This is a genomic window from Pseudomonas sp. PSKL.D1, from assembly GCF_028898945.1.
Taxonomy (GTDB): domain Bacteria; phylum Pseudomonadota; class Gammaproteobacteria; order Pseudomonadales; family Pseudomonadaceae; genus Aquipseudomonas.
Genome location: NZ_CP118607.1, coordinates 861,751 through 916,664 on the forward strand (window position 1 = coordinate 861,751; position 54,914 = coordinate 916,664).

55 protein-coding genes and 1 pseudogene (2 of these 56 only partly in view) are annotated in these 54,914 nt (G+C 61.9%); 26 read left to right on the plus strand and 30 right to left on the minus strand.

The features are described 5' to 3' along the window. The 6 genes in view from PVV54_RS03660 to PVV54_RS03685 are tightly spaced (at most 30 nt apart) and all read right to left on the minus strand, a layout consistent with a single transcriptional unit that may run on beyond the window. On the minus strand, positions 1 to 704 hold the 5' portion of the coding sequence (locus PVV54_RS03660; protein WP_274908639.1) for a phosphatidate cytidylyltransferase. 229 nt of this gene lie to the left of the window's left edge; only the first 704 of its 933 coding nucleotides appear in the window; it begins with the start codon at positions 702 to 704; its stop codon lies beyond the left edge, outside the window. 1 nt (position 705) lies between these two features. Beyond that, positions 706 to 1,329: a lysophospholipid acyltransferase family protein gene (locus PVV54_RS03665; protein ID WP_274908640.1), complete on the minus strand. Its 624-nt coding sequence runs from the start codon at positions 1,327 to 1,329 to the stop codon at positions 706 to 708. A gap of 10 nt (positions 1,330 to 1,339) precedes the next feature. Next, positions 1,340 to 1,771: a hypothetical protein gene (locus PVV54_RS03670; protein ID WP_274908641.1), complete on the minus strand. Its 432-nt coding sequence runs from the start codon at positions 1,769 to 1,771 to the stop codon at positions 1,340 to 1,342. After that, the gene (locus PVV54_RS03675) at positions 1,768 to 3,147 is read right to left on the minus strand and encodes a phosphatase PAP2/dual specificity phosphatase family protein (protein WP_274908642.1); all 1,380 of its coding nucleotides are present in this window, start codon (positions 3,145 to 3,147) and stop codon (positions 1,768 to 1,770) included. Before PVV54_RS03675 ends, PVV54_RS03670 begins: the two co-directional genes overlap by 4 nt. Next, a complete protein-coding gene (locus PVV54_RS03680) occupies positions 3,144 to 4,901 on the minus strand; it encodes a bifunctional alpha/beta hydrolase/class I SAM-dependent methyltransferase (protein ID WP_274908643.1) in 1,758 nt (585 codons plus the stop codon). Before PVV54_RS03680 ends, PVV54_RS03675 begins: the two co-directional genes overlap by 4 nt. A gap of 30 nt (positions 4,902 to 4,931) precedes the next feature. After that, positions 4,932 to 5,537: a CDP-alcohol phosphatidyltransferase family protein gene (locus PVV54_RS03685; RefSeq protein ID WP_274908644.1), complete on the minus strand. Its 606-nt coding sequence runs from the start codon at positions 5,535 to 5,537 to the stop codon at positions 4,932 to 4,934. 199 nt (positions 5,538 to 5,736) lie between these two features. On the opposite strand from PVV54_RS03685, the gene PVV54_RS03690 reads away from it, so the two are divergent. Genes PVV54_RS03690 through PVV54_RS03700 form a run of 3 tightly spaced genes read left to right on the plus strand, consistent with a single transcriptional unit; the run spans position 5,737 to position 7,183 of the window. After that, the gene (locus tag PVV54_RS03690; protein WP_274908645.1) at positions 5,737 to 5,964 is read left to right on the plus strand and encodes a type II toxin-antitoxin system HicA family toxin; all 228 of its coding nucleotides are present in this window, start codon (positions 5,737 to 5,739) and stop codon (positions 5,962 to 5,964) included. Beyond that, the gene (locus PVV54_RS03695) at positions 5,961 to 6,368 is read left to right on the plus strand and encodes a type II toxin-antitoxin system HicB family antitoxin (protein WP_274908646.1); all 408 of its coding nucleotides are present in this window, start codon (positions 5,961 to 5,963) and stop codon (positions 6,366 to 6,368) included. The genes PVV54_RS03690 and PVV54_RS03695 overlap by 4 nt, the downstream gene beginning before the upstream one ends. A 50-nt stretch (positions 6,369 to 6,418) precedes the next feature. Then, a complete protein-coding gene (locus PVV54_RS03700) occupies positions 6,419 to 7,183 on the plus strand; it encodes a sulfite exporter TauE/SafE family protein (RefSeq protein WP_274908647.1) in 765 nt (254 codons plus the stop codon). Here PVV54_RS03700 and PVV54_RS03705 read toward each other — a convergent pair. Further along, positions 7,173 to 7,487 carry a putative quinol monooxygenase gene (locus PVV54_RS03705; RefSeq protein ID WP_274908648.1) on the minus strand — a complete coding sequence of 105 codons (315 nt, stop codon included), beginning with the start codon at positions 7,485 to 7,487 and terminating at the stop codon, positions 7,173 to 7,175. The genes PVV54_RS03700 and PVV54_RS03705 overlap by 11 nt on opposite strands. Positions 7,488 to 7,646: 159 nt before the next feature. Between PVV54_RS03705 and PVV54_RS03710 the strand changes: the two genes are divergently transcribed. The 3 genes from PVV54_RS03710 (at position 7,647) to ggt (ending at position 10,987) form a co-directional block, all read left to right on the plus strand. Continuing rightward, a complete protein-coding gene (locus PVV54_RS03710) occupies positions 7,647 to 8,237 on the plus strand; it encodes an NAD(P)H-dependent oxidoreductase (RefSeq protein ID WP_274908649.1) in 591 nt (196 codons plus the stop codon). A gap of 67 nt (positions 8,238 to 8,304) precedes the next feature. Then, positions 8,305 to 9,201 (plus strand): LysR family transcriptional regulator, encoded by an 897-nt coding sequence (locus PVV54_RS03715; protein ID WP_274908650.1) that lies wholly within the window; start codon positions 8,305 to 8,307, stop codon positions 9,199 to 9,201. Between the two features lie 118 nt (positions 9,202 to 9,319). Then, a complete protein-coding gene (ggt, locus tag PVV54_RS03720; RefSeq protein ID WP_274908651.1) occupies positions 9,320 to 10,987 on the plus strand; it encodes a gamma-glutamyltransferase in 1,668 nt (555 codons plus the stop codon). Positions 10,988 to 11,059: 72 nt separating this feature from the next. Here ggt and PVV54_RS03725 read toward each other — a convergent pair whose 3' ends face one another. Together PVV54_RS03725 and ypfJ are read right to left on the minus strand one after the other, a co-directional pair. Then, positions 11,060 to 12,979, minus strand: coding sequence for a methyl-accepting chemotaxis protein (locus PVV54_RS03725; protein WP_274908652.1), 1,920 nt, complete (start codon positions 12,977 to 12,979; stop codon positions 11,060 to 11,062). A gap of 180 nt (positions 12,980 to 13,159) precedes the next feature. After that, on the minus strand, positions 13,160 to 14,050 hold the full coding sequence (gene ypfJ, locus PVV54_RS03730; RefSeq protein WP_274908653.1) for a KPN_02809 family neutral zinc metallopeptidase: 891 nt from the start codon (positions 14,048 to 14,050) through the stop codon (positions 13,160 to 13,162). A 188-nt stretch (positions 14,051 to 14,238) separates the two neighbouring features. Between ypfJ and pcaH the strand changes: the two genes are divergently transcribed. Then, entirely contained in the window at positions 14,239 to 14,958 is a 720-nt protein-coding gene (pcaH, locus tag PVV54_RS03735) for a protocatechuate 3,4-dioxygenase subunit beta (protein ID WP_274908654.1), read from the plus strand. Between the two features lie 10 nt (positions 14,959 to 14,968). Continuing rightward, positions 14,969 to 15,574 carry a protocatechuate 3,4-dioxygenase subunit alpha gene (pcaG, locus tag PVV54_RS03740; RefSeq protein WP_274908655.1) on the plus strand — a complete coding sequence of 202 codons (606 nt, stop codon included), beginning with the start codon at positions 14,969 to 14,971 and terminating at the stop codon, positions 15,572 to 15,574. Between the two features lie 35 nt (positions 15,575 to 15,609). Here pcaG and trmA read toward each other — a convergent pair whose 3' ends face one another. The 3 genes from trmA to PVV54_RS03755 all read right to left on the minus strand — a co-directional run bounded on the left by trmA (position 15,610) and on the right by PVV54_RS03755 (position 19,485). Beyond that, complete coding sequence (trmA, locus tag PVV54_RS03745) at positions 15,610 to 16,695, minus strand: tRNA (uridine(54)-C5)-methyltransferase TrmA (protein WP_274908656.1); 1,086 nt, start codon at positions 16,693 to 16,695, stop codon at positions 15,610 to 15,612. Then, entirely contained in the window at positions 16,692 to 17,987 is a 1,296-nt protein-coding gene (locus tag PVV54_RS03750) for an NCS2 family permease (RefSeq protein ID WP_274908657.1), read from the minus strand. The genes trmA and PVV54_RS03750 overlap by 4 nt, the downstream gene beginning before the upstream one ends. A 277-nt stretch (positions 17,988 to 18,264) precedes the next feature. Beyond that, positions 18,265 to 19,485, minus strand: a complete 1,221-nt coding sequence (locus PVV54_RS03755; protein ID WP_274908658.1) for an MFS transporter — start codon at positions 19,483 to 19,485, stop codon at positions 18,265 to 18,267. 354 nt (positions 19,486 to 19,839) lie between these two features. On the opposite strand from PVV54_RS03755, the gene PVV54_RS03760 reads away from it, so the two are divergent. From PVV54_RS03760 to PVV54_RS03770, 3 genes are read left to right on the plus strand one after another with little or no spacing between them, the layout of a single operon-like run. Next, entirely contained in the window at positions 19,840 to 21,276 is a 1,437-nt protein-coding gene (locus PVV54_RS03760) for a cytochrome ubiquinol oxidase subunit I (protein ID WP_274908659.1), read from the plus strand. A 3-nt stretch (positions 21,277 to 21,279) separates the two neighbouring features. Further along, positions 21,280 to 22,287 (plus strand): cytochrome d ubiquinol oxidase subunit II, encoded by a 1,008-nt coding sequence (cydB, locus tag PVV54_RS03765; RefSeq protein WP_274908660.1) that lies wholly within the window; start codon positions 21,280 to 21,282, stop codon positions 22,285 to 22,287. An 8-nt stretch (positions 22,288 to 22,295) separates the two neighbouring features. Further along, complete coding sequence (locus tag PVV54_RS03770; RefSeq protein ID WP_039613047.1) at positions 22,296 to 22,451, plus strand: DUF2474 domain-containing protein; 156 nt, start codon at positions 22,296 to 22,298, stop codon at positions 22,449 to 22,451. 110 nt (positions 22,452 to 22,561) lie between these two features. On the opposite strand, the gene PVV54_RS03775 is transcribed toward PVV54_RS03770, so the two are convergent. Both PVV54_RS03775 and PVV54_RS03780 read right to left on the minus strand, forming a co-directional pair. Continuing rightward, positions 22,562 to 23,686, minus strand: a complete 1,125-nt coding sequence (locus tag PVV54_RS03775; RefSeq protein ID WP_274908661.1) for a methyltransferase — start codon at positions 23,684 to 23,686, stop codon at positions 22,562 to 22,564. A gap of 98 nt (positions 23,687 to 23,784) precedes the next feature. Then, positions 23,785 to 24,492, minus strand: coding sequence for an autoinducer binding domain-containing protein (locus PVV54_RS03780; protein WP_274908662.1), 708 nt, complete (start codon positions 24,490 to 24,492; stop codon positions 23,785 to 23,787). Positions 24,493 to 24,703: 211 nt separating this feature from the next. On the opposite strand from PVV54_RS03780, the gene PVV54_RS03785 reads away from it, so the two are divergent. Continuing rightward, entirely contained in the window at positions 24,704 to 25,480 is a 777-nt protein-coding gene (locus PVV54_RS03785) for a ferredoxin--NADP reductase (protein WP_274908663.1), read from the plus strand. Positions 25,481 to 25,585: 105 nt separating this feature from the next. Here the strand turns inward: PVV54_RS03785 and mscL are convergent, their stop codons facing one another. Beyond that, on the minus strand, positions 25,586 to 26,005 hold the full coding sequence (gene mscL / locus PVV54_RS03790; protein ID WP_274908664.1) for a large-conductance mechanosensitive channel protein MscL: 420 nt from the start codon (positions 26,003 to 26,005) through the stop codon (positions 25,586 to 25,588). A 177-nt stretch (positions 26,006 to 26,182) separates the two neighbouring features. Here mscL and radA point away from each other — a divergent pair, with 177 nt between their 5' ends. Next, positions 26,183 to 27,550: a DNA repair protein RadA gene (gene radA, locus PVV54_RS03795; protein ID WP_274908665.1), complete on the plus strand. Its 1,368-nt coding sequence runs from the start codon at positions 26,183 to 26,185 to the stop codon at positions 27,548 to 27,550. Positions 27,551 to 27,622: 72 nt separating this feature from the next. Here the strand turns inward: radA and PVV54_RS03800 are convergent, their stop codons facing one another. Further along, the gene (locus PVV54_RS03800; protein WP_274908666.1) at positions 27,623 to 29,140 is read right to left on the minus strand and encodes a nucleobase:cation symporter-2 family protein; all 1,518 of its coding nucleotides are present in this window, start codon (positions 29,138 to 29,140) and stop codon (positions 27,623 to 27,625) included. A gap of 263 nt (positions 29,141 to 29,403) precedes the next feature. After that, positions 29,404 to 29,766, minus strand: a complete 363-nt coding sequence (locus PVV54_RS03805) for a PilZ domain-containing protein (RefSeq protein WP_274908667.1) — start codon at positions 29,764 to 29,766, stop codon at positions 29,404 to 29,406. 166 nt (positions 29,767 to 29,932) lie between these two features. Between PVV54_RS03805 and PVV54_RS03810 the strand changes: the two genes are divergently transcribed. The 3 genes from PVV54_RS03810 (at position 29,933) to yjiA (ending at position 33,259) form a co-directional block, all read left to right on the plus strand. Beyond that, the gene (locus PVV54_RS03810; protein ID WP_274908668.1) at positions 29,933 to 31,999 is read left to right on the plus strand and encodes a carbon starvation CstA family protein; all 2,067 of its coding nucleotides are present in this window, start codon (positions 29,933 to 29,935) and stop codon (positions 31,997 to 31,999) included. Positions 32,000 to 32,012: 13 nt separating this feature from the next. After that, the gene (locus PVV54_RS03815) at positions 32,013 to 32,210 is read left to right on the plus strand and encodes a YbdD/YjiX family protein (RefSeq protein WP_008094130.1); all 198 of its coding nucleotides are present in this window, start codon (positions 32,013 to 32,015) and stop codon (positions 32,208 to 32,210) included. A gap of 71 nt (positions 32,211 to 32,281) precedes the next feature. Then, positions 32,282 to 33,259, plus strand: coding sequence for a GTPase (gene yjiA / locus PVV54_RS03820; protein ID WP_274908669.1), 978 nt, complete (start codon positions 32,282 to 32,284; stop codon positions 33,257 to 33,259). On the opposite strand, the pseudogene PVV54_RS03825 reads toward yjiA, so the two are convergent. Then, positions 33,256 to 34,689: pseudogene (locus PVV54_RS03825) on the minus strand (methylenetetrahydrofolate reductase C-terminal domain-containing protein); the annotation flags it as partial. The gene yjiA and the pseudogene PVV54_RS03825 sit on opposite strands and share 4 nt — an antisense overlap. A 203-nt stretch (positions 34,690 to 34,892) precedes the next feature. On the opposite strand from PVV54_RS03825, the gene PVV54_RS03830 reads away from it, so the two are divergent. Continuing rightward, entirely contained in the window at positions 34,893 to 35,663 is a 771-nt protein-coding gene (locus tag PVV54_RS03830; protein WP_446731437.1) for a 5-methyltetrahydropteroyltriglutamate--homocysteine methyltransferase, read from the plus strand. Positions 35,664 to 35,798: 135 nt separating this feature from the next. Here the strand turns inward: PVV54_RS03830 and PVV54_RS03835 are convergent, their stop codons facing one another. The 5 genes from PVV54_RS03835 to PVV54_RS03855 all read right to left on the minus strand — a co-directional run bounded on the left by PVV54_RS03835 (position 35,799) and on the right by PVV54_RS03855 (position 41,223). Continuing rightward, positions 35,799 to 36,977, minus strand: a complete 1,179-nt coding sequence (locus tag PVV54_RS03835; RefSeq protein WP_274908670.1) for an acetyl-CoA C-acetyltransferase — start codon at positions 36,975 to 36,977, stop codon at positions 35,799 to 35,801. Between the two features lie 111 nt (positions 36,978 to 37,088). Next, positions 37,089 to 38,198, minus strand: a complete 1,110-nt coding sequence (locus PVV54_RS03840; RefSeq protein WP_274908671.1) for an agmatine deiminase family protein — start codon at positions 38,196 to 38,198, stop codon at positions 37,089 to 37,091. Between the two features lie 3 nt (positions 38,199 to 38,201). After that, a complete protein-coding gene (locus PVV54_RS03845) occupies positions 38,202 to 39,287 on the minus strand; it encodes an extracellular solute-binding protein (RefSeq protein WP_274908672.1) in 1,086 nt (361 codons plus the stop codon). Between the two features lie 2 nt (positions 39,288 to 39,289). Continuing rightward, positions 39,290 to 40,186, minus strand: coding sequence for an N-carbamoylputrescine amidase (aguB, locus tag PVV54_RS03850; RefSeq protein WP_274908673.1), 897 nt, complete (start codon positions 40,184 to 40,186; stop codon positions 39,290 to 39,292). Continuing rightward, positions 40,183 to 41,223: an agmatine deiminase family protein gene (locus PVV54_RS03855; RefSeq protein ID WP_274908674.1), complete on the minus strand. Its 1,041-nt coding sequence runs from the start codon at positions 41,221 to 41,223 to the stop codon at positions 40,183 to 40,185. Before PVV54_RS03855 ends, aguB begins: the two co-directional genes overlap by 4 nt. Before the next feature lie 135 nt (positions 41,224 to 41,358). Between PVV54_RS03855 and PVV54_RS03860 the strand changes: the two genes are divergently transcribed. From PVV54_RS03860 to PVV54_RS03870, 3 genes are all read left to right on the plus strand, one after another. After that, a complete protein-coding gene (locus tag PVV54_RS03860; protein ID WP_274908675.1) occupies positions 41,359 to 42,210 on the plus strand; it encodes a LysR substrate-binding domain-containing protein in 852 nt (283 codons plus the stop codon). Positions 42,211 to 42,308: 98 nt separating this feature from the next. Next, complete coding sequence (gene fabV / locus PVV54_RS03865; RefSeq protein WP_274908676.1) at positions 42,309 to 43,508, plus strand: enoyl-ACP reductase FabV; 1,200 nt, start codon at positions 42,309 to 42,311, stop codon at positions 43,506 to 43,508. 248 nt (positions 43,509 to 43,756) lie between these two features. Next, a complete protein-coding gene (locus PVV54_RS03870; RefSeq protein WP_274908677.1) occupies positions 43,757 to 44,683 on the plus strand; it encodes an alpha/beta hydrolase family protein in 927 nt (308 codons plus the stop codon). Between the two features lie 32 nt (positions 44,684 to 44,715). Here PVV54_RS03870 and PVV54_RS03875 read toward each other — a convergent pair whose 3' ends face one another. The 4 genes from PVV54_RS03875 to PVV54_RS03890 form a co-directional block, all read right to left on the minus strand. Then, a complete protein-coding gene (locus tag PVV54_RS03875; RefSeq protein ID WP_274908678.1) occupies positions 44,716 to 45,057 on the minus strand; it encodes a HopJ type III effector protein in 342 nt (113 codons plus the stop codon). After that, positions 45,050 to 45,346, minus strand: a complete 297-nt coding sequence (locus PVV54_RS03880; protein WP_274908679.1) for a DUF1244 domain-containing protein — start codon at positions 45,344 to 45,346, stop codon at positions 45,050 to 45,052. The genes PVV54_RS03875 and PVV54_RS03880 overlap by 8 nt, the downstream gene beginning before the upstream one ends. A 9-nt stretch (positions 45,347 to 45,355) precedes the next feature. Next, positions 45,356 to 46,048 carry a dihydromonapterin reductase gene (folM, locus tag PVV54_RS03885; protein ID WP_274908680.1) on the minus strand — a complete coding sequence of 231 codons (693 nt, stop codon included), beginning with the start codon at positions 46,046 to 46,048 and terminating at the stop codon, positions 45,356 to 45,358. Positions 46,049 to 46,119: 71 nt separating this feature from the next. Next, positions 46,120 to 46,680: an antibiotic biosynthesis monooxygenase gene (locus PVV54_RS03890; RefSeq protein WP_274908681.1), complete on the minus strand. Its 561-nt coding sequence runs from the start codon at positions 46,678 to 46,680 to the stop codon at positions 46,120 to 46,122. Between the two features lie 218 nt (positions 46,681 to 46,898). Here PVV54_RS03890 and PVV54_RS03895 point away from each other — a divergent pair, with 218 nt between their 5' ends. Continuing rightward, positions 46,899 to 47,831: a MerR family transcriptional regulator gene (locus PVV54_RS03895; RefSeq protein ID WP_274908682.1), complete on the plus strand. Its 933-nt coding sequence runs from the start codon at positions 46,899 to 46,901 to the stop codon at positions 47,829 to 47,831. Here PVV54_RS03895 and PVV54_RS03900 read toward each other — a convergent pair. Both PVV54_RS03900 and PVV54_RS03905 read right to left on the minus strand, forming a co-directional pair. After that, the gene (locus PVV54_RS03900) at positions 47,816 to 48,433 is read right to left on the minus strand and encodes a hypothetical protein (RefSeq protein ID WP_274908683.1); all 618 of its coding nucleotides are present in this window, start codon (positions 48,431 to 48,433) and stop codon (positions 47,816 to 47,818) included. The two genes, PVV54_RS03895 and PVV54_RS03900, sit on opposite strands and share 16 nt — an antisense overlap. A 59-nt stretch (positions 48,434 to 48,492) precedes the next feature. Continuing rightward, positions 48,493 to 48,921 (minus strand): PAS domain S-box protein, encoded by a 429-nt coding sequence (locus PVV54_RS03905; RefSeq protein ID WP_274908684.1) that lies wholly within the window; start codon positions 48,919 to 48,921, stop codon positions 48,493 to 48,495. 101 nt (positions 48,922 to 49,022) lie between these two features. Here PVV54_RS03905 and PVV54_RS03910 point away from each other — a divergent pair, with 101 nt between their 5' ends. From PVV54_RS03910 to PVV54_RS03920, 3 genes are all read left to right on the plus strand, one after another. Beyond that, a complete protein-coding gene (locus PVV54_RS03910; protein WP_274908685.1) occupies positions 49,023 to 49,478 on the plus strand; it encodes a flavodoxin in 456 nt (151 codons plus the stop codon). Positions 49,479 to 49,686: 208 nt separating this feature from the next. After that, entirely contained in the window at positions 49,687 to 50,592 is a 906-nt protein-coding gene (locus tag PVV54_RS03915) for an alpha/beta fold hydrolase (protein ID WP_274908686.1), read from the plus strand. A 115-nt stretch (positions 50,593 to 50,707) separates the two neighbouring features. Next, positions 50,708 to 51,622, plus strand: a complete 915-nt coding sequence (locus PVV54_RS03920) for an SDR family oxidoreductase (RefSeq protein ID WP_274908687.1) — start codon at positions 50,708 to 50,710, stop codon at positions 51,620 to 51,622. A 430-nt stretch (positions 51,623 to 52,052) separates the two neighbouring features. Here PVV54_RS03920 and PVV54_RS03925 read toward each other — a convergent pair whose 3' ends face one another. Then, positions 52,053 to 52,829 (minus strand): IclR family transcriptional regulator, encoded by a 777-nt coding sequence (locus PVV54_RS03925; RefSeq protein ID WP_274908688.1) that lies wholly within the window; start codon positions 52,827 to 52,829, stop codon positions 52,053 to 52,055. A gap of 114 nt (positions 52,830 to 52,943) precedes the next feature. Here PVV54_RS03925 and hmgA point away from each other — a divergent pair, with 114 nt between their 5' ends. Next, the gene (gene hmgA, locus PVV54_RS03930; RefSeq protein ID WP_274908689.1) at positions 52,944 to 54,233 is read left to right on the plus strand and encodes a homogentisate 1,2-dioxygenase; all 1,290 of its coding nucleotides are present in this window, start codon (positions 52,944 to 52,946) and stop codon (positions 54,231 to 54,233) included. Between the two features lie 3 nt (positions 54,234 to 54,236). Next, on the plus strand, positions 54,237 to 54,914 hold the 5' portion of the coding sequence (fahA, locus tag PVV54_RS03935; RefSeq protein WP_274908690.1) for a fumarylacetoacetase. It continues 615 nt past the right edge of the window; 678 of the gene's 1,293 nt are visible here — the first part of the coding sequence; the start codon lies at positions 54,237 to 54,239; its stop codon lies off the right edge, out of view.

The following is a 54,914-nucleotide window of genomic DNA, read 5'->3' on the forward strand; positions in this document are numbered from 1 at the left end:
AGCGCGCCGACCAGAGTCGCCAACGCCACGCCCCCGGCCAGCCCTTCTATGGTCTTGGACGGTGACAGGTTTGGCGCCACCTTGTGCTTGCCCAACAGCTTGCCGCACACGTACTGCAGCACGTCGCTGATCTGTACCACCAGAATCAGCCAGGCAATCAGCAGCAGGTTGCGCCCCTCATAACCGGGGATATCCAGCGTAAGCAGTGCAGGCACCGACGACACGCAGTACACCGCAATCATCAGCCCCCACTGTACCTTCGAGGCCCGCTCCAGAAAGCGTGTGGTGTCCCCGCCGAAGCTGGCCAGGATCGGCAGCAACAGAAACAGGTATACCGGGATGAAAATGCTGAAAAGGCCATACCAGTCCATGGCGATCAGCAGGTACTGCACCGGCAACGCCACGTAGAACGCTGCCACCAGCGCCGGGTAGTCGCTGCGCCGGGTGGGGGTGAGGGTCATGAACTCGCGCAGGGCGTAGAACGACACCCCATAAAACAGCACGATCACGCCGTACTTGCCGAACACAAAAGCGATGCCGATGACCAGCACCATCAACCACCAGGCGTTGATGCGGGCATTGAGGTTATCGATCACGGCATGCGGGGCGGGGCCGGCACGCCATTTAAGCAGGCGGCCGATGACACTGGCGAGCAGCAGCAGTGCGCCGATGCCGGCGAACAGGGCAAGGGTATTGTCGTCCATGTCAGGCTTCCTTCGGCGCCAGGTTGAGCAGGGCGTGGCTTGCCCGCTCGAGAAAGGCTTGCTTGCCTTCGTCGGCTTGCAGGTGAATGGGCTCGCCGAAGCTCAGTGTGCACAGCAACGGCAGGGGCAGGGCGCGGCCTTTGGGCATGACCCGGTTAAGGTTGGCGATCCACACGGGCACCAGTTCAACCTCGGGGTTGGCCATGGCCAGATGGTACAAGCCGCTTCTGAACGGCATTAGCGGTTCGTCGCCCAGGTTGCGGGTGCCTTCGGGGAAGAAGATCAACGAGTCGCCCTGAGCCACCGCCTCCAGTATGGGTTGCAACGGGCTGCCCTGGCCTTCGCTGCGTTGCCGATCAATCAGTACGCCGTTGAACACCTTGCGGATCAGGAAGTCGCGAATGCCCGGCTTGGCCCAGTAATCGGCACCGGCAACCGGTCGCGTACGGCGGCGCAAGGGGGCGGGCAGTGACGCCCAGAGCAACACAAAATCGCCATGGCTGCTGTGGTTGGCGTAATACAGGCGTTGTACGGGCTGTGGCGTGCAGCCTAGCCACAATGCCCGTGCGCCGGTGATCAGGCGTGCGGCGGAGGTGATGATGAAAGCGGTCAGGGCAGCGAGCATGGCGCGTTGATTATCCGAAGAAAGGCAATGTCAGCAGGGTAGTCAAGGTCAGCAACAGTTGCAGGCCCAGGCACATTGCCTGACGGCGGAGCAGGGCCAGGGCTGCCTTGCCACGGGCCGGCCAGTCGCGGGCATCTTCGCCATTGGCTTTCAGGCGCAGGTCGTACAAGGCGCGATCCAGCAGGCCGGTATCTGAAGGTAGATCGCCGCTGATACTAAGGCGTGCGAACAGGTCGGCATCCAGCGCAACGCGGACGGCCCAGTACTTGTGCAGCAGGCCCAGGATCAGCAGCGTGGCGCAAAGCATGCTGGCCAACGGTGGGATGGGGGCGCCAAGCAGTGGGGCCAGCCCGTAACCCAGCGCAAGCAGGGTGATGCCATCTGACAGGCGTTCCAGCTGTGCGCCACGGGCAAGCAGGCTGGCTACCACGAACAGGGTCATGGGTGTGTTCCCAGTTGCGAAAGGGCTTGCCGATGGGCTGCCCGCAGGACAATACCTGGCCGAGCTTGGCGGATCAGCGCCTCGGCATCGTCGAGGTTTTTGCAGCGCCCGGTCAGCAGTAGCCAAGCGGCTACTGCACTGGCACTGCGTGAATAGCCCAGGGCGCAGCAGACCAACAGTGGGCCTTGCCGGCGCAGGCTTTCGATGGCTTCGGCGGCCTCGCGCAGCAGGTGGCTGTCGGGGGCAATCAGGTCGAGGGTTGGGAGTGAGATATAGGGCACTTGCGCTGGCCTCATCGCGGATAAATCCGCTCCTACAGGTTTCGCAATGCCTGTAGGAGCGGATTTATCCGCGATGAGGCCAGCACAGGTATTGCACGGCAGCTCGGCGCACAGGTCGACCATTGCTTTGAAAGATTGGCCCTCTCCAAACCCGGGAATACGCCCGAGAAACACCCCGTCACACACCTCATCCGCCTGCGGATGCCGCCATGTCCACAGCCGCGAATTGCCCCACGCCCCGATCAGGTAAGGCGCCAGCAGCCAGCAGGCTGCATTCGACAGCCTCCCGTCAGCCCCCTTCTGAAACCCGCTGGCACCGACCACGCCATAATTGAGTGCAACCAACAGCAATGAGGTGGCAGGCCACAAGAGCCAAAGCCCGCTCCCGCCGAGGGTAAAAGCCAAGCCCGCAATTACAAGCGAACCCGCGGCATAACTGACCGCCACCCACCAGCGCTTTGGTACGCGGGCACAGCCGACATCGCGCCAACGGATACCCCACAGCCATAAGCAGACGAACCCAGCCAGTGCCCCGGTTGGCACATCAATGAAGTGATGCTGCCAGGTGGTCAGCACCGAAACCCCGATCAGCAACATCCAGCCATGCATGACCCAGCGCCATGGCTGGCGCCGCACATGCCGGGCAAACATCGTCCAGATGATCACCAGCAGCGCAATATGGAGCGACGGCGCCTGATTGAAAGGTTTGTCAAAACCCATCAGTACATCGAACAGCCAGCCGAACAGCCCACCCAGCTCCGGGCGTTCGAAGGTAAAGCGCAAGGGCCACAACAAGAAGCACGCAACGCAGATCACCTGCGCACTGAGCAAAGACAGGGCATGGCGGTCCATTTCCTGGCGCGTGCGTGGCAGCAGGAACGACAACCCGTAAAGCACGTCGATCGACCAGTACGGGATGATCGTCCACGGCCACAGCGGCAGGTGGTTTTCCCAGCTGAATACCAGGCTCCCTACATCGCTGCGGCCGGCCGTGTACTGGTTCGTCAGGCCATAGCTGAGGAAGAAGAACGGCCCCAGCAACAGCAGCCAGAACACGCCCCGGCGGATCAACCCGGGTTCACGCGATGGCGTCATTCACGTACCCGCTGCGCCAGGCTGACGGTGAAAATGCCCCACTCATCGACACGCTGGGCCAGTTTGCGAAAGCCCGCCGCTTCGACCAATTGGTCCATCTCGGCCTGGCTGCGACGGCGCATTACCCAGGCTTCGCCGCCGCGATGGCTGGTGAGGGCGCGGGCGATCATCTCCAGCTGCGGGTGCCAGGGCTGGCCGGTGTAGACCAGGTAACAACCGTCTTCGACGGCATCAGCCAACCCGGCGAGTGAATTGCCCACAAGCTCGTTGCTGGCGAAAAGTTCGTACAGGCCGGATACCACCGCCACTGTAGGGCGCGGGGCCAGCCCGACGAGGCTGGCGCGGTCGAAGGCGTCACCCTGAATGAACCGGGCGATCTCGGCCATGCCCTTTTCGGCGATCAGCGCATTGCCTTGCTGCACGTTCAGCTCGCTGTAATCGCGCAGCAGCACCGTGTCGGGCAATTGCTCCAGCGCCTGTAACGCTTCCAGGATGTAGCGCCCGTGGCCGGCGGCGATGTCGACGATATGCACCGGGCGTTGTTGCTCGCGCAACCGTGCAATAGCCTGGCGAAGCAGTTCCTCTACATGCAGCTTACGCTGACGAATGCCGCGCCAGCCGATGGCGTTCAGGTAGTTCTGGTCGATCATCCGCCCAAGCTTGCCCTTGCCTGCAGGCTGGTTACGGTAGACATAATCCAGTGTACTGCCGGAGTCAAAGCCGGTATCGAAGCCAAGTTTCACTCCGGCGGCCAGCCCTTTGCCAAGGCGCAGGCTTGCCCGGGTGGCTCGCCAGTAAAGGTCGCGTGGCGAATTGCGAGGTAACGGTGCTGCCAGGCTTTCGGCCTCGGCGCAGCTGGCGCCAACCTTGTCAGCATCAAGCAGCGTGGGCTGCGCAGTGGGGCTGTGGAAGCAATGTTCGACAAAGCGTTCGATACGCCTCAGTGCATGGGCGCGGTCGCGTTCGCCAAGGGTGTCATGAAAAAAGCCCGGCAGAATGTGCATCTCTTTTCTCGGGCTGCCCAGGCGCTCGAAAAAACGTACCTGCGGTTTGCGCTCGACCACCAGGTCCGCCCCGGAAACCAGCATCTGCGTGGGTACCTGAATGGCCTGCGCGTCAGCGACTACCCGGTCGGCGGCTTCATACAACCCGAGCAGCATGGTCACCGAAATCGGCCGGCTGATCAGCGGGTCTGCCACGTAGGACATGACCCTTTCGGGGTCGTGGGTGAGCAGGCGTGGCTTGACGTAGCTGTTGACGAAAAAGTTGCCGCGCAGTGCCTTGAGCAGTTTCAGGCCGGGGCGGGCGAAAGGTACGTACAGCTTCACCTTGAAGGCCGGCGAGGCCAGTACCAGGCAGCGGACCTTAGGGGCGTAGTCATGCGCCCATGTCGCGATCAGCACCGCGCCGACACTTTGCGCCAGCACTACCACATCCTGCTCGGCCACCCCGTGCCGACCCTGCAAATGCTCGATGAAGGTCTGGACGTCCCTCACGCTGGTGCCAAAGCTTGGGCTGTCACCCCGCGCCCCTGGCGACTGGCCATGGCCACGTGCATCCCAGGCGAAGAAGTCATACCCCGGCATATCCAGTTCATCGGCCAGGTGCGCCATGCGCCCGCCATGTTCGTGGCCGCGATGGAACATCACCACCGCACGGCGCGGCTGGTGTTCGTTGCGGGTGGCGGGCCAGTGGCGGTAGTGCAGTTCGACACCGTCGTGGGTAGAGAAGTGCAGCGATTGCGCTTGGCGCATGGCGAAAGTCCTTGTCCGGCGGCGGAAGGTTCAGCGGGCCTCGGCCAGCCCCTGGCGAACCCGGTTGTAGAGGGTATAGAGCGAGAGCACGAGGATGACCAGCAGCAGGCCGTTGCTCCATGTTGCGTCGAATATCCCGAACGCAATGCCGGCGCCCAGCACGCCAAAGGCAAAGGCCCGGTCGCTCTTGCCCATCGGCCCGTCGTAGCGCCGTGAGGCTCCGGCCAGCGGGCCCATTACGCCGGCGTATTCGCTGAATGTGGCGCTTAGCACGACGATCACGACAAGCGCGGGTGACACCCCGGCGAGCAACGCAAAGGGCAAAGACAACGCGGCATCGGCGATCACGTCGCACAGTTCGTTGAGGTAGGCGCCCAGGCGCGTCTGCTGGTCGAACTCACGGGCCAGCATGCCGTCGATGGCGTTCAGGGCCATGCGCAGCAGCATCCAGACCGGGACCAGTATGAACAGCCAGGTGATATGGCTGAGCCAGGCCAGCAACAGGCCCAGCAGCACCGACACCACGCCAGCGCCGAGGGTGACCTGGTTGGCCGTTACGCCACGGGCGTGCAGGCGCTGTACGGTAGGGCGCAGGAGGGACTGGAAGCGGGGCTTTAGCTGGTAGATCGAGAGCACGGGAAACTCCTTTTCATCGTGTTTACAGGCTAGCGGAGCTTTTATCGATGGTGAGTTTTCTTACTGCGATCAAGGTAAAAACCTACCTTCAGCACTGAACCGTCCGCTACCCGTTAATGGTGTGTTCGGTGTGTATTGCGTTTTGATTTTTATCGTGATTGGTGTGTATGATACACATCGATTGGCAGATGGAGAGCCAATGCGCAGTCGAGATGTGATTCAGATTATTGAGGCGGATGGTTGGTACTTGGTAGATGTGAAAGGGAGCCATCACCAGTTTAAGCACCCCGCGAAAAAGGGTCGGGTTACGGTTCCTCATCCCAAGACAGACCTGCCTAAAGGCACAGTTCACAACATTTTGAAGCAGGCAGGTCTGAAGCAGACCCGTTGCGTAAACAGCCCAAATATCACTGGAGGCTGCCAATGAAATTCCCTGTCGTACTACACAAAGACCACGGCTCGGACTACGGGGTAACAGTACCCGACGTGCCCGGCTGTTTCTCGGCTGGCTGTAATGTCGCTGAGGCTTTGGACAATGTTCAGGAGGCACTGTCGCTGCATTTTGAAGGTTTGGTGGCGGACAATGAGCCACTGCCGCAAGCTCAGGAGATCGACGTGCATGTGGTCAACCCCGATTACGTTGGCGGTGTCTGGGCCGTTGTGGATTTCGATGTGACGCCCTACCTGGGAAAAGCGGTGCGATTCAATGCCACATTGCCTGAGAACTTGCTTCAGCGAATCGATGAAAAAGTGAAGCGTGATCATCGTTACGCGTCGAGGTCTGGCTTTCTCGCCTCTGCGGCGCTGCGAGAGTTGGCACTGGCGCACTGAGACGCGCCTGAATATTTCCACCCACGCCGATCTACGCCATGATGCCCGCCATGGACAACTTCACCGCGTTCTACCAAACCATTGGCCCCGCCCTGTCACTGTTGGTGGTCATCACCTTCCTGCTGGCCGGAGCGGTCAAGGGTGTGATTGGCCTGGGCCTGCCAACCATCGCCATGGGCTTGCTCGGGCTGGCCATGCCACCGGCGCAAGCGGCGGCCTTGCTGATCGTGCCGTCGACCCTCACCAACGTCTGGCAACTGGCCACGGGCGGGCATCTGCTGGCGCTGTTGCGTCGCCTTGGGCCGATGTTGGGTGCGATTTTCGTCGGCACTTTGGCCGGCAGTGCCTGGCTGGGGATCAGCAGTGGCCCGTGGGCGGCCCATGGCCTGGGCGCGGCGCTGCTGGTTTACGCCGTGTATGGGCTGATCGGGCCGCAGTTGCGGCTGGCCACCAGCAGGGAAGGGTGGCTGGGGCCGCTGTGCGGGCTGGTGACGGGCCTGGTGACGGCGGCAACGGGCGTGTTCGTGATGCCTGCCGTGCCTTACCTGCAGAGCCTGGGCCTGAGCCGCGACGAGATGATCCAGGCGCTGGGCCTGTCCTTCACCGTTTCCACCGTGGCGCTGGCCCTTGGCCTGGCGGGGCAGGATGCCTTGGGGGGCGAGGCGCTGGGTGCGTCACTGCTGATGATGGCGCCTGCCTTGTTGGGCATGCTGGCGGGCCAGTGGCTGCGCCAGCGCATCAGTGCAGCGGTGTTCAAGCGCTGCTTCTTCGTTGGCCTGGCCGTGCTCGGTGGCCATTTGCTGCTCAACGGCTAGCGGACGAAGCGCTGAGCATCTCGATCAGCTGGATATCGAACTCGCGCTCCAGGTAGTCCATGCGCTTCTCGAAGAAGGCGGCCATGTGCGGCAGCGCCGAATGTACGTCCAGGGCGGCCTTGCTGGCCCATACCTCGTAGAACACGAACAGGCTCGGGTCTTCCTTGTCGCGCAGCATGTGGTATTCGATGCAGCCTGGCTCCAGGCGGCTTGGCTCCACATATGCACGGAAAAGGGTTTCGAACGCTTCGGCCATTTCCGGACGGGTCTTGGCCTTGAGGATGAACGCGTACTGCTCGGTCATGATTCGCTACTCGCGGGAAGAAGATGAAACGATTCTAAGGCAACAATTCATCACGTATTCGTGATTTTTGGTCAATTGTCTTTTGCCCTGGCCCAGCTGTTTCCCGTGCCTGCGAATCTCTAATCTGCCGACCATTCCTTCTTCTCCCCCGAGGTCAGCATGAAAAAGATCCTTCTGCTCAACGGCGGCAAACAGTTCGCTCACTCCGATGGCCGTCTCAACCAGACCCTGCATGATGCAGCCCTCGCTCACCTCGACCGTGCCGGCTTCGACGTCCAGCAGACCTTCATCGATGGCGGGTACGACATCCAGGCCGAGGTGGAGAAATTCCTTTGGGCCGATGTGATCGTCTACCAGATGCCGGGGTGGTGGATGGGCGCCCCCTGGACCGTGAAGAAGTACATCGACGAAGTCTTCACCGCAGGCCACGGTAGCCTCTATGCCAGCGACGGTCGGACCCGTTCGGATGCCTCGCAGAAGTACGGCAGCGGTGGCCTGGTGCAGGGCAAGCAGTACATGCTGTCGTTGACCTGGAATGCGCCGCAGCAGGCGTTTGAAGACCCAAGCGATTTCTTTGAAGGCAAAGGTGTGGATGCGGTGTACTTCCCGTTCCACAAGGCCAACCAGTTCCTCGGAATGACCGGGTTGCCGACCTTCATTGCCAACGATGTGATGAAGCGCCCGGATGTACCGGCAGCGTTGGCGGCTTACGAGGCGCACCTGATCAGTGTGTTCGGGAAGGCCGAATAAGGGGTAACCTTTAACGGCCCGTTCGCGGGGCGAGCCCCTCCCACGCAAAACTGCCGTAGGCCCAGATGTGATAACCCGATCAGAAGAACTCCAGGTTTTCGTCGCCGTCATCGACTGCGGCTCGATTTCCGCAGCTGCCGAGCAGATGGGCCAGACCCCGTCTGCCGTCAGCCGCACGCTGTCGCGCCTGGAGGCCAAGCTCGGTACCACCTTGGTCAACCGCACCACTCGGCGCATGGACCTCACCGAGGAGGGCCGCTTCTTCCTCGAACGCTCGCGGCTGATTCTGGAACAGATGGACGACATGGAAGAGCGGCTGTCGATGCACCGCCAGACCGCTTCCGGGCGCTTGCGCATCAACGCCGCCGCGCCGTTCATGCTGCATTCCATCGTGCCGTGGATCGGCGAGTTCCGCCGTCAGTACCCCGGCATCGAGCTGGAGCTCAACACCGACGACCTGATTATCGACCTGCTGGAGCAAAGCACCGATGTGGCCATCCGCATCGGCGAGCTGGCTGATTCCAGCCTGCATGCCCGCTCACTGGGCTGCAGCCCGGTACAGATCCTCGCCAGCCCGGCCTACCTTGAGCAGCACGGCACGCCCCAGCGGGTGGAAGACCTGAACGACCATTGCCTGCTAGGTTTCAGCCAACCCGAATCGCTGAACCAATGGCCGCTGCGCCATGCCCATGGCGACCGCTGGCCGATTCGCCCGGCGCTGATCGCCTCCAGTGGCGAAAGCTTGCGCCAACTGGCCCTGGCCGGGGAAGGCATTGTCAGCCTGTCGCACTTCATGACTCACGAAGACATCCGCAGCGGCCGCCTGAAAGTGTTGCTAAGCGACGCCAACAATGGTTATCGCCAGCCCATCAACGCCGTGTACTACCGCAACACGCAATTGGCCCTGCGTATCCAGTGCTTCCTCGATTTCATCCAGCGCAAGCTGGCCATGTACGCCTGCTGAGTTGCCTGAACGCGACAGATACTGTCCACACGCGGCGAAACTTCCTACAGCAGATTGCGCAGTCGACGGGCTTCGGCCTTTACTGAGTGATCAACAAAAACAACACCAAGGAAGTGTCATGCGTATTGTCCTGTTCCAGTCTGTGGCGCTTGGGGCCGCGATCCTGAGCTGTTCTTCTGCCTATGCGGCGACCCTGGAGGGCGGCGCAGTGGCTGCGCCTGATCAATATGGCGCACAGGTAGCTGCCGATATCCTGAAAAAGGGAGGCAACGCGGTCGATGCGGCCGTCGCCACGGCGTTTACCCTCGCGGTCACCTACCCGGAAGCCGGCAACATCGGTGGCGGCGGCTTCATGACCCTGTTCGTCGACGGTAAACCGTACTTCCTGGACTACCGCGAAGTGGCGCCCAAGGCCGCCAGCCGTAACATGTACCTGGATGAAAAGGGCGAGGTCATCGAAAACCTGAGCCTGGTCGGTGCCCGTGCCGCAGGCGTGCCCGGCACCGTGATGGGCCTTTGGGAAGCCCACCAGAAGTTTGGCAAGCTGCCCTGGAGCGAATTGCTGACCCCGGCCATCGGCTATGCGAAAAACGGCTTCAAGATCGCCGAAAAACAGTACCAGTACCGCAACGACGCCCAAGGCCTGTTCAAGACGGCTACAAACTTCAACGACTACTTCGGCAACATGAAAGTCGGCGAACTGTTCAAGCAGCCGGAAATGGCCCAAACCCTTGAGCGCATCGCCGACAAAGGCGTGAGCGAGTTCTACCAGGGCAAGACTGCCGACCTGCTGGTGGCGCAGATGCAGGCTGACAAAGGCCTGATCACCAAGGAAGACCTCCAGGGCTACAAAGCGGTATGGCGTGAGCCGATGGCCCTGAGCTGGCGCGGCAACGTCGTCTACACCGCACCGCCACCAAGCTCTGGCGGCGTCGCCCTGGCCCAGCTGCTGGGTATCAAGGAAGACCGCGCGGCGGACTTCAAGGGTGTGGCGCACAACTCGGCCCAGTACATTCACCTGCTGTCGGAGATTGAAAAGCGCGTGTTCGCCGACCGTGCCGACTACCTGGGCGACCCGGCCTTCACCAAGGTGCCGGTCGACCAGCTGATCGCCAAGGATTACCTGGCCAAGCGAGCCGCGCAGGTGAACCCAAAAGCCATTTCCGAGACCGACAAGGTCAAGCCTGGGCTGGAACCGCACCAGACCACCCACTTCTCCATCGTCGACAAACAGGGCAACGCCGTCAGCAACACCTACACCCTGAACCTGGACTACGGCAGTGGCGTGGTGGTGAAGGGCGCGGGCTTCCTGCTCAACGACGAAATGGATGATTTCAGCGCCAAGCCGGGTGCGGCCAACGCGTTCGGCGTGGTGGGTGGCGATGCCAATGCCATCGAGCCGGGCAAGCGCATGCTGTCGTCGATGAGCCCAAGCTTGATGACCCGCGATGGCAAGGTCGAGCTGGTGATAGGTACGCCGGGCGGATCGCGGATTTTCACCTCGATCTTCCAGGTGATGAACAACCTGTATGACTACGGCATGCCGCTGGAGAAAGCCGTGGCGGCGCAGCGTGTGCACCATCAGTTGCTGCCCAAGGACACCATCTATTTTGACAGCTATGCGCCGTTGACCGGGACGGTGGCGGATGAGCTGAAGAAAATGGGGTATGTGCTGGAGGATCAGGGCTGGGAGATGGGGGATATCCAGGCGATCCGGGTGAATGGGGCGAAGCTTGAGACGGCGTCGGACCCGCGTGGGCGTGGGGTGGGGATGATCGTCAAGTAATACGGTGTGGGCATCATCGCGGATAAATCCGCTCCTACAGGAGCGGATTTATCCGCGAATGCTACTTGAAGGTCAGACGCGGAACTGGCTGACCAACGTCTGCAAATGCCCACCCAGGCGGGCCAACTCCACGCTCGAAGCCGCCGTCTCATCACTGGCCGCCGCCGTCTGCTCCGACACATCCCGCACGTTCAGGATGCTGCGGCTGATTTCTTCAGCCACCGCACTCTGCTGCTCGGCCGCCGCAGCAATCTGCTGGTTCATCGACTGAATGCTCGACACCGTGCTGGTGATGTTCTCCAGCGAAGCCCCGGCCTTGCGCGCCAGCTCGACACTGCTGTCGGTCAGGGTGCGGCTGCCTTGCATGGCATTGGCCACTTGCTGGGTGCCATGCTGCAGACTGGCCACCAGCTCTTCGATTTCTTCGGTGGACTTCTGCGTGCGCTGGGCCAGGCCGCGCACTTCGTCGGCTACCACGGCAAAGCCACGGCCGGCTTCACCGGCACGGGCGGCTTCGATGGCGGCGTTCAGCGCCAGCAGGTTGGTTTGCTCGGCCACCGACTTGATCACGTCCATCACGCTGCCGATCTTCTGGCTTTCCTGTTGCAGCAGGTTCATGGCTTCGGTAGAGCGATGCACTTCGTCGGCCAGGCGTTCGATCTGGCTGATTGCTTCACCCACTACGCGGTCGCCCGCACGCGCTTCGTCGTCGGCGCCGGTCGCCGCGTGGGAAGCCTGCTCGGCGTTACGCGCCACTTCCTGAACCGTGGCGGCCATTTCGTGCATGGCTGTGGCTACCTGGTCGGTTTCGACCTTCTGGCTATTGGCGCCGGCACTGGTCTGCTCGGTGACCGCCGACAGTTCTTCGGCTGCGCTGGCAATCTGGGTGACGCCGTCGCGGATGCCGGTAATCAGGTCGCGCAGGGTAGTGCCCATACGTGCGATGCCTTGCTGCAGCACACCGATTTCGTCGCGGCGGGTTACACGCAGGTCCTGAGTGAGGTCACCACCGGCAATCTTTTCCACCGCTTGCAGGGTTTCACGCAGTGGGCGGGTGATCTGACGGGTGATGATAACGGCGGCCAGTACACCAACCAGCAGTGCCAGCAGCGTGGCGATGGTTTGCAGGCTGCGGGCCTGGGCGCTTTCCTGGTCGCGGCGCTCCAGCTGGATCTTGTACAGCGCGTCGCTGCGCTTGACGATGTCGGCACCCTGTACGGTCATTTCGGCACGGGAGGTGGTGATTTCGCCGACGGCATCACGGAACTGGCGCACGGCGTCGCGGTAAGCCTGTACCGACTGTTCGAACTGTTGCAGGCGGGTAGCTTCCGAAGGCAGCTGGCGCTTGAGGTTGTCGATTTCGACCAGTGCGGACTCCAGCTGACGCAGCGCGGCCTGCTCGTTGGCGGCAGTATTTTCGGCAATGTAGCCGCGTACGTCGATACGCACTTGCAGCAACTGCTGGCGAGTCTTGCTGATCAGCTGGTATTGCTCCAGGCGTACGCTGTCCGCCTCTGGGCGAGCCATGACGTCCTGGCTGAGGGCTTCAAGCGCCTGGTCGGCCTTGGCGGCGGATACGTTCATGGCATCGCGTGCTGCTGTCGAGTTTCGGTAACCGGCGCGCATCTTGTTCAGCGAAACCTTGTAGTCGCTGATGATCTGCCCCAGCTCTTTCAGCAGCTTGACGTTCTCGGGGCTCTTGAAGGTGCTGACCAGGTATTCCTGCTGCTTGCCGAAGGTATCCAGCTTGGCCTGGGTGTTGGCGGCGGAGGCATCATCACCATTGGCGATCATGTACTGCAGGCGCGCCACGCGCAGGTCGGTCAGGTCTTTGTTGAGCTGACCGATGTCGCCCATCCAGTTGCTGCGGTCGATCAGGCTGCCCAGGCTGGTCCAGCCGGTCAGTGCAAGCAGGCCGGTCAGGACCAGCACCAGGCCGAAGCCCAGGCCGAGTTTGAGGTTAACGCTGATATTGGCGAACCAGCTGTTCATGCACGCTCTCCAGAAATGTTTTCGCTCACTTGATCATTGTTCGATCGCGAGGCGTTGTTGTTCTGGATGCCCGCTGAATCGTGCAGGAGTTATCGGCACGCAGCGGCGAAGCTGAAACGCTTTTTCAGCAGAATTGTAACTCCATGAAAACGTTTGCTATTTCAGCGGCCGACTACAGCCTCAAAGGCTACGCGCACTGAATGTATCGCAGCTGTTCACATCCCCTTGGGCAAACCCGGCCTTGAACCAGCGCACCCGCTGCTGCGACGTACCGTGGGTAAACGAATCGGGCACTACGCGCCCTTGCCCTTGTTGCTGTAGCCGGTCGTCACCGATGGCATTGGCAGCGTTCAGGGCTTCCTCCACATCCCCCGGTTCCAGCCAGTTCAGGCGTTGCTGCGCCTGATAGGCCCAGACGCCGGCCAGGCAGTCGGCTTGCAGTTCCTGACGCACCAGCAGGCCATTGTCACCTTCCATGCGTTGCCCATTGCGGCGCGCGGCATCGACCTTGGCCGAAACGCCAAGCAGGGTCTGCACATGGTGGCCGATCTCATGGGCAATCACGTAAGCCTGGGCGAAGTCGCCTGCGGCAGCGAAGCGGGTTTCCATTTCGCGGAAGAACGACATGTCCAGGTACACCCGCTGGTCTGCAGGGCAGTAGAAGGGGCCCACGGCCGCCGAGGCAAAACCGCAGGCGGAGTTCACCTGGCCGCTGAACAGCACCAGTTTTGGGTCGCGGTACTGTTTGCCGGCCTGGGAAAACAGGGCTTTCCAGGTGTCTTCAGTGTCGCCAAGGATCGAGGCGACGAACTGGGCTTGTTCGTCATTGGCAGGTGGCGCAGTGCCGCTGGCGCCGCTGGGCGCTTGCTGTTGCTGCTGTTCCATTTGCCCGGTGAGTTGGCCAAGGATCTGCAGCGGGTCTTGCCCTGTCAGCCAACCGATGCCAACGATCAACAGAATCGCCCCAAGCCCCAGGCCCTTGCCGCCACCAAAGCGCATGCCGCCACCGCCACCGCCTTCGCCACGGGCATCGACCACATTGTCGCTGCGGCGGCCTTTACGCCATTCCATGAACTGATCTCCGGAACGTGAAACATGAAGTCAAAGATTAGTTCACGCCAGCCAAAGGTACTAATGCATAACCGTATGGTTATGGTTACCGCAGTTGATTTCAATATTCATCACGCGCGACCTATCCGAAACTGCAAGTCCGCCTGCCGTGTACAGGCGTTTTGATAATTCCAAGAGAGGAAAACGGCATGCCCGCCCAGGACAACAGCCGCTTCGTGATCCGTGATCGCAACTGGCACCCCAAAGCCCTCACGCCTGACTACAAAACGTCCATTGCCCGCTCGCCGCGCCAGGCATTGGTCAGCATCCCGCAGTCGATCAGCGAAACCACCGGCCCTGACTTTTCCCACCTGCGCTTCGGCCCGCACGACCATGACCTGCTGCTGAACTTCAACAACGGTGGCCTGCCGATTGGCGAGCGCATCATCCTGGCCGGCCGCGTGGTCGACCAGTACGGCAAGCCGGTACCCAACACCCTGGTGGAAATGTGGCAGGCCAACGCTGGCGGCCGCTACCGCCACAAGAATGACCGCTACCTGGCGCCGCTGGACCCGAACTTCGGTGGTGTCGGCCGCTGCCTGACCGACCGTGACGGCTACTACACCTTCCGTACCATCAAGCCCGGCCCGTACCCATGGCGCAACGGCCCGAACGACTGGCGCCCGGCGCACATCCACTTCGCCATCAGCGGCCCGGCGATCGCCACCAAGCTGATCACCCAGTTGTACTTCGAAGGCGATCCGATGATCCCGATGTGCCCGATCGTCAAGTCGATCACCAACCCTGAAGCAGTGCAGCAGTTGATCGCCAAGCTCGACATGAGCAACGCCAACCCGATGGACTGCCTGGCGTACCGCTTTGACATCGTGCTGCGCGGCCAGCGCAAGACCCACTTCGAAAACTGCTGAGGAACCCGCCATGCCAATCGAACTGCTGCCGGAAACCCCCTCGCAAACCGCCGGCCCTTACGTGCACATCGGCCTCGCTCTGGAAGCGGCCGGCAACCCGACCCGCGATCAGGAAATCTGGAACCGCATGGCCACGCCGCAAGCCGAGGGTGAACACATCCTGCTGATCGGCCAGGTGTATGACGGCAATGGCCACCTGGTACGCGATTCGTTCCTGGAACTGTGGCAGGCTGACGCCAATGGCCAGTATCAGGACGCGTACAATCTGGAAAACGCCTTCAACAGCTTTGGCCGCACCGCCACCACCTTTGATGCGGGCGAGTGGACCGTACAGACGGTCAAGCCGGGTGTGGTGAACAATGCTGCAGGTGTGCCGATGGCGCCCCATATCAACATCAGCCTGTTTGCCCGGGGCATCAACATTCACCTGCACACGCGGTTGTATTTTGATGACGAAGCCGAGGCCAACGCCAAGTGCCCGGTGCTCAACCTGATCGAGCAGCCGCAGCGTCGTGAGACGTTGATTGCCAAGCGTTGCGAGGTGGACGGGAAGACGGCGTACCGGTTTGATATCCGTATTCAGGGGGAAGGGGAGACGGTGTTCTTCGACTTCTGATGTGTTTGGGGCCGCTGATGCGGCCCCAAACATTTTTAGCGGCGAACCAGCAGCACCCCACTCTCCATATGGTGGGTATACGGGAACTGGTCAAACAACGCACACCGCTCGATGCGGTGCGTGTCCTGCAATTGCTCGATGTTCGCCGCCAGCGTTTCCGGGTTGCACGAGATGTACAGAATCCGCTCGAAACGCCGGGTCAGCTCGCAGGTGTCCGGGTCCATGCCAGCGCGCGGTGGGTCGACGAATACCGTGCCGAAGTCGTAGCTCTTCAGGTCGATGCCTTCCAGCCGGCGGAACGGGCGCACCTCATTCAATGCCTGAGTCAGCTCTTCAGCCGACAACCGCACCAGGCGCACGTTACCCACGCCATTCTCGTCCAGGTTGCTCAGCGCTGCGTTCACCGATGTTTTGCTGATCTCGGTTGCCAGCACCTGGCGCGCACGGGTAGCCAGCGGCAAGGTGAAGTTGCCGTTGCCGCAGTACAGCTCCAGCAGGTCGTCATCGCGCTCGCCCATGGCCTCGAAGGCCCAGGTCAGCATTTTCTGGTTCACGGCACCGTTGGGCTGGGTGAATGCGCCTTCCGGCTGGCGGTAGCTGAACACACGGCCGGCCACATTCAGTTCTTCAACGGCATAGTCACGGCCAATCACCAGGCGTTTGCCCTTGGAGCGGCCAATGATGCTCACGCCCAGTTCGCTTGCCAGCTGGTGTGCAGCCGCTTCCCAGGCGTCGTCGAGCGGGCGGTGGTAGCACATGGTGACCATCGCGTCGCCAGCCAGGGTGGTGAGGAACTCCACCTGGAACAGGCGATTGCTCAGATCCTCGCTGGCTTGCCAGGCGGCTTTCAGGCGCGGCATCAGCGCGTTGATGCGCTCGCTGGCGATGGGGAAGTCGTCGATCAGGATTGCCTTGTGCTTCTCGCCAGGGGCGAACATCGCATAGTGGCGCTGGCCCTCTTCGCGCCACAGGCGGAACTCCGCGCGCAGGCGGTAGTGCTCGCGCGGGGAGTCGAACACGGCCGGCTCCGGCGCCCCGAAGGGCGCCAGCAGCTCGCGCAGGCGGGCAACTTTGCCCTGCAGCTGCGCATCGTAGGCGGATGGGTCGAAAACGGCACTCATGCGTTGAACCAGCCCAGCTTGATGACGAACAGGATGGAAAGGATCACCAAGGCCGGGTTCAGGTCGCGGTAGCGGCCGGAAATCAGCTTGACGGCGGTCCAGGCGATGAAGCCAAAGGCGATACCGTTGGCAATCGAGTAAGTCAGTGGCATGGCCAGGGCGGTCACGACAACTGGCGCGGCCTCAGTGACGTCGTCCCAGTTTATTTCCGCCATGCCCGAAGCCATCAGTACCGCGACGAACAGCAGCGCCGGGGCGGTGGCGAAGGCTGGCACGCTGCTGGCCAGCGGGGCGAAGAACAGCGCCAGCAGGAACAGTACGGCAACCACGATGGCTGTCAGGCCGGTGCGGCCCCCGGCACTCACACCGGCAGCGGATTCGATGTAGCTGGTGGTGGTCGAGGTGCCCAGCAGCGAGCCGGCCATGGCGGCGGTACTGTCGGCAATCAGGGCGCGGCCCATTTTCGGCATGTGGCCGTCCTTGCCCATCAGGCCGGCGCGTTTTGCAACGCCGATCAGGGTGCCGGAGTTGTCGAACAGGTCGACGAACAGGAAGGCGAAGATCACGCTCACCAGGCCGACATCCAGTGCACCGGCGATGTCCAGTTGCAGGAAGGTCGGGGCCAGCGATGGCGGCATGGAAACGATACCGCCAAATGGAGTTACACCCATGGCGATTGCCGCGACGGTCACGGCCAGAATGCCGATCAGCACGGCGCCGCGTACTTTCAGCGCTTCCAGGCCAACGATCAGGAAGAAGCCCAGCGTGGCGAGGATGGGCGCGGGCTGCTTGAGGTCACCCAGGCCCACCAGGGTGGCCGGGTTATCGACGACGATGCCGGCGTTATGCAGGGCGATCAGTGCCAGGAACAGGCCGATACCGGCTGCAATGGCCGAACGCAGCGGCAGTGGGATACTGTTCACGATCCATTCGCGGATACGGAAGATCGACAGCAGGAAGAACATCACCGCCGACAGGAACACCGCACCCAGCGCCACCTGCCAGGTGTGGCCCATGTGCAGCACCACGGTGTAGGTGAAGAACGCGTTCAGGCCCATGCCCGGCGCAAGGGCGATCGGGTAGTTGGCGATCAGGCCCATGGTCACCGAGCCGATGGCCGCGGCCAGGCAGGTGGCGACGAACAGCGCGCCTTTGTCCATGCCGGTTTCGCCGAGGATGCTCGGGTTGACGAACAGGATGTAGGCCATGGCCAGGAAGGTAGTGACGCCCGCAAGAATCTCGGTGCGCACGTTGGTGTTGTGTGCTTTTAGTTGAAACAGCCTTTCCAGCATGCCCGCTCCCCGAGGCGCCCCCGGCGCCGTGAATGTATCGACCCCAACAGCAAAGCACAGACCGTAGCGGGTGCCGTGATTTTGTGTGGGGTGGAAAAAAGCCGCGCATCATACCAGCATGCTTGGCGGGGGCCTATGGCCGTTGGGGGGATGGGTGTTTCCAAACCTGTGCTGGCCTCATCGCGGCGGTCCGACGCCTCGATGAATCCGCTCCTACAAGCGATGGTATTCCCCTGTAGGAGCGGATTTATCCGCGATGAGGCCCGAACAGGCTACATCAACCGCTGTGCAACCGATCCCGATTGGCCAGTGTCGGGAACAGCTTTATCCACACCCCGGTCACCACCAGCGTACCCACCCCACCCAGCACCACTGCCGGTACGGTCCCGAACCAGTGCGCCGTCACCCCGGATTCAAACTCGCCAAGCTGGTTCGAAGCCCCGATGAACAACCCGTTCACCGCGCTGACCCGCCCACGCATCTCGTCCGGTGTCTCCAGCTGCACGAATGCACCGCGGATCACCATGCTGATCATGTCCGCCGCCCCCAGCACCACCAGCACCGCCAGCGAGAACCAGAACGACGTCGACAGCCCGAACGCGATGGTCGCCACGCCAAACACACCCACTGCCGTGAACATGGTGCGGCCCACCTTGCGTTCCACCGGGAAGCGCGCCAGCCAGAACGACATCAACAATGCCCCTACCGCTGGTGCCGAGCGCAACAGGCCAAGCCCCCAGGGGCCGGTGAGCAGGATGTCCTTGGCGAACACGGGCAGCAGCGCGGTGGCGCCACCCAGCAGTACGGCGAACAGGTCGAGCGAGATCGCCCCGAGGATGTCGGGCCGGCTGCGAATGAAGCGGATGCCGGCCAGCAATGATTCCAGGCTGGCACGGCCTTTTTGCGGTACTTGCTGGCGCGAGTCGAGGCTGAGCATCAGCAGGCAGGCAATGCCGTAAAGCGCAACGGTCGGGCCGTATACCCAGATGCTGCCGAAGGCATACAGGAAGCCGCCCACGGCCGGCGCAACGATGGTCGCCGCCTGGGTCGCCGAGGCCGATGCCGCCACTGCACGGGGGAACAACCCCGGAGGCACGACATTGGGCAGCAACGCCTGGGTAGCCGGCATTTCAAACGAGCGGGTAGCGCCGAGCAGGAACGCAAGGGCAAAGATCAACTCGCGGCTGACGTTGTCGGTGGCGCTGCCCAGCGCCAGCGCCAGGGCAATCAACCCCTGCAGGGTCTGGCACAGGGCGGCGACCTTGCGCCGGTCGTAGCGGTCGGCCACGTGCCCGGTGTGCAACATGAACAGCACGCGCGGGGCAAACTCGACCAGCCCGACCAGGCCCAGATCCAGCACATTGCCGGTCAGTTGGTAGAGGTGCCAGCCGATGGCCACGGTGAGCATCTGAAAGCCGCTGGCGGTAAACACGCGGGCCAGCCAGAAGGCAATGAAAGGGCGATGGTGACGCAACAACTGCGGTGCGGAATCGGACATCGGAAGCAGCAGCCTCGGCGCAGTAGAGGGGCCCGAAGCGTATCATCTGTTTGTAACAAGTAGTTACTGTTTGCTCGAATCGGCACTGTTTCACGCTTTTTAAAAGAGGGTGGGGCAACAGGTCACGCGGCAATCAACCACACGGCCGGTCGGGCTTTTCGGGACTATGCTTCCTAAAAGTCGTTGATCTGGATCAATCGTTGCTTTTGCAACGATCAGGCAACGATTTGGCCTTAGGGCCCGATTCCCTGCGATCGCACAGAACAATTCCAACTCGCCGCACTCGACCACCGTGGGGGCAGTAGGCGCCAGGGCCAAAAGCCTGAACGCCGGATTATCTGAAGAGGAAGCACTATGTTCGGCTTAGAGGCCCTAGATCTCGCCCGAATCCAGTTTGCGTTCACCGTGTCGTTTCACATCCTGTTCCCGGCCATCACCATTGGCCTGGCGAGCTACCTGGCCGTACTCGAAGGCCTTTGGCTGCGCACCCACGAGCAGGTCTACCGTGACCTTTATCATTTCTGGTCGAAAATCTTCGCCGTCAACTTCGGTATGGGCGTGGTGTCCGGCCTGGTCATGGCGTACCAATTCGGTACCAACTGGAGCCGTTTCTCCGACTTCGCCGGTGCGGTCACCGGGCCATTGCTTACCTATGAAGTGCTGACTGCCTTCTTCCTCGAGGCAGGCTTCCTGGGGGTGATGCTGTTCGGCTGGAACCGCGTCGGCCGTGGCTTGCACTTTTTCGCCACGGTAATGGTGGCGCTGGGTACGCTGGTTTCGACCTTCTGGATTCTGGCCTCCAACAGCTGGATGCAAACACCACAAGGCCACGAAATCATCGATGGCCGAGTGGTCCCGGTGGATTGGTTGGCAATCATCTTCAACCCGTCGTTCCCCTACCGCCTGATGCACATGGCCACCGCTGCCTTTGTGGCCACCGCGTTCTTCGTCGGTGCATCGGCTGCCTGGCACCTGCTGCGCGGGCGCGATAACCCGGCGGTACGCAAGATGCTGTCGATGGCCATGTGGATGGCGCTGATCGTGGCGCCTGTGCAGGCCGTGATCGGCGATTTCCATGGCCTCAATACGCTCAAGCACCAACCGGTCAAAATTGCAGCCATTGAAGGCCACTGGGAAAACGTGCCGGGTGAGCCAACCCCACTGATCCTGTTCGGCATCCCCGACATGAAGGCTGAAACTACACACTTCAAGCTTGAAATCCCCGCGCTCGGCAGCCTGATCCTGACCCACAGCCTGGACAAACAAGTGCCGGCAATGAAGGAGTTCCCACCCGAAGACCGCCCCAACTCGACCATCGTGTTCTGGTCGTTCCGGGTCATGGTCGGACTGGGCATGCTGATGATCTTCGTTGGCCTGTGGAGCCTGTGGCTGCGCAAGCGCGGCACGCTCTACAGTTCGCGCCCGTTCCTCTACCTGACACTTTGGATGGGCCCATCCGGGCTGATTGCCATCCTGGCCGGCTGGTTCACCACCGAGATCGGCCGCCAGCCGTGGGTGGTTTATGGGCTGATGCGCACGTCGGAAGGGGTGTCCAACCACAGTTACGCCCAGCTTGGCTTTACGTTGATCGCCTTTGTAGTGGTGTACTTCGCCCTGTTCGGCACTGGCCTGGGCTACATGATGCGCCTGGTGCGCAAAGGGCCGAAAACCGGCGAAGGCGAGGAGCACACCCCCGGAGGCCCGGGCCAGAAACGCACCCCGGCACGGCCGTTGTCCGCCGCCGATGATGGCCATGAGGCCAAGCCCGCCAGCCTGAGCAAGGAGATCTGAGCCATGGGTATCGACCTTCCGCTGATCTGGGCCGTGATCATCATCTTTGGCGTGATGATGTACGTGGTGATGGACGGCTTCGACCTGGGTATCGGCATGCTTTTCCCCTTCGTCAAGGGCGAGCAGGACCGCGATGTGATGATGAATACCGTTGCCCCCGTGTGGGACGGTAACGAAACCTGGTTGATCCTCGGCGGCGCCGGTTTGTTCGGGGCGTTTCCGATGGCCTACTCGGTAGTGCTCGAAGCGCTGTACCTGCCGCTGATCCTGATGCTGATCGGCTTGATCTTCCGGGGCGTGGCCTTCGAGTTCCGCTTCAAGGCCAAGGCCGACAAGCGCCACATCTGGGACAAGGCGTTCATCTGGGGTTCGCTGGTGGCCACGTTCTTCCAGGGCGTTGCGCTAGGGGCGTTCCTGGAGGGGTTCAAGGTGGTCGACCGGCACTTTGCCGGCGGGACGCTTGACTGGTTGACGCCGTTCAGCCTGTTCTGCGGGCTGGGCCTGGTCGTGGCCTACACCCTGCTGGGCTGTACCTGGCTGATCATGAAAACCGAAGGGCCGTTGCAGCGGCAGATGCATGGCCTGGCCAGGCCGCTGGCCTTGGTACTGCTGGTGGTGATCGGTATCGTCAGCCTGTGGACGCCGATTGCCTACCCGCAAATTGCCGATCGCTGGTTCAGCATGCCCAACCTGATCTGGTTCATGCCTGTGCCGCTGCTGGTGCTGGTGACCTTCTATGGGCTGCTCAAGGCGGTAGCGCGCAATGCCCACTACACACCGTTCTTGCTGACTCTGGTGCTGATCTTCCTGGGCTACAGCGGCCTTGGCATCAGCCTGTGGCCGAACATCATCCCGCCATCAATCTCGATCTGGGATGCCGCCGCGCCGCCGCAGAGCCAGGGCTTCATGCTGGTGGGCACGTTGTTCATCCTGCCGTTCATCCTGGGGTACACCTTCTGGAGCTATTACGTGTTCCGCGGCAAGGTTACCCATGAAGATGGCTATCACTAGAAGGCCAAATCATGACCGGTAAACCTGGCCTGGAAGAGAAAAAACCGCTGTGGCAGCGTTTGGGTTGGCTGCTGTTGATCTGGGCGATGAGTGTGGCTGCGCTGGGGGTGGCGGCCTGGGTGATGAGGTTGTTCATGGGGGCGGCGGGGTTGACTACCCATTGAGTTCAAAGGGGGCCGCAAGGCGGCCCATCGCGGATAAATCCGCTCCTACAGGCCACGCGATCGTGTAGGAGCGGATTTCATCCGCGATGGGCCGCAAAGCGGCCCCAGCTTCACTTGCGAGCCTTGAGAATCACGAACTTCGGCGTCGCCGCCACCTGCTCCACGCCCCGGAACAGCCGCGCCAGCTTGCTGTGATAGCCCAAATGGCGGTTACCGACGATGTACAAGGCCCCACCTACCACCAAGGCCTCGCGTGCCTGCTGGAACATGCGCCAGGCCAAAAAATCACCTACCACCTGCTGCTGGTGGAACGGCGGGTTGCACAGCACCACGTCCAGCGACTGCTTTTCAACTCCCGCCAGGCCATCGCCTGCCAGCACATTCACGGCACGCACCCCAAGTGCCGCCTGCCAGTTTTCCCGCGCCGACTGCACCGCCATGTACGACTCGTCCACCAACGTGTACGTAGCGTCCGGGTTGGCCAAGGCACTGGCAATGGCCAGTACCCCATTGCCGCAGCCCAAGTCGGCAACTCGCGCATTACCCAGGTTGCGTGGCAGGTGGGGCAGGAAGGCACGGGTGCCGATGTCCAGACCGTCGCGGCAGAACACGTTGGCATGGTTGACCAGTTCCAGGGCTGGCACATCCAGGCAGTAGCGGGTCGGGTAGGGCGACTTCACTGCAGGGCGGCCTGCCACGCTGGCAGTCAGCAGGCGAGCCTTCTTCTGTGCCAGCGAAGCCTGCACCGGGCCAATGTACTTTTCCATCAGGTCGCCCGCTGCCCGGGGCAGGTGCTTGATCATCGCCCCGGCGATCACCTGTGCACCGGGGGCCAGATGGCCTTGCAGGCGAATCAACTGCTCTTCGAGCAGGGCCAAGGTCTTGGGGACGCGGACCACAACCCGGTCAAACGTACCTTCCCACTGCTCGCTGGCTGGCACGAATGGGACGCTGTCGAATGCCTTGCCGTTGCGGGCCAGGTTTTTCTCCAGAGCCAGGTGGGCCAAGTGGGAGTCGCCGCTGCTGACGACCGAAACATGGCCTGCGAGGCTGGCGGCCAGGGCACCGAAGCTGTCATTCAGGACCAGTACCCGGCAACCCGCCCCCAGCGCCTGCCCATGCAACTGATCGAGCAGGTACTCGTCGGCGGCATCAAAGGCTTGCAGTGGGTCGTTGGCCTGATCCGGCTGGCGGAGCAGGTCGAGTTCGGCGAAGGGGGTGATCAACAGGGGCATGGCATCTGGCTCGGGTACGGGTCTGCCCGTGGGCGGGGTTCGCCACGGGCCGGGTACGCGATTCTACAGGGGTTTGCGCAAGGTCGCAGAAATGACTGTCAGAGCAACCCGCGCATGGCGGCAATGGCGATGGCACCGGCCTTGTTGGATGCATTGGTTTTGGTGATGACGCTGCGGATATGGAAATTAACCGTGCTCGGCGATAACGACAGGATGCGGGCGATAACAGCGGCAGTCTTGCCATCTGCAGACCACTTGAGTACATCGAGCTCCCGTTCGGTGAATTTCGGCGTTGATGGGCAAAGGCTGTTCAGATGGTACTCACTGATGATCGCGTGCAAGGTGTGGCACAGCCACTGCACTTTGCAGCCTTTTTCGTAAAGCTCGTGGATCGACACTTCACCAAACGGCCGTGCGATGCTCAGCTGGCTTTCATGGTGCTGCATATCGTGCAGCGATTGGGTCCAGCCGTGGCGCAGGCCATGTTGGCAGGCTTCCTGGCGGTAATCAGGTGCTTCGCGGTACAGATCATCGGTCCACAGCACGGGCATGGTCGTGGTATGGCTGACACAGGCGGCAGAATCCTGCTTATAGAAGTCTTCGTGCTGATAGCGCTCGACCCACGCGGCTGAATAATTGCTGTAGAGGTAGAGCTTGGGTGCTTGTGCTGCAAGTTGAAGGCGTACTTTAAGGCCCAGGTATTCCATGTCCAGGTCTTGCGCCAGATGCACTGCAACGTCGAACGCACGCTGCGGTGTACTCTCACTGATCAGCTGATGAAGATGCTCGTAGTTCCAAAGAGACATCTGTCACTCCCTCGATTTGGCAGGATCCAATCCGTTTGTATACAAGCAAAGATTGTAGGAAATGTCCGAGTATAGCGTTGGGATTTTTTCGCTATAGCGCACACGATTTTGCGAACCCGAACAGGACGTGTTGCAGTTCCCTTACACGCCAACGGTTTTTATACTGGCGGCTTTGCGCGACACTTGGCGCATGCTTTCCACGGAGCCCCCCATGACCGCCAGTGCCGACAAGTACACCCGCCAGACATTGCTGGATGTGCAACCCCTGACACCGAACCTGTTCAGTCTGCGGGTTTCCCGCGACCCTGGTTTTCGTTTTCGCTCAGGCCAGTTCGCGCGCCTGGGCGTCACCAAAGCGGATGGCAGCGTGGTGTGGCGCGCCTACTCGATGGTCAGTGCCCCGCATGACGAGTTTCTCGACTTCTTTTCCATCGTGGTACCCGGTGGTGAATTCACCAGCGAGTTGAGCCGTCTGGGCAAGGGCGACGCACTGCTGATTGATCGCCAGGCCTTTGGCTTCCTTACCCTGGACCGCTTCATCGGGGGGCGGGATCTTTGGCTGCTGGCTACCGGTACGGGTATTGCGCCGTTCATGTCGATCCTGCAGGACTTCGAGGCCTGGGAGCGATTCGACAATATCAAGCTGGTGTATTCGGTGCGTGAGGCAAAGGAGCTGGCGTATGTGGATGACATCGCCGGGCTGGAGCAGCGCGACTACCTGGCAGAGTTTGCCGGCAAGTTGCAGTTCATTCCGGTGGTGACCCGCGAGGATCACCCAGGAGCCCTGAATGAGCGTATCACCACGCTGATCGAGAACGGTGAATTGGAAAAGGCAGCCGGCCTGGAGTTTTCTCCAGAGCATTCGCGGATCATGTTGTGCGGTAACCCGGAAATGATCGACGAGACACGCAAGGTGCTCAAAGCCCGTGATTTGCAACTGAGCCTGAGCAAGCGGCCGGGGCAGGTGGCTGTCGAGAATTATTGGTGATCATAGGGGCCGCTTCGCGCCCCATCGCGGATAAATCCGCTCCTACACGCGATCTCTTTGTAGGAGCGGATTCATCCGCGATGGGCCGCAAAGCGGCCCCGGCGCTCAGGGCAACCGATTCTGATTTTGCGTCTTCAGCAAATCCCGAATCTCGGTCAGCAGCGTTTCCTGCGGCGTCGGAGCCGGCGGCACGCTTGGCGCCACAGCTTCTTCACGCTTGAGCCGGTTGATCGCCTTAACGCCCATGAAGATGGCAAATGCCACGATCAGGAAGTCGATCACCGTCTGGATGAACTTCCCATAGGCCAGCACCACTGCTGGCACATCGCCTTCGGCCGCCTTCAAGGTAATGGCCAGGTCACTGAAATCCACACCACCGATCAGCAGGCCCAATGGTGGCATGACTACGTCACCCACGAAGGAGGAGACGATCTTGCCGAACGCCGCGCCGATGATGATACCGACCGCCATGTCGACGACGTTTCCTTTGACCGCGAAGGCCTTGAACTCACTGATCATGCCCATGTTCGATTCCTTTGTAACAAATGGTGAGGTGTACAGAGTGTAAGCCACTAAAACGCTTCATGCGTGGCGTATAGGGGTAGTGACTGCGCTTAGAACGAATAGTTTTGTCGCGCTTCGGCGCGTTCGAGGCACGTTCACCTCGGCTATCATGGCCACTTTTTCCAGAGGAACCTGCCCATGGCCAAGGCCAAGCGCTTGTATGGCTGCACCGAGTGCGGCGCGACCTTCCCCAAATGGGCCGGCCAGTGTGGTGAGTGCGGGGCCTGGAACACCCTGGTCGAAACCATGATCGAAAGCGCTGGCGCGGCAGCGCCCAGCGGGCGTGCTGGCTGGACCGGGCAGCAGGCGCAGATCAAGACGCTGGCCGAGGTCAGCGTTGAAGAAATCCCTCGTTTCACCACCAGCAGCACCGAACTGGACCGGGTGCTGGGCGGTGGCTTGGTAGACGGCTCGGTTGTGCTGATTGGTGGTGACCCCGGTATTGGCAAGTCGACCATCTTGCTGCAAACCCTGTGCAACATTGCCGTGGGCATGCCAGCACTGTATGTCACCGGTGAGGAATCCCAGCAGCAGGTTGCCATGCGGTCGCGGCGCCTGGGCCTGCCACAGGATCAACTCAAGGTAATGACCGAAACCTGCATCGAAACCATCATCGCCACTGCCCGGGTGGAAAAGCCGCGGGTGATGGTCATCGATTCGATCCAGACCATCTTCACCGAGCAGCTGCAGTCGGCACCCGGCGGCGTGGCCCAGGTGCGCGAGAGCACGGCCTTGCTGGTGCGTTACGCCAAGCAGAGCGGCACGGCGATTTTCCTGGTTGGCCACGTCACCAAGGAAGGTTCGCTGGCCGGGCCGCGTGTGCTGGAGCACATGGTGGACACGGTGCTGTATTTCGAGGGTGAGTCCGATGGCCGCCTGCGGTTGCTGCGGGCGGTGAAAAACCGCTTTGGTGCGGTGAACGAACTGGGTGTGTTCGGCATGACCGACCGGGGCCTGAAAGAGGTTTCCAACCCATCGGCGATCTTCCTTAACCGCACGCAGGAAGAAGTTCCGGGCAGTGTGGTGATGGCCACCTGGGAAGGTACTCGGCCGATGCTGGTGGAAGTGCAGGCGCTGGTCGATGACAGCCACCTGGCCAACCCGCGACGCGTTACCCTGGGCCTGGACCAGAACCGCCTGGCCATGCTGCTGGCGGTGTTGCATCGCCATGGCGGTATTCCCACGCACGACCAGGACGTGTTCCTCAATGTGGTGGGTGGGGTGAAAGTGCTGGAGACTGCATCCGACCTGGCGTTGCTGGCGGCGGTGATGTCCAGTTTGCGCAACCGGCCGTTGGCCCATGGGCTGCTGGTGTTCGGCGAGATCGGCCTGTCTGGGGAAGTGCGGCCTGTGCCGAGCGGGCAGGAGCGGTTGAAGGAAGCGGCCAAACACGGGTTCAAGCGGGCGATCGTGCCCAAGGGCAATGCGCCCAAGGAGCCGCCAGCGGGTTTGCAGGTAATTGCAGTGACGCGGTTGGAACAGGCGCTGGATGCCTTGTTCGAGTAGAAATCAAACCAACGAAAAAGGGGGAGCCAACGATGCGCATCGGCTCCCCCCACATCACTGCTCAGTCAGTGGTCAATGCTCTGCAACCGCGCTACGCCTGGGCGTCGCGTTGCCATGCTCGTCCATTTCCAGCACCGGCACCTCGTTGCCATCGGCATCGAACAGCTTGCCGTCCTTGAAGTAGTCACCATCACGCAGTGACGAAATGTCCGAGTACTGGATGGTGCGCTCGTACGCCGCGGCAAACACCGACTGCTGGTCGGAGTTGCCGGCCGTGAAGTGGTTGAACATCAGGTTCAGCAAGATGGCCATGATCGCCGCCGAGCTGATGCCCGAGTGGAAGATGGTCTCGAACCAGTTCGGGAAGTGGTGGTAGAAGGTTGGCGCGGCAATCGGGATCATGCCGAAGCCCAGCGAGGCAGCGACGATGATCAGGTTGACGTTGTTCTTGTAGTTGACCTTCGACAGGGTACGAATACCGCTGGCGGCCACGGTGCCGAACAGCACGATGCCTGCACCACCCAGTACCGGGGTGGGTACGGCGGCAATTACCCGGCCCATGATTGGCAGCAGGCCAAGCACCACCAGAATCACGCCGCCGGTTGCCACCACGTAGCGGCTCTTCACGCCGGTCACGGCCACCAGGCCAACGTTCTGGGCAAAGGCGCTTTGGGTGAACGAGCCGAAAATCGGCGCCAGGATGCTCGAAGCCATGTCGGCGCGCAGGCCGTTGCCCAGGCGTTTGGAGTCGACCTTGGTGTCGATGATCTCACCCACGGCAAGGATGTCGGCCGAGGTTTCCACCAGCGTCACCATGATCACGATGCACATCGACAGGATGGCCGCGATGTGGAAGGTTGGCATGCCGAAGTGGAACGGGGTGGGGAAGGCGAACATCGGGCCTTCGGTGACCTTGCTGAAGTCGGTCATGCCCAGTGCCCAGGCGATCAGGGTGCCAATCACCATGGCCAGCAGGATCGACAGGCGCGAAATGGTTGCGCTGCCCAGTTTGCTCAGCACCAGCACGATCGCGAAGGTCAGCGCTGCCAGGCCGATGTTGGCCACGCTGCCGAACTCCGGTGATGCGCTGTTACCGCCCATCACCCAGCGAGCCGCAACGGGCATCAGGGTCAGGCCGATGGTGGTGATGACGATGCCGGTTACCAGCGGCGGGAAGAACTTGGTAATGCGCGAGAACACCGGGGTGATCAGGAAACCGATCAACGAAGCCGCCATCACTGCGCCCAGCACGCCTGGCAAGCCACCACCGCCTTCGCTGCTGAGGATCGCGCCCATGGTCGCCACACCGGCGAAAGACACCCCCTGCACCAGCGGTAGCTGGCAACCGAAGAAGGGCAGGCCAAGGGTTTGCAGCAGCGTGGCCAAACCGCCGGCAAACAGCGAGGCGGCGATCAGCATGCCGATTTCGGCACCGTTCAGGCCAGCGGCCTGCCCCAGGATCAGGGGCACCGCGACTATCCCCCCGTACATGGTCAACACGTGTTGCAGGCCATAAGCCAGGTTGGCACCAAGCCCGAGGTTTTCATCCTCGGGGCGCTTGGCGGGAGACGTGCTAGGGGACGTAGTCATGGAGCAGGCTCTCTGTTTATTGTTGTGTCGCTACTGTAGACATTTCCTACAAATCATTGCCACAACAATTGTATACAATTTTTTGATCGGAGCGCGAACAAGGGTGGCCGCGAGGTGTGCCAAAACACCTTGCAGAACGCGTACCAAGTCATCAAATGCTGTGCTAGAGAGGTGTGTACAAAGCTTTGCTACCCAGTAATAAAGCTGTCTGGGTAGACAAGAAACAAAGTGTGGGGATGCTAATAGCTAGCTAAGAGATTTCATTATTCGATCAATTCGCGCAGTTCACGCATCATTTCGGTGCTGTCTGCCACGTTCAATTCCACAAGACGGTGCAAATGAGTCATCGATTCGATGTCGATGTACAAACAGATGAATCCCAGCCGAGTGGGTTCTTCGTGGCGCAGTTCCACCTGCATCTGCACACGGTTTTGCTTGTCCAGATGAATGATGGCGTCGAAATCCTGTGTCAGGTCGGCATCCCAGGGCTTGGGGCATTCGATCAACAGGCCCTTGAGCGACAGATCGATCAGTTTTACCGGCCAACGGCGATCACCCTGGCGCAGTTCGGTAGGGGCATCAAAGTCGATACGTTGAAAACGGCGACGTTCGTCGTGCTGGCGCATGGGTAAGTCCTCCGGGGTGCATCCTGACTATAGTTATTTCTGTACACACATCAGGTACCGCAATCTGGCCGCAGAGGCTCTAGACCAAAGCAAGTGTGGCAATGCGCGATGACTCGCCCTAGACTCGGTGGGCGGTCTTTTCCAATCCACCAGCTGGAAGTAAACCATGAACAACAATAATAGCCTGCTACGCCACATTCCGTGGCTGGCGCTGGCAGTCATAGGGGCCTGCGCGCTGGGTGTGGTTGCCCTGCGCCGTGGTGAGGCGATCAACGCCTTGTGGATCGTGGTCGCGGCAGTGGCCATTTACCTGGTTGCCTATCGCTACTACAGCCTGTTCATCGCCACCAAGGTGATGCAACTTGACCCTCGACGAGCCACCCCCGCGGTGCTCAACAACGACGGCCTGGACTACGTCCCGACCAACAAACACATTCTGTTCGGCCACCACTTCGCGGCCATTGCAGGTGCAGGCCCGCTGGTCGGCCCGGTACTGGCCGCGCAGATGGGCTACCTGCCCGGCACGCTCTGGCTGATCGCCGGCGTGGTGCTGGCCGGTGCGGTGCAGGACTTCATGGTCCTGTTCCTGTCTACCCGCCGCAACGGTCGCTCGCTGGGCGACATGGTGCGTGAGGAGATGGGCCGCATCCCAGGGACCATCGCCCTGTTCGGCTGCTTCCTGATCATGATCATCATCCTTGCGGTGCTGGCGCTGATCGTGGTCAAAGCACTGGCCGAGAGCCCATGGGGCATGTTCACGGTGATGGCGACCATCCCGATCGCGATGTTCATGGGCATCTACATGCGCTACATCCGCCCGGGCCGCATTGGCGAAATCTCGGTGGTCGGCGTGGTGCTGTTGCTGCTGTCGATCTGGCTGGGGGGCCAGATTGCCGCAGACCCGGTGTGGGGCCCGGCGTTCACCTTCACTGGCGTACAGATCACCTGGATGCTGGTGGGCTATGGCTTTGTTGCCGCCGTGCTGCCGGTGTGGCTGGTACTGGCGCCGCGTGACTACCTGTCGACCTTCCTCAAGATCGGCACCATCGTCGGCCTGGCCATCGGTATCCTGATCATCGCGCCCGAGCTGAAAATGCCGGCGCTGACCCAGTTCACCGACGGCACCGGCCCGGTGTGGAAGGGCACCCTGTTCCCGTTCCTGTTCATCACCATTGCCTGTGGTGCGGTGTCCGGCTTCCACGCGCTGATCTCTTCGGGGACCACGCCCAAGCTGCTGGATAACGAAACCAACGCCCGCTACATCGGTTACGGCGGCATGCTGATGGAATCGTTCGTGGCCATCATGGCCATGGTCGCTGCTTCGGTGATCGAGCCGGGCGTGTACTTCGCCATGAACAGCCCGGCTGCCGTGGTGGGTAGCGACGTTGTGTCGGTCGCGCAAACGGTCAGCAGCTGGGGCTTCATGATTACCCCCGAGCAGCTTGAAGCCACTGCCCGCGATATTGGCGAGCACACCATTCTGGCCCGTGCCGGTGGTGCACCAACCCTGGCGGTCGGTATCGCGCAGATCCTGCACCAGGTGCTGCCAGGTGAGAACACCATGGCCTTCTGGTACCACTTCGCGATCCTGTTCGAAGCGCTGTTCATCCTGACCGCGGTGGATGCCGGTACCCGTGCCGGCCGCTTCATGCTGCAAGACCTGCTGGGCAGCTTCGTGCCGGCCCTGAAGCGTACCGAGTCGTGGACCGCCAACCTGATCGGCACCGCAGGCTGTGTGGCCCTGTGGGGTTACCTGCTGTATCAAGGCGTGATCGACCCGCTGGGTGGCATCAACACCTTGTGGCCGCTGTTCGGCATCTCCAACCAGATGCTGGCCGGTATCGCCCTGATGCTTGGCACCGTGGTGCTGATCAAGATGAAGCGCCAGCGCTATGTGTGGGTCACCCTGCTGCCGGCGGTATGGCTGCTGATCTGCACCACCACCGCAGGCCTGATCAAGCTGTTCGACCCGAACCCGGCCGTCGGCTTCCTGGCCCTGGCCAAGAAGTACAGCACCGCGCTGGACGCCGGCCAGGTACTGGCCCCGGCCAAGGACATCGGGCAGATGCAGCACGTGATCTTCAACGCCTACACCAACGCCGGCCTGACGGTGCTGTTCCTGGTGGTGGTGTTCAGCGTGCTGTTCTTCGCCATCAAGGTCGGCTATGCCGCGCTTGGTCGCAAAGAGCGTACCGACAAGGAAACCCCGTTCCAGGCACTGCCTGACGCTTGAGAGGACTGCAGCAATGTTCAACGACCTGGGTCGACTGGGTAAATACCTGGGGCAGGCAGCCCGCCTGATGGTCGGCATGCCCGACTACGACAACTATGTCGAGCACATGCAGACCAAACACCCGGACAAGCCGGTGATGAGCTACGAGGCGTTTTTCCGCGAACGCCAAGAGGCACGTTACGGCGGCAAGTCCGGGCCCAAGTGCTGTTGAACCGGCACACCGCGTGAGTCTGTGGGAGCCTGTAGGCTCCCACAGTCATTTTCAGCTTCAGGAGATCTTGCGTGCAGACGCCCATTCCCGTAACCGTGCTTACCGGCTTCCTGGGTGCCGGCAAAACCACCTTGCTCAAGCACATGCTCAAAGCCGAGCATGGCCTGAAACTCGCCGTGATCGAAAACGAATTCAGCGAGGCCGGCATCGACAGCCAGCTGCTGGGTGACGAGCCGGTGCAGGTCATGACCCTGGCCAACGGCTGTGTGTGCTGCAGCATCCACGGCGACCTTACACGTGCGCTGTACCTGTTGCTCGAACGCCTGGACAGCGGCGAAATCGCCTTCGACCGCCTGGTGATCGAATGCACAGGCCTCGCCGACCCCGCCCCCGTGGCGCAAACCTTTTTCATCGACGAGGAACTGCGTGACCGCTACATCCTCGACGGCATCATCACCCTGGTCGACGCAGCCCACGCCGACCTGCACCTGACCCAGTCCATCGCCCAGGCCCAGGTCGGGTTCGCCGACCGCCTGCTGCTGAGCAAGACCGACCTGGTCGAACCCCCGGCAGTGGAAGCCTTGCGCGAACGCCTTGCGCGCATCAATGGCCGCGCAGCCATCCGAGTGGTTGAAAACGGTCGCATCGACTTGGCCGAACTGCTTGATGTACGAGGCTTCAACCTCAACCCCGACCTGGGCGCCAATTTCAAGCCAGGCTTGCGGCCGGTGCTCAAACCCGCGACCCCGGACCGTATTTCCACGCTGGTGCTGCGTACCGATGCACCGCTGGACATCGACCGGCTCAGCGACTTCATGAACGAGCTGCTGGAAACACACGGCAAGCAACTGTTGCGCTACAAGGGCGTACTGAACATCGCCGGTGAATCACGCAAATTGGTGTTTCAGGGCGTGCTCAAACTCTACGGCTTCGACTGGGATGCCGAGTGGGCAGACGATGAACCCCGCGAGAGCGTGATGGTGTTCATTGCCGATGAGTTGCCTGAAGCGACGATCCGCGCCGGGTTCGAGGCATTGGCCGCAGGCTGAGCTTCAAACCATTGCGGCCATGAGCTGCGGTGGCGTGTATCGGCCTCAATGCACGGGATCAGCCGTTCGGTGAGCACGGCTGTTTGCCCCACGGCCTTGGCGGTGCGGTACTTGACGCTGTGGATGCACTCCCGGTCGCCGAACTCACAGCGGTTCAGCGCGGTGCCGCCGCAGGGGCCGTTGGCCAAGCCCTTGGGGCAGGTTTCCGGGCAAATGTAGAGGGTGTCTTCCAGGCGGCAGCGGCCACAGGTGTCACAGCCCAGCAGCGGGCGCTTCACGTTGCGCTCCAGCCCGTGCAGCAGGCGGGCGGCTTTGCCCTGTGCCCACAGCGGTTTGCGCACGGCCCAGCCGAAGGCCTTGCTTAACCAGTTGCGGCGGTTGAACAACAGCGCATGGGCGCCGTGCAGCAGGTGATACCGCAATGTTTCCTTGCGCGTAGCCGTGGCTTGCGACTCGCCCTGGCGCCATGCCGCGTGCGGGGGGTGAAAACTGACCGCCGGCAAGCCTGGCATCTGCCAGCTTTCCGCCCACGCGGGTACCCATTGCTCTAGCGACTGAATACATGCCTGCCAATGCGTCAGGCGTTCCTCCAACGTCAGCAGTTGCTTGAGCTCATGAACCCCCGACAGGTGCACCCCGGCGTAGCCCATCAGCTTCACGCCGATGATCTGCAACGCTAGCCGATCAACGCTGCGCGCCTGAGCAAATGCCTTGGACACCGCCACTTCAGCGGCAAGCATGTCGCACATCGACGGCGTCACGGTCACGCCTGCCACATGCTCGAGCATCGTCGCCCGGCCGTGGGTAAGGCTCATCAGGCAGGCAATCAAAGGTTTTGGTGTGGGCTGACGGCTCATCCAACGGATGGCTTCCTGGTGTTTGCCCGCATCGAAGCCCAATTGCAGGGTCAGGAAGTCGGCCCCGGCAGCGAGTTTTTTCTCAGCCTTGAAGTACTGCGCGCCGCCTTCTTCCTCGCGGTACTTGAACGGGTTGAGGGCCGCGCCCAGCAGCCAGTGCGGGCAGGCCTGGCGGGCAATCTGCAGGGCTGCGACCGATTCCAGGTAGCGCACCGGGCGCTCGCCTGGCTGATGCCCCGGCAGGCGGTCGCCGGTGAGCAGCAGCAACTGATCAAGGCCGGCGGCGTCCATGCGCTGCAACTGGGCCAGCAAGTGGTGGCGCTCACGGTCCTTGCCCGAGAAGTGCGGCAGGGCAGGGACCGAGTGGCTGAAGCTGGCGAGGGCATCCAGCGGCGACATGTCCAGCGGGCTGCCGACCCGGTCACCGATGGCCACGGTCATGGGCCAGCCACACAACTGCCCGCGTGCCATGATTGCCTCCATGGCGGCAAAACGCTCTGCTGAAGATTTGGGGACAAACTCCATGACGCAGACGAAAGTGTTATCGCGCAACGCGGATTTGAGCAGGCTCATGGCTTGGGTCATCAGGATGGTTCAGCTTGGCATTGTGGTGCAGGCGCAGGGGCAGGCCGTGTCTGGTTGCGTAGCGTGCTGCTCTGAACAAGACATGTCCATCATGAGATTTACTTAAGTTGATCTCAAATTTTATGAGTTTGTTTCAGTGTGCTCACTGCCGGAAAATGCCCACATTCATTGACGCGCTTTAAGGCAATAACATGGCACTGGCACACATTCTGGGCTTCCCAAACATCGGCTGCGATCCTGAGCTGCGTGCTACCCATTGGCAGTTGCAGAAGGACGCCGGTATCGAGTTGCTGCCGGTCGGTGACCAGAATGCCACGCTGGATTGGGAGCAGTTGTTCGAACAGGTAGCACAGGCCAAGGCCTTGGGCCATGCGGTCAAGCCGGTGATCATCGGCCCGCTGACCTATCTGTGGCAGAGTGAGGCACCCGGTGGAGATCTGGACAAGCTGGAGCAGATCGATCGCCTGTTGCCGCTGTACGACGAGGTGCTTAACCGATTGGCTGCCCAAGGTGTGGAGTGGGTGCAGATCGACGAGCCGATCCTGGCCCACGAGTTGCCGCAGGATTGGAAAAATGCCTACGAGCGTGTTTACAACATCCTGCAGCGCGCGCCGCTTAAAAAGCTGGTCGCCACTTACTTCGGCGGCCTGGAAGACCGGCTCGGGCTGGCTGCCAATTTGCCTGTCGATGGCCTGCACATCGATGTGGTGCGCGCCCCGGAACAGTTCCCGACCATTCTCGACCGCCTCCCAGCCTACAAGGTGCTGTCGCTAGGCCTGGTTGATGGCGACGATGTTGGCCAATGCAATCAGGAAAAAGCCTTGGACATGCTGCGCCATGCCCATGAGCGGCTGGGAGATCGCCTTTGGGTGGCATCGTCGTGTCCACTGCAGCATGTTGAGCGAGCCGCGCAAAAATGCCAGGAAGTCGTGTTGCTGGCCAAGGCTAAGCTGGCAGCCTGATACTGACCCTGACGGATGCATTTTCCTGTAGGAGCGGATTCATCCGCGATGCAGGCGACGCGGTGCAAATGGCACCGGCTGTGCCGGTGTTCGCGGCTGAAGCCGCTCCTACAGGGAAAGCGTCAGAAACCTCGATCAGCGCTCAATCGCCAGCGCCACACCTTGGCCGCCACCAATGCACAAGGTCGCAAGCCCTTTTTTGGCATCGCGCCTGATCATTTCGTGCAGCAAGGTCACCAGCACTCGGCAGCCTGACGCACCAATCGGATGCCCCAAGGCTATGGCCCCGCCATTCACATTCACCCGCCCGGCATCCCACTCCAGCGCTTTGCCCACTGCCAGCGCCTGCGCGGCAAACGCCTCGTTGGCCTCGATCAGGTCCAGGTCCGCCAGTTGCCAGCCTGCTTTGGCCAGGCAGCGCTGGGTAGCCGAGACCGGCCCGATGCCCATGATTGCCGGGTCCACACCCGCACTGGCGTAGGCGGCTATTTTCGCCAGCACCGGTAAACCCAGTGCCTGGGCCTTGCTGGCGCTCATCAGTAGCACTGCCGCCGCGCCATCGTTGAGGCTGGAGGCGTTGCCCGCCGTGACGCTGCCGTCCTTCTTGAACGCCGGGCGCAGTTTGGCCAGCGATTCGGCTGTGGTGCCCGCGCGCGGTTGCTCATCCTGATCAAATACCTTGGGTTCGCCCTTTTTCTGCGGCAGCACGATCGGGGTGATTTCGCCCTTGAAGCGGCCCGCTTCGATAGCGGCCACGGCCTTGCGCTGGGATTCGGCGGCAAAGGCATCCTGTTGCTCGCGGCTCAGGTCATACTGGCTCACCAGGTTTTCCGCAGTGATGCCCATGTGGTAGTCATTGAACGCGTCCCACAGGCCGTCGGTGATCATGCTGTCGATCAGCTGGCCGTGGCCCATGCGCTGGCCGGTGCGGGCCGAAGGCATCACGTAGGGCGCCAGGCTCATGTTCTCCTGGCCGCCGGCAATCACCACCTCGGCATCACCGCAACGAATGGCCTGGGCCGCCAGGTGCAGCGCCTTCAGGCCCGAGCCGCATACCTTGTTCAGGGTCAGCGCCGGCACGCTGTAAGGCAGGCCCGCCTTGATCGCCGCCTGCCGGGCGGGGTTTTGCCCGGCACCGGCGGTGAGCACCTGGCCGAGAATGACTTCGTCGACCTGCGCCGGGTCCAGCCCGGTCTGTTCCAGCAATTGCTTGATCACGGCCGCGCCAAGGTCGACGGCTGGCACTGTGGCCAGGGCGCCCTGGAAGCTGCCGATGGCGGTACGGGTTGCGGCGACGATCACCACGTCGTTCATGTTGTTGTTCTCCGAGCTAGGGGCGTAATGCCCCAAGCATCGGTGGGTTTGGCTCATTTGTTAAGTTTGATTTTCTTTGCCATTGATATCGAATGTTAATGAATCGGCTGCTTACACGGCCGGGCACTGGTGCGTCACGCAATGAATGCCACCACCCCCGGCAGCAATCGCGTCGATGTCCAGTTGCACGATGTCACGCTGCGGGTACAGCGCTGCCAGCAATGCCCGGGCCTTTTCGTCAGCCTTTGCATCGCCAAACTGAGGGGCGATGACCGCGCCATTGATCAAGAAGTAGTTGATGTACCCAGCAGCGAAATCCGGGTTGCCCTTGCTGAACCTGTTACGGCGGCCTTTGGTGGGCGGTGACACGAGGTGCACTTGCAGGCGTCGTCCCTTGGCGTCGGTAGCCTGCTTGAGAATCTCCAGGTGCTTGCGGGTCACGTCGTAATCGTACGAATCCGGGTCGTTGTCCAGGTTGGCGATCACGACGCCCGGCTTGACGAAACGCGCGTAGAAATCCACATGCCCATCGGTGATGTCCTCACCGGCGATGCCGGGCAGCCAGATGATTTTGCTCAGCCCCAGGCGCGCCTTGAGTTCGGCCTCTACCTCGGCCTTGCTCCAGCCTTTGTTGCGGTTGCTGTTGACCCAACTGCTCTCGGTCATGATGCCGGTGCCGTGGCCATCCACCTCGATGCCGCCGCCTTCGCCAACCAGTTCGCTGCGCTGGTAACGAGCCCCTGCCAGTTTGGCCACCCGTTTTGCCAGTTGTGCGTCGCTGCCGTGGCGCTGTTTTTTACCCCAGCCGTTGAAGTTGAAATCCACTGCCGCCAGGGCGCCATCGTCGTCGAGCACGAAGTTGGCGCCGATGTCGCGCATCCAGATGTCGTCCAGCTCGCAAGCCACAAACTGGGTGTTGTGCTCGCCGCAATGTTCGATTGCCAGCTCACGCTCGCTGGCGCGGCAGAACACGGTTACCGGCTGGTAACGGGCGATGGCCTGGGCAATGCGGCCCAAGGCCGCTTGCACGTCGGCGGTGAAGTCTTCCCAGATGGCATCCTGGGCGCCAAAGGCAATGTAGGCACGCTGTTGCGGCTCGCCCTCGTCGGGCATGAACCAGCGCCCGGGTTCTTCGGCGCGGGCCAGCCCAAAGGGCATGCCCAGGCTGGCGCCGAGGCCCGCGGCCAGCGACAGTTGCAGGAAGGTTCTACGGCTTGGCATGGGTCAGTCCTGTGCAGTCTTGAAGCGTGTCCACACCCGCATGCGGGCGCGCATGTCGGCCTGGGGGATGTCACGGCCCGGGATCAGGCGGGCATAGGTGGCTTCGTCGAGGTAGATGTCGGGGTTGTCACGCAGCCTTGGCTCCACCTGCGCGCGTGCCTTGGCACTGGCCGTCGGGTAGCCGGTGAAGTTGGTGATGGCGGCCATGTTCTGCGGGCGCATGACGAAGTTGATGAAACGATAGGCGTATTCCGGGTGCTTGGCGTCGGCGGGTATCGCCATAGTGTCCATCCACACCGTGGTGCCCTGGCGCGGCACGCGGTACTGGAAGTCGATGTGTTTGCCGGCGGCCTCGGCAGTGCGTTGGGCCTGGACCACGTCGCCGCTGTAGCCCAGCGACAGGCACAGGTTTTCATTGACCAGTTCGGTTACAGGTTGCGACTGGAACTTGCGGATGTAAGGGCGCACGGCCTTGAGTAGTTCAGCGGCGGCGGCCAGGTCCTCGCGTTTGGCACTGCGCGGTTCGCGGCCCAGGTAGTTGAGGGCCACGGCGAGCACTTCGTCGGGTGAGTCGATGACCGAGATGCCGCAGTCGGCGAACTTGGCGGCCAGTTCCGGCTTGAACAGCAGGTCGAGGCTGTCCAGCGGGGCGTCTGGCATGCGCTGGCGAATCTTGTCCGCGTTCACGGTCAAGCCAATGGTGCCCCAGGTGTAGGGCACCGTGGCCTGGCTGGCCTTGGGGTATTGGTCGTGCAACTTGCGCAGGCCGGGCTCGATGTCGTCCAGTGCCTGCAGGCGGCTTTTGTCCAGTGGCTGCAGGCTGCCAGCGCGCAGCAGGCGTTCGGCCACGGTGTCGCCGGGGAACACCAGGTCGTAACCGCTGCGCCCAGACATCAGCTTGGCTTCCAGCACTTCGCTGCCGTCCATCACGTCATAGATCACCTGAATGCCGGTTTCGGCGGTGAACTGTTTGAGCGTGTCGGCGGCAAAGTAGTCGGCCCAGTTGTACAGGCGTAACGTGGGCTGGTCGGCGTGGGCCTGGCTGGCGCAAAGCGCCAGGGTCAAAGCGGCAAGAGGGTGCAGTTTCATGCTCAGGCCCTCGCGGCGTGTGGGTGCTGGCCATCCAGTGTCAGCAGTGGCGCGTACATTTCCGGGCGGCGGTCGCGGTAGATGCCCCAGGTCAGTCTGTCTTCACGCATGCGCGCCAGGTCAAGGTCGTGAATCCAGACGCCAGTGGTGTTGCGATCAGCTTCGGCCAGCAATGCGCCCTTGTGGTCGCATATGAATGCCGAACCGTAGAAGCGCATGCTCAGGCTGCTGTCGCTTTCGGCCACTTCTTCACCCACGCGGTTGGCGGCCACCACCGGCACCAGGTTGGCGGCGGCGTGGCCGCGCATGGCGGTTTGCCAATGGTCGCGTGAGTCCAGCCCGGCGGCGCCCGGTTCAGAGCCGATGGCCGTGGGAAACAACAGCACCTCGGCCCCCATCAGCGCCAGGCAGCGGGCGGTTTCGGGGAACCACTGGTCCCAGCAAATGCCAATGCCCAGGCGGCCGAAGGCGGTGTCCCAGACTTTGAAACCGGTGTCGCCGGGGCTGAAGTACTCCTTCTCCTGATAGCCGATGGCGTTGGGGATGTGGGTTTTGCGGTACACGCCCAGCAGGCGGCCATCGGCGTCGGCCACGGTCAGCGAGTTGAAAAAAGCATTGCCGGCGCGTTCGTACCAGCTTAGCGGCAGTACCACACCCAGCTCGGCGGCCAGCGCGGCGAAGCGTTGCAGGATCGGGCCATGCGGGTAAGGCTCGGCGAGCGCCTGATGGCGATGGTCCTGTTCGATGCAGAAGTACGGCGTGGCGAACAGTTCCTGCAGCAAAATCACCTGAGCACCTTGCGCGGCAGCTTGCCGCACCAGTTGTTCGGCTCGGTCGAGGTTGTCGGGCAGGTTCCAGTTGCATGGCATTTGCGTGGTGGCGACGCGCAGCAGGGTCATGGTTGTGCCTCCGGCTGTTGCTGGGTAATGCAATGGATGCCGCCGCCGCCATGGGCAATATGGTCGATGCGCACCGGCACGATCTCGCGGCCCGGGAAGGCATGGGCGAGCTGCGTGGCGGCCTCCTGGTCGGCGGCGATGCCGTAGGCGGGCATGATGATTGCGCCGTTGGCGATGTAGAAGTTGGTGTACGAGGCGCAGAACACCTCGGCATCCGGGTCGGCCGCGGCGCTGGCTTCGTACAGGTCCAGCAGCTCGAAATGGCGGCCATGGGCATCGGTGGCCAACTCCAGTGCGCGCCGGTTTTCCCTCGCGACTTCGGCGTAGACCGAGCCTTGCTCGCGGGTGGCATCCACCAACAGCACGCCGGGGCGGGCGAAGGCGCATACGCCGTCGACGTGGCCGTCGGTCATGTCACCGGTGACGTATTGCGGGTCGCCCGGCAGCCAGATGGTCTTGCTGATGCCCAGGTAGCGGGCGAAGCAGGCTTCGAACTCCGCCTTGGTGATGCCTGGGTTGCGGTTGGGGTTGAGCAGCACCGACTCGGTGGTGATCAGCGTGCCTTCGCCGTCCACATGGATGGCTCCGCCTTCGTTGCACAAGGAAGTGCTGAAACCGTCCAGGCCCAGGTGGTCGAGGATGCGCCGGCCCAGGTTACGGTCCAGGCCATGTTCGGACTTGCCGCCCCAAGCGTTGAAACGCCAGCTCAACCCGGCCACGCCGTGCCGGGGGTGGCAGAGGAAGGTGGGGCCGCTGTCCCGGCACCAGCTGTCGTCCACTGCGAGTTCGATGAGCTCGATGTTGGCCCCGCACAAGGCGCGTGCGCTTTCCAGGGCCGAAGGGTCAACCACCATCTTTACCGGCTCGAAGCGGGCAATTGCAGCAGCCACGCGGGCGTAGTCGCGCTGCACGTCGGCCAGGCTTACGTGCCAGCCGCTTTCCCACAATGCCTGATTGTGCGGCCAGATCATCCAGGTGGCAGCGTGGCGGGCCCATTCGGCAGGCATGCGCCAGCCGCTGTCGAGGGACAGGTCCATAGTGAACTCCGATCTATTAAGGATTTTTATCAACGAAGCCCGCCGTCGCGGGTGTTGGTGACCATGCTATGGCTATGAAGCTTGTGCGACAAACGATAGATTTAGCGCACATCTGATTAGCAGGGCTTATTGATCATGTTGAAACACTGGCCACCTTTGAACGCCTTGCGTGGTTTTGAGGCCGCCGCCCGGTTGGGTAGCTTCCACAAGGCTGCCGAGGCGTTGAACCTGACTCAGTCAGCGATCAGCCAGCAGATCCGCAGCCTGGAAACCTACCTGGAGCAACCGCTGTTCTACCGCAGTGGGCGCAGCGTGAGCCTGACCGATGCGGGGCATGACCTGCTGAGCACCACCCAGTCGATGTTGCAGCACCTGGCGGTTGGCATCCGGCGCCTGGAGCAGTACCGCAAGCCGAACCAGCTGGTGGTCAACACCAGCCCGGCATTCGCCCGGCACTGGTTGCTGCCGCGCCTGGCCGATTTTCATCAGCGCTGCCCGCAGGTAGACCTGTGGCTGTTCACCAGCTTCGAGGTGCCGGACATGGCCAACGAAACCATTGACCTGGCCATCCGCGACGACTTGAGCGCCCAGGCTGAATGCAGTTTCAGCGTGCTGTACCACGACAAGCTGTACCCGGCCTGCCACCCCTCGCTGCTGCAGTCGACCAGCCGCACCACGTTGCACGGTGAGCGGGAAATGGACTGGAGCCACTGGCAACTGGAGGGCGGGGAGGATGTGGGGCAGCAGGGCAAGGGGCTAAACTTTTCGGACCCGGGCTTGCTGCTGGATGCGGCGAGCGAAGGCCTGGGCGTGGCGTTGGTCAGCGAGTTGCTGGCGGCCCGAGCGGTGCAGTCGGGCAGCCTGCAGGCATTGTCGCAACAGCGTGTGCGTGGGCCGGCCTGGGCGTGCCTGGTGCATCGGGACAGCCAGGATGACCCATTGGCCCGGCAGTTTTTGGGCTGGTTGAAGGGGGAACTGGCAACGTAATATGTGTCGGATAACCTGCGGGGGTAGTCTCACCCTCTGATCAAACGGAAACGCCCCTGCTGGCGTTTCCCCGGCATAAACCTGACGAGGTACAGACATTGGCCATCATTCATCCTAAGGTTCGCGGTTTCATCTGCACCACGACTCATCCGAAGGGCTGCGAGCTGAACGTCCGTGACCAGATCGAAGCCACCCGCAAGCTGGGCGTGCGCGAGGATGGCCCGAAGAAGGTACTGGTCATCGGTGCTTCCAGCGGCTACGGCCTGGCAGCGCGCATCACCGCCGCGTTCGGCTTCAAGGCCGACACCCTGGGCGTGTTCTTCGAAAAGCCTGGCACCGAAACCAAGGCTGGCACCGCCGGCTGGTACAACGCTGCGGCGTTCGACAAATTCGCCAAGGCCGAAGGCCTGTACAGCAAGTCGATCAACGGTGACGCCTTCTCCGACGAAGCCCGCGCCAAGGTCATCGAGCTGATCAAAAATGAAATGGGCGGCCAGGTAGACCTGGTGATCTACTCCTTGGCCTCGCCGGTGCGCAAGCTGCCGCAGACCGGTGAAGTGATTCGCTCCGCGCTCAAGCCGATCGGCCAGCCGTACAAGTCGACCGCCATCGACACCAACAAGGACACCATCATCGAGGCCAGCATCGAGCCGGCTTCCGAGCAGGAAATCCAGGACACCGTCACCGTCATGGGTGGCCAGGACTGGGAGCTGTGGATCGATGCCCTGAACGCTGCCGGCGTTCTCGCGCCACAGGCCCGTACCGTGGCATTCAGCTACATCGGTACCGAAATCACCTGGCCGATCTACTGGCACGGTGCCCTTGGCAAGGCCAAGCAGGATCTGGACGAAACCGCTCAACGCCTGGGCAGCAAGGTTGGCGGCAGCGCCAATGTGGCCGTGCTCAAGTCGGTGGTCACCCAGGCCAGCTCGGCCATTCCGGTGATGCCGCTGTACCTGTCGATGGTCTTCAAGATCATGCAGGAGAAGGGTGTTCACGAGGGGACTCAGGACCAGCTGGACCGCATGTTCCGTGACCGTATGTACCGTGCCGACGGCGCTCCGGCGGAGCTGGACGAAAAAGGCCGCCTGCGCCTGGACGACTGGGAACTGCGTGACGACGTGCAGGACGCCTGCAAAGCCATGTGGCCGCAAGTGACCACCGAGAACCTGTTCGAGTTGACCGACTATGCCGGTTACAAGAAGCAGTTCCTCAACCTGTTCGGCTTTGAGCGCGCTGACGTCAACTACGACGAAGACGTGGCGACCGATGTGAAGTTCGACTGCGTCGAGCTGTAAGCAAGTCTTACCTAGGCCGCCTGCACTGGGGCCGCTTTGCGGCCCATCGCGACACGAGGCCGCTCCCACATCGACCGCATTTACCGCTATTTACAGGGAAAATGCGGACCGTGTGGGAGCGGCCTTGCCGGGGCGCCGGACCGGTTGGAAAGGGCTGCGCAGCAGCCCCGGCGATCTTGAGTAAACAACATTCCGGTACAGCCCCCATTTTTTTGCTAGCGTTGGCGCACAACAACAGGAAGCGCGCCATGAGCAGCCTCACCCAGCCCGCCACGCCCTTTCGCCAGGCCGCTGCCGACGGCTACAGCCTCGGTGGTTTCATCTGGCGCCACGCCACACCTGATGCCCAGCGCCCGCTGGTGATCATCAACGCCGCCACCTCCGTACGTTGCCGTTACTACTTACGCTTTGCCGACTACCTGTTCGCCCAAGGTTGCGATGTGCTGACCTATGACTACCGAGGCATCGGTGAATCTCGCCCGCCGTCCTTGCGCGGCTTCAAGGCCTCGTGGAGCGACTGGGGACGGTTGGATTTCGAGGCCATGCTGACACATGCCGCGCAGGCTTTCCCGGGGCAGCCCGTGGATGTGGTCGGTCACAGCTTTGGTGGCTGTGCGGTAGGGCTGGCGCCGTCTGCCGGGTGCATCCGCCGGGTGGTGATGGTGGGTGCGCAGTTCGCGTTCTGGCGCGACTATGCTGCCGATCAACGCTGGCGCCTGTTTGGCAAATGGCACGTGGTAATGCCATTGCTCACGTGGGTGTTCGGCTACTTTCCCGGCAAGCGTCTTGGCTGGATGGAAGACACGCCGGCGGGCGTGGTCCGTGACTGGACAGCGCGCACGCCGCGCTATGAACACCGGCCCAGTGGGCGTGCATTGAGCGCATTACCTTTCGCCGAAGTGCGGGCGGCTACGCTGGCCATCAGCCTGACTGATGACCCGTTTGGCACCGTGGCGGCTACCGAGCGGTTACTGGCTTACCTGACGCAGGCTGAGCGTCGGCATTTACGAATTGCGCCTGTGGATATCTCGGTGGCGGAGATTGGCCATTTCGCGTTTTTCCATGATCGGTTCCGCGAGGACTTGTGGCCGATTGCATTGGGATGGTTGCAGCGGGGGGAGGTGGCTTCGAAGTGGGAAGCAGTTGCATCGCGGATAAATCCGCTCCTACCTTGATTCGTAGGGTGGATTGATCCGCGAAAGGGCCGTCAGGCCAGGCGCTGCAGTGGCTGCCCGGCGAATTTAACGCCCGCCAGGCCATGCTTGATCAACGCACGGATGTTGCCATGGTCGCTGCCCTCGGGCGTGGCAACCACGTCACGGTAGTGCTCACCAAACGCCAGCAATGCTTCTTGATCTGTCAGGCCTTCGAGCAAGGCCAGCCCCAGGGTTTTGCACGAGCCTTCGTTCTGCCCGGCAGCATTTTCAACACCACCGTTGTTGAAGGCTTGCGGCTGGTAGCTGTAGTTGGCGGCAATGAATGCCAAAGTATCGGCAAAGGCATGCTCGCCGCTGGCCAGGCTTGTGCGGAAGGTATTCAGATCAGTCACGTGGTTTTCCTTTTTCAAACGCCGCTTGTTGGTCGGCGCTGGCTTCTTTCTGGTACTGGGCTTTCCACTCGGCGTAGGGCATGCCATACACCGCTTCGCGGGCATCATCCAGGCTGATGTCGACCTGATGCTCATCGGCAGCCGCCTTGTACCATTTGGACAGGCAGTTGCGGCAGAAGCCGGAGAGGTTCATCAGGTCGATGTTCTGCACGTCGGTGCGCTTTTGCAGGTGTTCGACCAGGCGCCGGAACGCGGCGGCTTCGAGTTCGAGCTGTTGTTGCGGGGTCATGGGCGTCTCTCAGGTCATGCGATTCTTGAGGTGGCGGCCACCGTTGATGACCACTTGGCTGCCGGTGCTGTACTGGCTGGCGAGCAGGTATTTGACCGTGTCGATCAGTGGCCCGGCGCCGGGTTCGAATTCCAGCAGGGCCTTTTTCAGGGTTTGCTGGCGGTAGGCCTCGTCACCACCTTCCTTGAGGATGAGCAGGCCCGGCAGGATACCGTTGACGTGCACCTTGGGCGCGTACTTTTCAGCAAATGACAGCACCATGTTCTGCAGCGCGGCCTTGGTAGCGGCGTAGCCGATGTGGCTTTTGCTGCCGCGAGAGGACGTTTCGTCGCAGATGTGAATGATGTCGGCCTTGTCGACCTTGTTCAGCATGGCGCCGAGCGCGAGGTTGAGGTGGTACGGCGCCTCTACGTGCAGGCGGAACATGGTCTCGAGGTTGTCGAGCCCGTCGTCGAGCCACAGCGACGCGTTATGGATGATGGCGCGCAGGCCGTCGTAATGCTGCTGCACGTGGTCGATCAGCGCCTGGCGATCTGCCGCCTGGCAGAGGTCGGCCTGAAACTGCACGATATTCGGGTGCGGGGACTGCGGTTGAAGGCTGCGGCTGGCACTGATCACCGTGTGGCCGGCCTGGGCCAGTTCGAGGGCCAGGGCCAGCCCCACGCGCTGGCTGGCTCCGGTAACGAGGATTGGGCTGTTCATGTGCGGGCGGTCAACTTGTGCGGTCTGTCGTTGCCGCCCAGCATACCCGAAGTCGCGCTTTTTGCGGGGCTTCAGCGGCTGCGTAGCACGTTGTCCGCGGCGGGCGTGGCGTGCAGCCAGCTGCTTAACAGGCGGGTGGACAGCGGGATGAACAGGTAAACCATCAGCGGGGTCAGGGCCAGCGTGCTGAGCATGATGCGAGGCACCAGTTCCAGCCCGGAAAGCCAATGGCCGAAAAGCACATTGAAGAGCAACGAGACCGGGAAAAACGCCAGCCAGATGGCCACCGCCTGCTTCCAGCGCGGAGGTTTTTGCACCGAGCTGGTGCCAAACCAGTCGTCAATACCTGTAGCTCGCCTCTCTTTGGGGCGCCTGAACAGGCCGTTGCCTCGCTGCAACCAGGCACGTCGGGAGGCTGAGTGTTCCCAGGCATGCAGGGTTGGTTCATCGCAGAAGCGGAAAATGATCTGAAATTCGTCGCTGTCACTGGGCGGCGCGAGGATGCCCGAACCGAGGTAGCCGGGGAAGTCGGTGGCCAGTTGCTCGCCTTCATGTAGCCAGGCCAGCAGGTCTTGATAACGGCCGTGGGCGGCGCGGCGTGACACCATCAGTGTGACGGGAGGGGTAGACATTGTGTATCTCCTGGCGGCGGGGCTGGCGGGTAGCTGACCCCTTGGCTGTGTCGCCCGGGGTGGTGGGCGACACTGGCAGGCATGCAAGAATCGGGCGCGGATTATCCGGCAAATGCTTCCTGCCGGGAATATCTGGTAGCAAACGCTTGCTCGCCTTTGGTCGGGCTCGTCGTAGTAGAATGCGCGTTCAATAACCGCGCACAGGTTAACCAGTGCAGATGAACAAACAGGGACGTAACACGGACATCGAGGCAAGCCTTGAGCGCCAGGGCCTGTTCCCGATTCGCGAAGTTTCCCGGCTGACCGGGGTCAATGCCGTGACCTTGCGCGCCTGGGAGCGCCGTTACGGGTTGATCCAGCCAACCCGCACCGACAGCGGCCACCGCCTGTATTCCCAGGCCGATATCGACGATGTGCGGCGCATTCTCGGTTGGCTGGAGCGCGGCGTTGCCGTCAGCAAGGTTGGCAGCATTCTTGCCCGCGGCCAGGCACATGTTCAGGATGCAGCGGCGGTCGGCTGTGCCCTGCAATGGCAGACGCAACTGAGCGACGCCGTGCAACGCTTCGATGCCATCGGGCTGGACCGGCTGTTTGATCAGGTAGTCGCGGCCATGGGTCAGGACCAAGTGTTCACCGAGGTCTGCATGCCTGTTTGGCATGAGCTGGCTGCCGGGCAGAACACCTTCGGGCAGGCCAGTGAATGGTTATTCCTTGATCAGTTTCTGCGTGGGCGAGTGCACTTGCGCCTGCAATTGATACGTCAGATGCGAAGCTGTCATTTACTGCTGGCGCCGCTCCCAGGGCAATGTCTGGAGCTGGAGCTGTTGGTATCCGGGTTGCTGATCAGCGGCAAGGAATTCGGCGTGACCGTACTCATGCCGGGGCAGCCGCTGGAAGAGCTGACACTGATCAGCGAGCGCATCAGGCCGGATGCGCTGATCCTGTTCTCCAACCATGCCCCCACTGTCGAATTGAGCAAACGCCTGATCCGGCTGGCGGGTGGGCTCCATTGCCCATTGTTGCTGGCCGGCGAGGGGGCCGAAATGGCTCAGCTGAACCTGGCGGGTAGCCCGGTAGCGTGCCTTGGGGCAGAACCTGAGTTGATGCGCCGGCGGTTGCGACAGTACCTGGCGGGTCAGCTCGATACCTGAGCGTGCAATTCGGGGTGCGCCCGGCGATGGGCCTGAAGGATGTACTCACGCAGGCGTTCGATCTCTTCGGCCGGGCTGCGGCTGAGGTCGTAAGCCGCAAGGTCCGGGCCGATGCGCCGGCGCAGCCTGCCGCGCAGGTTGATGGCGGGGATGCCGCCAGGTGCGAAGCGCAGGTCGAAGCGCGGCGGGGCTTCTGCAAGGCCACGAACCTCCACCAGTGCGCCTTTGAAGGAAATATCACGTACCAGCAAGCCGGCCGGCTTGCCATGCGCATCGAGCAGCGCGCTCGGCTGGTCCATCGACAGGCGCCAAGGGCGCAGCATGGGGCCGTCTTCGTAGATTTCCGGTGAGCCGATTTGCAGGTGCAGGGCGTGGAACTCGTCTTCCACCAGTTGCAGCGGGAAGCTGATCTGCTGGTTATTGAACTGCGCCTGCAACGTAACCTGCTCGTTGGCGACCAGGCGGGTCAGCAACGATTGGATACGGCGATCGCCGTTGACGCGCAGGCTCGACATCGGGTCGGCCACATTCAACTGCGGTGAGTGCTGCATATCCTGGATGAAATCCAGTTCGTCCTGAGTCAGGAGTGCATCGGCTTGCATGATCGAACTCGGTGGTGGCGATTTCTTCAACGGGATGGACCGTGCCGTGCGTACTTGGTTCAGGGGCGTTCGTCGGAATTCCGACGAGCGTGCAGTTCCGCCAGCTCGCGCTCAAGTTCCACCTGGCGGCTGACGTCTTTCTGGATACCGATGAAATATGTGCGTTGATCTGCGCCGTTCTTGACCGGGGTGATCGAGAGCTCGTTCCAGAATGCGCTGCCGTCCTTGCGGTAGTTGCGCAGCACTTCCCGGCACGGGCGGCCTTCCACAAGGGCCTTGCGAATGCGCGCACGGCCAAGCTGGTCACGGTCATCAGCCTGCAGAAAGCGGCAATCCTGGTAGAGGATTTCATCACGGCTGTAGCCGGTCAGGCGCTCGAAGGCAGCGTTCACGTAGATCAGGATTGTGTCGTCACCTTCCTGTTCGGCGACCACAATCCCGTCGTTGGAAGCATCGACCATGGATTGCAGCAGTTGTGCGTTGATCATGTCCGGGCCATTGGGGGAGGGGACTTTGGTAGAGGCGGCCTTTTGCCACCGCCGGATGCTAGTATCCTACGTTTTCACTCAGTTTCGGAATCCTCTGCCCGATGAAAGTCGCCATTATTTCCGGTTCGGTGTATGGCACCGCCGAAGAAGTTGCCCGCCATGCCGAGTCGCTGCTCAAGGCGGCGGGCTTCGAAGCCTGGCACGCCGCCCGCGCCACCCAGCAGGACCTCGAAGGTTTTGCCCCCCAAGCCCTGTTGGCCGTAACTTCCACAACAGGCATGGGTGAACTGCCAGATAACCTGATGCCGCTGTACAGCACCATCCGCGATACCCTGCCGGCTGCCTGGCGCGGCCTGCCCGGGGCGGTGATCGCACTGGGCGACTCCAGCTACGGCGACACCTACTGCGGTGGCGGCGAGCAGATGCGTGAACTGTTTGCCGAGCTGGGTGTGCACGAAGTGCTGCCGATGCTGCGCCTTGACGCCAGCGAGACCGTGACCCCTGAAGCTGATGCCGAGCCGTGGCTGGCTGAGTTGGCCCAAGCGTTGAAGGCCTGAACATTCAGTTGCGTTGGCGTCCATAGCCGTGACCATTCGTGCCAGTGACTCGCTCGGTCATCAAGCTGGCTGGCAACGCAAGTTTCACCGCAAAGGCTGCTGACTAGACTTCACCTCGACATAGAGAGCACATGAAAGTGCCGAGGTGACATGCAATGACCGCAGCCTTGCCCTATTCCTTCATCACCCTCCAACCGGGACGACTCTGATGCCTTTGGCCGAGATTCCATTGCGCGTCTGGCGTACCCGGGGACAAAGTTTTTCATTCCGGGGCCAGAGCATCCGCTACTGGACCGCAGGGCAAGGAGAGCCTCTGCTTCTGTTGCATGGATTCCCGACAGCCAGTTGGGATTGGCATTTCCTCTGGGCGCCGCTGGCACAGCGCTTCAAGGTCGTGGCATGTGACATGCTCGGCTTTGGCGACTCGGCCAAACCGCTCAATCATCATTACAGCCTGATGGAGCAGGCCGACCTGCAACAGGCGCTGCTGCGCCATCTGCAGGTCGACCAGCCGGTGCACCTGCTGGCCCATGACTACGGCGGCAGCGTGGCTCAGGAGTTGCTGGCGCGGCACCATGAACTGCGCGCCGACATTGCCAGCTGCGTATTCCTCAACAGCGGGCTATTCCCGGAGGCAGGCCAGGTGTTGCTGGTGCAGCGACTGTTGCTCAGCCGCCTGGGCTGGCTGGTAAGCCGCTCGTTCGGGCGGGATGACCTGGTGCGCAATGTTTCCCAGATTTACGGGCCCTGCACGCACCCCAGCGAAAGTGCGCTGGATGACTGCTGGAGCCTGGTTGCCGCCAACCGAGGTACACGCATCCTGCACAAGCTGATGGGCTACCTGCCGGAGCGTGTCCGGCACCGGGAACGTTGGGTTGGGGCCTTGCTGCATGATGAAGTGCCGCTGCGTTTCATCAACGGTGTGGTCGACCCGGTTTCCGGGGCGCGTATGGTCGAGCGCTATCGGCAACTGGTGCCTAACCCCGACACCATTCAACTGCAGGGTATCGGCCATTACCCGCACACCGAAGCACCGGTACAGGTGCTGCGCCACTACCTGGCGTTCCGTGAACAGCCTTTGAGCTACCTGCCCCAGAAAGTCGCCTGGTCCTGACCGGGCGATTATCGTCCCGCGTTATCGCCCGGCATTCAGCCCGGGTGAGCTTGATTGTCCGCTGGCTGGCGCTGGCGGACACTCGACGCATTCAACCTGACCAGGAGCCATGGGCATGAGCGAGCCGGTACGTTTGCAAGACCGTGTGGTAATCGTCACGGGGGCCGGTGGTGGCCTTGGCCGCGCCCATGCGCTGCTTTTTGCTGCGCGTGGCGCCAAGGTAGTGGTCAACGACCTTGGCGGCTCGGCCCAGGGCCAAGGTGCCAATGCTTCGGCAGCGGATCGCGTGGTGGCCGAAATACGCGCTGCTGGCGGTGAGGCAGTGGCCAACCATGACTCCGTAACGGATGGCGGGCGCATCGTCGAACAGGCACTGGACAGTTTCGGCCGCGTTGATGTGGTGGTGAACAATGCCGGCATCCTGCGCGACAAAAGCTTCCACAAGATGGACGATGGTGATTGGGACCTGGTCTACAAGGTTCACGTCGAAGGCGCTTTCAAGGTAACGCACGCGGCGTGGCCGCACATGCGCGAGCAGAACTGGGGGCGGGTGATCTTCACATCATCCACTTCCGGCATTTATGGCAACTTCGGCCAGGCCAACTATGGCATGGCCAAGCTGGGGCTGTACGGCCTGACCCGCACCCTGGCCATCGAAGGCCGCAAGCATGGCGTTTTGGTCAACGCGATTGCGCCCACCGGTGGTACACGCATGACCGAAGGCCTGATCCCGCAGCAAGTGTTCGAGCGCCTCAAGCCAGAGCTGGTCAGCCCGCTGGTGGTTTATCTGGGGAGTGATTTGTGCCAGGACACGGGTGAGTTGTTCGAGGTGGGCGGTGGCTGGGTGGGCAAAGTGCGTTGGGAGCGCAGCCTGGGCGTTGGGTTTGACCCGCATGCAGGTTTTACCCCAGAGCAGTTGGCGGACAACTGGGCCCAGATCGGCGACTTTGGCGGGGCAGTGCACCCACTGGACAGTGTGCAGGCCCTGCAGCAGATGATGGCCAATCTGCAGCTATATCCCACGGGCTGATTTCAGTTCGGTGTTTCCCCCCTGTAGGAGCGGATTTATCCGCGAAGCTGGCGACGCCGTGCATGGCACCGGCTTCGCCGGTGTTCGCGGCTGAAGCCGCTCCTACAGGTATCTGAGGTCATCGCGGGAGTACTCGCCAAACAGCACCACCGCTCTCGAGTTTGCTGCGGTTCGGGCCGCCGATTGCACCGCGAAGAGCCCGAGCTGGCGACACAAATCTCACAGGCATAAAAAAGGCCGCTGCAATCGCAGCGGCCAATCGAGACGTTAGATCAAGGAGCTTCAAAATCAACGTCGGTGAACCTCGCGGGCCTGAAGAAGCGGGGGGTAGTGCCCTTCATGCCGGCCAGTGATCAAAGCATAAGCGCTTGATCCAACGGGAAAAATAGCCCCTTGTGACATTCACCTTTACGTTTCGGGCAATAGTGCGTCAGGCCTTTGGCGCGTAACCCATACGCCAGCTGACTTCGCGTGTTGCCGCCAGCAACTGCTGGGCTGCCGGCCCATGTTCATCGGCATGGAAGATCGACGTCGGCCCCACCACGGTCATCACCGCCGCGATTTGCCCCATGGCGTTGAATACCGGTGCGGACAGCGCATCCACGCCCGGCATCAGCAAGCCGTGCACATGGTGCAACCCGCGCTCGCGGATACCGTTGAGCAACTCGTCGTAATCGCGTGCGCTTTGTTGCAGCGCGGCCAGCTCGCGGTCGCGCAGTTCCCGTGTTTCGCGCTCCGGCAGATGCGCCGCAAACACCAGCCCCGTGGACGAACTCAGCAGCGGCAGTACCGAACCGATCTGGGTAACCACAGTCACCGCACGCACGGCGGGCTCGATGCTGACGACCGTTGCTCCCTGGTTGCCCCAGACGGCGATAAAGCAGCTTTCATTGAGCTCGTCGCGCAGCTGCGAAAGTGGCATCGCCGCCACTTTGAGCACATCGATGCTGCCCAGCGCAGCCATGCCCACGCGCAACGCTTCACGCCCCAACCCGTAGTGATTGGTGGCCGCATCCTGCTCGGCGAAGCCGCTGGCAATCAGGGCCTGCAGGTAACGATGCACCTTGCTGGCTGGCATTTGCACGTGTTCGGCCAGGCGCGACAAGGACGTAGAGGGGGAAAGTTCGGCAAGCGCCTTGAGGATGTCGGTGCCGACTTCCGCCGAGCGGACTTTCTGTTTGCCGTTGTCGGCGCTGGCTTTGACCATGGGTAGGACGCTTCCGAATATCGCGAGTGGCGCCTTTATAACTTGACGCCTGCAAGTGAGCAAATTACGTTATTCGTAATCAGATTATGATAAAAACAAAATCCGGAGGCATCGATGAACCGCGACCTTCAGTACCTGAGCGGCTTCGGCAACGAATTTGCCAGTGAGGCTTTGCCCGGCGCCCTGCCGGTGGGGCAGAACTCCCCGCAAAAGGCGCCCTACGGGCTGTACGCCGAATTGCTGTCGGGCACGGCGTTCACCATGGCCCGCAGCGAACTGCGGCGCACCTGGCTGTACCGCATCCGCCCCTCGGCCCTGCACCCGCGTTTCGAGCGCCTGGCGCGTCAGCCACTGGCTGGCCCCGTGGGCCCTGCCACGCCAAACCGCTTGCGCTGGAGCCCGCAGCCGATACCGTCTGAACCCACCGATTTCATCGAGGGCTGGATGCCCATGGTGGCCAATGCGGCGGCGGAAAAACCGGCGGGTGTGAGCATCTACATCTACCGCGCCAACCGCTCCATGGAGCGGGTATTCTTCAATGCCGATGGTGAGTTGCTGGTGGTGCCGGAGCAAGGGCGACTGCGCATTGCCACCGAACTCGGGTTGCTGGAGCTTGGGCCGCTGGAGATCGCGGTGATACCGCGCGGCATGAAGTTTCGCGTTGAACTGCTTGACGGCGAAGCACGCGGCTACATCGCCGAAAACCATGGCGCCCCGCTGCGCCTGCCGGACCTCGGCCCCATCGGCAGCAACGGCCTGGCCAACCCGCGTGATTTCCTCACCCCGGTGGCGCACTACGAAGAAGTGAACGGCCCGGTGCAACTGGTGCAGAAATTCCTGGGCGAACACTGGGCCTGCGAGCTTCAGCATTCGCCGCTGGACGTGGTTGCCTGGCATGGCAGCAACGTGCCGTACAAATACGATCTGCGTTGCTTCAATACCCTCGGTACGGTGAGCTTCGACCACCCCGACCCGTCGATTTTCACCGTGCTCACCTCGCCAACCAGTGTGCATGGCCTGGCCAACATGGATTTCGTGATCTTCCCGCCGCGCTGGATGGTGGCCGAAAACACCTTCCGCCCGCCGTGGTTCCACCGCAACCTGATGAACGAGTTCATGGGGCTGATCAGTGGCGCTTACGATGCCAAGGCAGAAGGTTTCCTGCCCGGCGGCGCCTCGCTGCACGGGGTAATGAGTGCCCACGGGCCCGATGCCGAAACTTGCGAAAAGGCCATTGCCGCCGAGCTTGCGCCGCACAAGATCGACAACACCATGGCCTTCATGTTCGAGACCAGCCAGGTGCTGCGCCCGAGCCAGCAGGCCCTCGACTGCCCGCAATTGCAGGCCGACTACGATAGTTGCTGGGCCACCTTGCCGAGCACCTTCAACCCGAATCGGAGATAACCCATGAACCAGACCGCCATTGCCCGCAGTTGGGTCGAGCACGCCAACGGGCATAGCGACTTCCCGCTGCAGAACCTGCCGCTGGGCATTTTCAGCCGCCCGGGCGAGGCGCAGCGTTGTGGTGTGGCCATCGGCGATGCCATTCTCGACCTGGAGGCCGTGCTGGCTGCCGGGTTGTTCGATGGGCAGGCCAAAGCCGCCGTGGAGGCTACGCGTGGCGGTGCGCTGAATGCCTTTTTCGCCCTTGGCCGCACTGCACGGGTTGCCCTGCGCGAGCGCCTGCAAGCGTTGCTGGGCGAGGGCAGCGAGCACCAGGCCGCGCTGAACGCTGCGCTTTATCCTGCCAGTGGCTGCCAGCTGCATCTGCCGGCCAAGGTCGGCGACTACACCGATTTCTACGTAGGCATTCAGCACGCCACCAACGTTGGCAAGCTGTTCCGCCCCGACAACCCGCTGCTGCCCAACTACAAGTACGTGCCGATCGGTTACCACGGGCGCGCATCCACTCTGCGCCCATCCGGCACCGATGTGCGGCGGCCCAAGGGCCAGACGTTGCCCGCCGGGCACACCGAACCCACTTTTGGCCCCTGCGCGCGCCTGGACTACGAACTGGAACTGGGCATCTGGGTTGGTCAAGGCAACGAAATGGGCCAGGCCATTCCAATTGCCGAAGCGGATGAG

Bases quoted from the DNA above. Each gene is read 5' to 3' on its own strand.
- PVV54_RS03665 (WP_274908640.1), bottom strand. From the start codon at position 1,329: ATGCTCGCTGCCCTGACCGCTTTCATCATCACCTCCGCCGCACGCCTG.
- cydB (WP_274908660.1), top strand. From the start codon at position 21,280: ATGGGTATCGACCTTCCGCTGATCTGGGCCGTGATCATCATCTTTGGC.
- PVV54_RS03725 (WP_274908652.1), bottom strand. From the start codon at position 12,979: ATGAACAGCTGGTTCGCCAATATCAGCGTTAACCTCAAACTCGGCCTG.
- PVV54_RS03905 (WP_274908684.1), bottom strand. From the start codon at position 48,921: ATGATCAACGCACAACTGCTGCAATCCATGGTCGATGCTTCCAACGAC.
- ypfJ (WP_274908653.1), bottom strand. From the start codon at position 14,050: ATGGAATGGCGTAAAGGCCGCCGCAGCGACAATGTGGTCGATGCCCGT.
- trmA (WP_274908656.1), bottom strand. From the start codon at position 16,695: ATGAGTGCCGTTTTCGACCCATCCGCCTACGATGCGCAGCTGCAGGGC.
- PVV54_RS03705 (WP_274908648.1), bottom strand. From the start codon at position 7,487: ATGACCGAGCAGTACGCGTTCATCCTCAAGGCCAAGACCCGTCCGGAA.
- PVV54_RS03870 (WP_274908677.1), top strand. From the start codon at position 43,757: ATGAGCAGCCTCACCCAGCCCGCCACGCCCTTTCGCCAGGCCGCTGCC.
- PVV54_RS03925 (WP_274908688.1), bottom strand. From the start codon at position 52,829: ATGGTCAAAGCCAGCGCCGACAACGGCAAACAGAAAGTCCGCTCGGCG.
- PVV54_RS03840 (WP_274908671.1), bottom strand. From the start codon at position 38,198: ATGCCAAGCCGTAGAACCTTCCTGCAACTGTCGCTGGCCGCGGGCCTC.
- PVV54_RS03830 (WP_446731437.1), top strand. From the start codon at position 34,893: ATGGCACTGGCACACATTCTGGGCTTCCCAAACATCGGCTGCGATCCT.
- PVV54_RS03700 (WP_274908647.1), top strand. From the start codon at position 6,419: ATGGACAACTTCACCGCGTTCTACCAAACCATTGGCCCCGCCCTGTCA.
- PVV54_RS03755 (WP_274908658.1), bottom strand. From the start codon at position 19,485: ATGTCCGATTCCGCACCGCAGTTGTTGCGTCACCATCGCCCTTTCATT.
- PVV54_RS03760 (WP_274908659.1), top strand. From the start codon at position 19,840: ATGTTCGGCTTAGAGGCCCTAGATCTCGCCCGAATCCAGTTTGCGTTC.
- PVV54_RS03920 (WP_274908687.1), top strand. From the start codon at position 50,708: ATGAGCGAGCCGGTACGTTTGCAAGACCGTGTGGTAATCGTCACGGGG.
- PVV54_RS03910 (WP_274908685.1), top strand. From the start codon at position 49,023: ATGAAAGTCGCCATTATTTCCGGTTCGGTGTATGGCACCGCCGAAGAA.
- radA (WP_274908665.1), top strand. From the start codon at position 26,183: ATGGCCAAGGCCAAGCGCTTGTATGGCTGCACCGAGTGCGGCGCGACC.
- mscL (WP_274908664.1), bottom strand. From the start codon at position 26,005: ATGGGCATGATCAGTGAGTTCAAGGCCTTCGCGGTCAAAGGAAACGTC.
- PVV54_RS03810 (WP_274908668.1), top strand. From the start codon at position 29,933: ATGAACAACAATAATAGCCTGCTACGCCACATTCCGTGGCTGGCGCTG.
- PVV54_RS03835 (WP_274908670.1), bottom strand. From the start codon at position 36,977: ATGAACGACGTGGTGATCGTCGCCGCAACCCGTACCGCCATCGGCAGC.
- PVV54_RS03670 (WP_274908641.1), bottom strand. From the start codon at position 1,771: ATGACCCTGTTCGTGGTAGCCAGCCTGCTTGCCCGTGGCGCACAGCTG.
- PVV54_RS03800 (WP_274908666.1), bottom strand. From the start codon at position 29,140: ATGACTACGTCCCCTAGCACGTCTCCCGCCAAGCGCCCCGAGGATGAA.
- PVV54_RS03880 (WP_274908679.1), bottom strand. From the start codon at position 45,346: ATGACCCCGCAACAACAGCTCGAACTCGAAGCCGCCGCGTTCCGGCGC.
- ggt (WP_274908651.1), top strand. From the start codon at position 9,320: ATGCGTATTGTCCTGTTCCAGTCTGTGGCGCTTGGGGCCGCGATCCTG.
- hmgA (WP_274908689.1), top strand. From the start codon at position 52,944: ATGAACCGCGACCTTCAGTACCTGAGCGGCTTCGGCAACGAATTTGCC.
- folM (WP_274908680.1), bottom strand. From the start codon at position 46,048: ATGAACAGCCCAATCCTCGTTACCGGAGCCAGCCAGCGCGTGGGGCTG.
- pcaG (WP_274908655.1), top strand. From the start codon at position 14,969: ATGCCAATCGAACTGCTGCCGGAAACCCCCTCGCAAACCGCCGGCCCT.
- PVV54_RS03680 (WP_274908643.1), bottom strand. From the start codon at position 4,901: ATGCGCCAAGCGCAATCGCTGCACTTCTCTACCCACGACGGTGTCGAA.
- PVV54_RS03710 (WP_274908649.1), top strand. From the start codon at position 7,647: ATGAAAAAGATCCTTCTGCTCAACGGCGGCAAACAGTTCGCTCACTCC.
- PVV54_RS03780 (WP_274908662.1), bottom strand. From the start codon at position 24,492: ATGTCTCTTTGGAACTACGAGCATCTTCATCAGCTGATCAGTGAGAGT.
- PVV54_RS03750 (WP_274908657.1), bottom strand. From the start codon at position 17,987: ATGCTGGAAAGGCTGTTTCAACTAAAAGCACACAACACCAACGTGCGC.
- PVV54_RS03775 (WP_274908661.1), bottom strand. From the start codon at position 23,686: ATGCCCCTGTTGATCACCCCCTTCGCCGAACTCGACCTGCTCCGCCAG.
- PVV54_RS03690 (WP_274908645.1), top strand. From the start codon at position 5,737: ATGCGCAGTCGAGATGTGATTCAGATTATTGAGGCGGATGGTTGGTAC.
- PVV54_RS03855 (WP_274908674.1), bottom strand. From the start codon at position 41,223: ATGGACCTGTCCCTCGACAGCGGCTGGCGCATGCCTGCCGAATGGGCC.
- PVV54_RS03675 (WP_274908642.1), bottom strand. From the start codon at position 3,147: ATGACGCCATCGCGTGAACCCGGGTTGATCCGCCGGGGCGTGTTCTGG.
- PVV54_RS03900 (WP_274908683.1), bottom strand. From the start codon at position 48,433: ATGCAAGCCGATGCACTCCTGACTCAGGACGAACTGGATTTCATCCAG.
- PVV54_RS03785 (WP_274908663.1), top strand. From the start codon at position 24,704: ATGACCGCCAGTGCCGACAAGTACACCCGCCAGACATTGCTGGATGTG.
- PVV54_RS03890 (WP_274908681.1), bottom strand. From the start codon at position 46,680: ATGTCTACCCCTCCCGTCACACTGATGGTGTCACGCCGCGCCGCCCAC.
- PVV54_RS03895 (WP_274908682.1), top strand. From the start codon at position 46,899: ATGAACAAACAGGGACGTAACACGGACATCGAGGCAAGCCTTGAGCGC.
- PVV54_RS03805 (WP_274908667.1), bottom strand. From the start codon at position 29,766: ATGCGCCAGCACGACGAACGTCGCCGTTTTCAACGTATCGACTTTGAT.
- PVV54_RS03915 (WP_274908686.1), top strand. From the start codon at position 49,687: ATGCCTTTGGCCGAGATTCCATTGCGCGTCTGGCGTACCCGGGGACAA.
- pcaH (WP_274908654.1), top strand. From the start codon at position 14,239: ATGCCCGCCCAGGACAACAGCCGCTTCGTGATCCGTGATCGCAACTGG.
- aguB (WP_274908673.1), bottom strand. From the start codon at position 40,186: ATGACCCTGCTGCGCGTCGCCACCACGCAAATGCCATGCAACTGGAAC.
- PVV54_RS03860 (WP_274908675.1), top strand. From the start codon at position 41,359: ATGTTGAAACACTGGCCACCTTTGAACGCCTTGCGTGGTTTTGAGGCC.
- PVV54_RS03845 (WP_274908672.1), bottom strand. From the start codon at position 39,287: ATGAAACTGCACCCTCTTGCCGCTTTGACCCTGGCGCTTTGCGCCAGC.
- PVV54_RS03815 (WP_008094130.1), top strand. From the start codon at position 32,013: ATGTTCAACGACCTGGGTCGACTGGGTAAATACCTGGGGCAGGCAGCC.
- PVV54_RS03695 (WP_274908646.1), top strand. From the start codon at position 5,961: ATGAAATTCCCTGTCGTACTACACAAAGACCACGGCTCGGACTACGGG.